This is a genomic window from Burkholderia sp. RF7-non_BP4 (assembly GCF_001521935.1).
GTDB lineage: Bacteria > Pseudomonadota > Gammaproteobacteria > Burkholderiales > Burkholderiaceae > Burkholderia > Burkholderia diffusa.
In genome coordinates this window covers 112795-170465 of the sequence record NZ_LOTA01000028.1, presented here as the reverse complement: position 1 = coordinate 170465, position 57671 = coordinate 112795, and the positions used below count along the sequence as shown (strand labels likewise).

Annotated in this window: 48 protein-coding genes, 1 other RNA gene, 1 pseudogene and 1 riboswitch (1 of these 51 running past the window's edge); of the genes and pseudogenes, 26 read left to right on the top strand and 24 right to left on the bottom strand. The window is 68.0% G+C overall.

What is annotated here, in order from left to right; genetic code table 11:
* Positions 1-378: the 3' portion of a prolipoprotein diacylglyceryl transferase gene (gene lgt, locus WS49_RS10640; protein ID WP_059527617.1), read on the top strand. 513 nt of this gene lie to the left of the window's left edge; the window shows 378 of its 891 coding nt (coding positions 514-891); its start codon lies beyond the left edge, outside the window; the stop codon is at positions 376-378.
* Positions 379-533: 155 nt separating this feature from the next.
* On the opposite strand, the gene WS49_RS10635 is transcribed toward lgt, so the two are convergent.
* The 5 genes from WS49_RS10635 to WS49_RS10615 all read right to left on the bottom strand — a co-directional run bounded on the left by WS49_RS10635 (position 534) and on the right by WS49_RS10615 (position 2986).
* Positions 534-1274, bottom strand: coding sequence for an SIMPL domain-containing protein (locus WS49_RS10635; protein ID WP_059527614.1), 741 nt, complete (start codon positions 1272-1274; stop codon positions 534-536).
* Positions 1275-1492: 218 nt separating this feature from the next.
* The gene (locus tag WS49_RS10630; RefSeq protein WP_059527611.1) at positions 1493-1954 is read right to left on the bottom strand and encodes an EVE domain-containing protein; all 462 of its coding nucleotides are present in this window, start codon (positions 1952-1954) and stop codon (positions 1493-1495) included.
* A 108-nt stretch (positions 1955-2062) separates the two neighbouring features.
* Positions 2063-2244, bottom strand: a non-coding RNA gene (ssrS, locus tag WS49_RS10625) — 6S RNA.
* Positions 2245-2324: 80 nt separating this feature from the next.
* The gene (locus WS49_RS10620) at positions 2325-2639 is read right to left on the bottom strand and encodes a cell division protein ZapA (protein ID WP_011885730.1); all 315 of its coding nucleotides are present in this window, start codon (positions 2637-2639) and stop codon (positions 2325-2327) included.
* The gene (locus tag WS49_RS10615) at positions 2636-2986 is read right to left on the bottom strand and encodes a hypothetical protein (protein ID WP_059527607.1); all 351 of its coding nucleotides are present in this window, start codon (positions 2984-2986) and stop codon (positions 2636-2638) included. Before WS49_RS10615 ends, WS49_RS10620 begins: the two co-directional genes overlap by 4 nt.
* Before the next feature lie 176 nt (positions 2987-3162).
* Positions 3163-3415, top strand: a riboswitch (cobalamin riboswitch).
* A gap of 693 nt (positions 3416-4108) precedes the next feature.
* On the opposite strand from WS49_RS10615, the gene WS49_RS10610 reads away from it, so the two are divergent.
* The 5 genes from WS49_RS10610 to cobC are packed head-to-tail and all read left to right on the top strand — an operon-like array spanning position 4109 to position 8359.
* Positions 4109-5107 carry a FecCD family ABC transporter permease gene (locus WS49_RS10610; RefSeq protein ID WP_059528307.1) on the top strand — a complete coding sequence of 333 codons (999 nt, stop codon included), beginning with the start codon at positions 4109-4111 and terminating at the stop codon, positions 5105-5107.
* Entirely contained in the window at positions 5104-5916 is an 813-nt protein-coding gene (locus WS49_RS10605) for an ABC transporter ATP-binding protein (protein WP_059527604.1), read from the top strand. Before WS49_RS10610 ends, WS49_RS10605 begins: the two co-directional genes overlap by 4 nt.
* Before the next feature lie 52 nt (positions 5917-5968).
* Complete coding sequence (cobT, locus tag WS49_RS10600; RefSeq protein WP_059527601.1) at positions 5969-7024, top strand: nicotinate-nucleotide--dimethylbenzimidazole phosphoribosyltransferase; 1056 nt, start codon at positions 5969-5971, stop codon at positions 7022-7024.
* The gene (locus WS49_RS10595; RefSeq protein WP_059527599.1) at positions 7014-7790 is read left to right on the top strand and encodes an adenosylcobinamide-GDP ribazoletransferase; all 777 of its coding nucleotides are present in this window, start codon (positions 7014-7016) and stop codon (positions 7788-7790) included. The genes cobT and WS49_RS10595 overlap by 11 nt, the downstream gene beginning before the upstream one ends.
* Positions 7775-8359, top strand: coding sequence for an alpha-ribazole phosphatase (gene cobC, locus WS49_RS10590; protein ID WP_059527591.1), 585 nt, complete (start codon positions 7775-7777; stop codon positions 8357-8359). Before WS49_RS10595 ends, cobC begins: the two co-directional genes overlap by 16 nt.
* Positions 8360-8406: 47 nt before the next feature.
* On the opposite strand, the gene WS49_RS10585 is transcribed toward cobC, so the two are convergent.
* Genes WS49_RS10585 through cobU form a run of 4 tightly spaced genes read right to left on the bottom strand, consistent with a single transcriptional unit; the run spans position 8407 to position 11825 of the window.
* Entirely contained in the window at positions 8407-9318 is a 912-nt protein-coding gene (locus WS49_RS10585; protein WP_059527588.1) for a cobalamin-binding protein, read from the bottom strand.
* A complete protein-coding gene (cobD, locus tag WS49_RS10580) occupies positions 9315-10334 on the bottom strand; it encodes a threonine-phosphate decarboxylase CobD (RefSeq protein WP_059527584.1) in 1020 nt (339 codons plus the stop codon). The genes WS49_RS10585 and cobD overlap by 4 nt, the downstream gene beginning before the upstream one ends.
* Positions 10327-11271 (bottom strand): adenosylcobinamide-phosphate synthase CbiB, encoded by a 945-nt coding sequence (gene cbiB / locus WS49_RS10575; RefSeq protein ID WP_059527581.1) that lies wholly within the window; start codon positions 11269-11271, stop codon positions 10327-10329. The genes cobD and cbiB overlap by 8 nt, the downstream gene beginning before the upstream one ends.
* On the bottom strand, positions 11265-11825 hold the full coding sequence (gene cobU, locus WS49_RS10570; RefSeq protein WP_059528305.1) for a bifunctional adenosylcobinamide kinase/adenosylcobinamide-phosphate guanylyltransferase: 561 nt from the start codon (positions 11823-11825) through the stop codon (positions 11265-11267). The genes cbiB and cobU overlap by 7 nt, the downstream gene beginning before the upstream one ends.
* Positions 11826-11900: 75 nt before the next feature.
* On the opposite strand from cobU, the gene WS49_RS10565 reads away from it, so the two are divergent.
* The 4 genes from WS49_RS10565 (at position 11901) to WS49_RS10555 (ending at position 14992) form a co-directional block, all read left to right on the top strand.
* Complete coding sequence (locus WS49_RS10565; RefSeq protein WP_059527578.1) at positions 11901-13403, top strand: cobyric acid synthase; 1503 nt, start codon at positions 11901-11903, stop codon at positions 13401-13403.
* Positions 13404-13485: 82 nt separating this feature from the next.
* Positions 13486-13626: a hypothetical protein gene (locus tag WS49_RS35585; RefSeq protein WP_175907982.1), complete on the top strand. Its 141-nt coding sequence runs from the start codon at positions 13486-13488 to the stop codon at positions 13624-13626.
* A 164-nt stretch (positions 13627-13790) separates the two neighbouring features.
* Positions 13791-14204, top strand: coding sequence for a DoxX family protein (locus WS49_RS10560; protein ID WP_059528303.1), 414 nt, complete (start codon positions 13791-13793; stop codon positions 14202-14204).
* A gap of 128 nt (positions 14205-14332) precedes the next feature.
* Positions 14333-14992: a ParA family protein gene (locus WS49_RS10555; protein ID WP_059527575.1), complete on the top strand. Its 660-nt coding sequence runs from the start codon at positions 14333-14335 to the stop codon at positions 14990-14992.
* A gap of 143 nt (positions 14993-15135) precedes the next feature.
* Here the strand turns inward: WS49_RS10555 and panD are convergent, their stop codons facing one another.
* The 4 genes from panD to WS49_RS10535 form a co-directional block, all read right to left on the bottom strand.
* Positions 15136-15522: an aspartate 1-decarboxylase gene (gene panD, locus WS49_RS10550; protein WP_006484038.1), complete on the bottom strand. Its 387-nt coding sequence runs from the start codon at positions 15520-15522 to the stop codon at positions 15136-15138.
* Positions 15523-15563: 41 nt separating this feature from the next.
* The gene (gene panC / locus WS49_RS10545) at positions 15564-16403 is read right to left on the bottom strand and encodes a pantoate--beta-alanine ligase (RefSeq protein WP_059528301.1); all 840 of its coding nucleotides are present in this window, start codon (positions 16401-16403) and stop codon (positions 15564-15566) included.
* Positions 16404-16662: 259 nt separating this feature from the next.
* Positions 16663-17535 (bottom strand): segregation and condensation protein A, encoded by an 873-nt coding sequence (locus WS49_RS10540; protein ID WP_059527573.1) that lies wholly within the window; start codon positions 17533-17535, stop codon positions 16663-16665.
* Positions 17536-17539: 4 nt separating this feature from the next.
* A complete protein-coding gene (locus tag WS49_RS10535; protein WP_044849219.1) occupies positions 17540-17728 on the bottom strand; it encodes a DUF3460 family protein in 189 nt (62 codons plus the stop codon).
* Positions 17729-17981: 253 nt separating this feature from the next.
* On the opposite strand from WS49_RS10535, the gene WS49_RS10530 reads away from it, so the two are divergent.
* On the top strand, positions 17982-19808 hold the full coding sequence (locus WS49_RS10530; RefSeq protein WP_059527570.1) for an autotransporter assembly complex protein TamA: 1827 nt from the start codon (positions 17982-17984) through the stop codon (positions 19806-19808).
* A gap of 28 nt (positions 19809-19836) precedes the next feature.
* Positions 19837-23892 (top strand): translocation/assembly module TamB domain-containing protein, encoded by a 4056-nt coding sequence (locus tag WS49_RS10525; RefSeq protein WP_059527567.1) that lies wholly within the window; start codon positions 19837-19839, stop codon positions 23890-23892.
* A 111-nt stretch (positions 23893-24003) separates the two neighbouring features.
* Here WS49_RS10525 and metG read toward each other — a convergent pair whose 3' ends face one another.
* Together metG and WS49_RS10515 are read right to left on the bottom strand one after the other, a co-directional pair.
* Entirely contained in the window at positions 24004-26160 is a 2157-nt protein-coding gene (gene metG / locus WS49_RS10520; RefSeq protein ID WP_059527564.1) for a methionine--tRNA ligase, read from the bottom strand.
* Positions 26161-26530: 370 nt separating this feature from the next.
* On the bottom strand, positions 26531-27172 hold the full coding sequence (locus tag WS49_RS10515; RefSeq protein WP_059527561.1) for an OmpA family protein: 642 nt from the start codon (positions 27170-27172) through the stop codon (positions 26531-26533).
* 350 nt (positions 27173-27522) lie between these two features.
* Between WS49_RS10515 and apbC the strand changes: the two genes are divergently transcribed.
* The 5 genes from apbC (at position 27523) to WS49_RS10490 (ending at position 33154) form a co-directional block, all read left to right on the top strand.
* Positions 27523-28614 carry an iron-sulfur cluster carrier protein ApbC gene (gene apbC, locus WS49_RS10510; protein ID WP_059527558.1) on the top strand — a complete coding sequence of 364 codons (1092 nt, stop codon included), beginning with the start codon at positions 27523-27525 and terminating at the stop codon, positions 28612-28614.
* A gap of 133 nt (positions 28615-28747) precedes the next feature.
* Positions 28748-29284, top strand: a complete 537-nt coding sequence (gene sodC / locus WS49_RS10505; RefSeq protein ID WP_059527554.1) for a superoxide dismutase [Cu-Zn] — start codon at positions 28748-28750, stop codon at positions 29282-29284.
* A 112-nt stretch (positions 29285-29396) separates the two neighbouring features.
* Positions 29397-29966 carry a dCTP deaminase gene (gene dcd, locus WS49_RS10500; protein WP_006398615.1) on the top strand — a complete coding sequence of 190 codons (570 nt, stop codon included), beginning with the start codon at positions 29397-29399 and terminating at the stop codon, positions 29964-29966.
* An 81-nt stretch (positions 29967-30047) separates the two neighbouring features.
* A complete protein-coding gene (locus tag WS49_RS10495; RefSeq protein ID WP_059527551.1) occupies positions 30048-32327 on the top strand; it encodes an arginine/lysine/ornithine decarboxylase in 2280 nt (759 codons plus the stop codon).
* Positions 32327-33154: a lysozyme inhibitor LprI family protein gene (locus WS49_RS10490; RefSeq protein ID WP_059527548.1), complete on the top strand. Its 828-nt coding sequence runs from the start codon at positions 32327-32329 to the stop codon at positions 33152-33154. Before WS49_RS10495 ends, WS49_RS10490 begins: the two co-directional genes overlap by 1 nt.
* Before the next feature lie 90 nt (positions 33155-33244).
* Here the strand turns inward: WS49_RS10490 and WS49_RS10485 are convergent, their stop codons facing one another.
* The 5 genes from WS49_RS10485 to WS49_RS10465 all read right to left on the bottom strand — a co-directional run bounded on the left by WS49_RS10485 (position 33245) and on the right by WS49_RS10465 (position 39203).
* Complete coding sequence (locus tag WS49_RS10485; RefSeq protein WP_059527546.1) at positions 33245-33928, bottom strand: HAD family hydrolase; 684 nt, start codon at positions 33926-33928, stop codon at positions 33245-33247.
* A gap of 94 nt (positions 33929-34022) precedes the next feature.
* Positions 34023-35432 (bottom strand): argininosuccinate lyase, encoded by a 1410-nt coding sequence (gene argH, locus WS49_RS10480; RefSeq protein ID WP_059527543.1) that lies wholly within the window; start codon positions 35430-35432, stop codon positions 34023-34025.
* A 111-nt stretch (positions 35433-35543) separates the two neighbouring features.
* The gene (locus WS49_RS10475) at positions 35544-37781 is read right to left on the bottom strand and encodes a fimbria/pilus outer membrane usher protein (protein ID WP_257130199.1); all 2238 of its coding nucleotides are present in this window, start codon (positions 37779-37781) and stop codon (positions 35544-35546) included.
* Between the two features lie 165 nt (positions 37782-37946).
* Positions 37947-38660 (bottom strand): fimbrial biogenesis chaperone, encoded by a 714-nt coding sequence (locus tag WS49_RS10470; RefSeq protein WP_059527540.1) that lies wholly within the window; start codon positions 38658-38660, stop codon positions 37947-37949.
* A gap of 6 nt (positions 38661-38666) precedes the next feature.
* Complete coding sequence (locus tag WS49_RS10465) at positions 38667-39203, bottom strand: Csu type fimbrial protein (RefSeq protein ID WP_059527537.1); 537 nt, start codon at positions 39201-39203, stop codon at positions 38667-38669.
* Between the two features lie 299 nt (positions 39204-39502).
* Between WS49_RS10465 and WS49_RS10460 the strand changes: the two genes are divergently transcribed.
* Positions 39503-40498: a Csu type fimbrial protein gene (locus WS49_RS10460; protein WP_059527534.1), complete on the top strand. Its 996-nt coding sequence runs from the start codon at positions 39503-39505 to the stop codon at positions 40496-40498.
* A gap of 6 nt (positions 40499-40504) precedes the next feature.
* Here WS49_RS10460 and WS49_RS10455 read toward each other — a convergent pair whose 3' ends face one another.
* Entirely contained in the window at positions 40505-41314 is an 810-nt protein-coding gene (locus WS49_RS10455; RefSeq protein WP_059468225.1) for a helix-turn-helix transcriptional regulator, read from the bottom strand.
* A 160-nt stretch (positions 41315-41474) separates the two neighbouring features.
* On the opposite strand from WS49_RS10455, the gene WS49_RS10450 reads away from it, so the two are divergent.
* A complete protein-coding gene (locus WS49_RS10450) occupies positions 41475-42227 on the top strand; it encodes a class I SAM-dependent methyltransferase (RefSeq protein ID WP_059527529.1) in 753 nt (250 codons plus the stop codon).
* A 148-nt stretch (positions 42228-42375) separates the two neighbouring features.
* On the opposite strand, the gene ppc is transcribed toward WS49_RS10450, so the two are convergent.
* Positions 42376-45390, bottom strand: coding sequence for a phosphoenolpyruvate carboxylase (gene ppc / locus WS49_RS10445; protein WP_059527526.1), 3015 nt, complete (start codon positions 45388-45390; stop codon positions 42376-42378).
* Between the two features lie 218 nt (positions 45391-45608).
* On the opposite strand from ppc, the gene hemC reads away from it, so the two are divergent.
* From hemC to WS49_RS34940, 7 genes and pseudogenes are all read left to right on the top strand, one after another.
* Positions 45609-46610, top strand: a complete 1002-nt coding sequence (gene hemC, locus WS49_RS10440) for a hydroxymethylbilane synthase (protein ID WP_059527523.1) — start codon at positions 45609-45611, stop codon at positions 46608-46610.
* A complete protein-coding gene (gene hemDX / locus WS49_RS10435) occupies positions 46610-48586 on the top strand; it encodes a fused uroporphyrinogen-III synthase HemD/membrane protein HemX (RefSeq protein ID WP_059527520.1) in 1977 nt (658 codons plus the stop codon). The genes hemC and hemDX overlap by 1 nt, the downstream gene beginning before the upstream one ends.
* 2 nt (positions 48587-48588) lie before the next feature.
* Complete coding sequence (locus WS49_RS10430; RefSeq protein WP_059527516.1) at positions 48589-49776, top strand: heme biosynthesis protein HemY; 1188 nt, start codon at positions 48589-48591, stop codon at positions 49774-49776.
* Positions 49777-50200: 424 nt separating this feature from the next.
* Complete coding sequence (locus tag WS49_RS10425) at positions 50201-50719, top strand: Hcp family type VI secretion system effector (protein WP_059527513.1); 519 nt, start codon at positions 50201-50203, stop codon at positions 50717-50719.
* Positions 50720-50867: 148 nt separating this feature from the next.
* Positions 50868-53405, top strand: a complete 2538-nt coding sequence (locus tag WS49_RS36030) for a peptidoglycan DD-metalloendopeptidase family protein (RefSeq protein ID WP_059527510.1) — start codon at positions 50868-50870, stop codon at positions 53403-53405.
* A complete protein-coding gene (locus WS49_RS34945) occupies positions 53402-54016 on the top strand; it encodes a hypothetical protein (protein WP_156441381.1) in 615 nt (204 codons plus the stop codon). Before WS49_RS36030 ends, WS49_RS34945 begins: the two co-directional genes overlap by 4 nt.
* A 280-nt stretch (positions 54017-54296) precedes the next feature.
* Positions 54297-54976: pseudogene (locus tag WS49_RS34940) on the top strand (transposase); the annotation flags it as partial.
* Between the two features lie 490 nt (positions 54977-55466).
* On the opposite strand, the gene WS49_RS10410 reads toward WS49_RS34940, so the two are convergent.
* A complete protein-coding gene (locus WS49_RS10410; RefSeq protein ID WP_059527504.1) occupies positions 55467-56771 on the bottom strand; it encodes an MFS transporter in 1305 nt (434 codons plus the stop codon).
* 131 nt (positions 56772-56902) lie between these two features.
* Complete coding sequence (locus WS49_RS10405) at positions 56903-57661, bottom strand: SDR family oxidoreductase (protein WP_059527501.1); 759 nt, start codon at positions 57659-57661, stop codon at positions 56903-56905.
* Positions 57662-57671: the final 10 nt, after the last annotated feature.

The window sequence follows — 57671 nt, the reverse complement described above, 5'->3', positions numbered from 1 at the left end:
GACGACGCGGCATGGCTGCCGAAGCATCCGGCGCTCGTCGAGCAGTGGCACCTTGCCGACGTGTTCATGCAGTACCAGATGCTGCCGCGCCATCCTTCGCAGCTCTACGAGATCGCGCTCGAAGGCATTGCGCTGTTCTTCGTGCTGTTCTTCTTCTCGCGCAAGCCGCGGCCGATGGGCGCGATATCCGCGCTGTTCCTGATCGGCTACGGGCTCGCGCGCTTCACGGTCGAATTCGCGCGCGAACCGGACGACTTCCTCGGCCTGCTCGCCCTCGGTCTGTCGATGGGGCAGTGGCTGTCGTTGCCGATGATTCTCGCGGGCATCGCGCTGCTGGTGTGGGCGTATCGTCGCCGCGCGGCGAGCGTGGCGGCTTGATGTTGCATGCGTCATGCGCGAGCTGTGTGACGCATGACGCGTGATGCGATGCGGATGCGCACGATCGGCGTGCGCATCGATCGCAGGATCCCGAATGAAAAACGCCGGCCCGAAGGCCGGCGTTTTCACATCTGCCGCGCGTTGCGCGACGTGCGTTACTTCATCTGCACCGAGCCGTTGACCGTGACCGACACGGTCGCCTTGCCGCCTTCGACCGCGATCGGCGCGCTCATCTTCGCGCTGTCCATCGGTGCCGCGGCCATCGCCATCATGCGCGGGTACGGCTGCACGTTGCGGCTGCCGCCGACGTTCACGTCGCGGATCGAGTAGCTGTTGTAGCCGAAGGCCTTCGCGGCTTCGTCCGCGCGCGCGCGGAACGACTTGATCGCTTCGGTCGTGAGCTTCTGCTCGGCCGCGCGTTGCGCTTCGGGCGACAGCGAGAACTCGACGTTCGCGATCTGCATCTGGTTCGACAACTGGCCCGCGAGCTTCGACGCCGCCGCGAAATCGCGCGATTCGAGCACGACTTCCGTACGGCCGCGCCATGCGGAGATCTTGCCGTCGCGATCGGTGCTCGGATACACGGAGAACGCGCCAGTGTGCGCGGTGACGCCCGATACGCCCTTCGCCTGCGCGAGCGCCGCGTCGGCGCGCTGGTTGAGCGCGGACGTCAGGCTGCCCGGGTCCTTCGCCTGCTGTTCGTAGAACAGCGTGATGTGGATGATGTCTTGCGGCACGTCGGCGCTGGCCTGCGACGACAGCGACAGCACGCCCGCCGGTTCCGGAAAGTGCGGGTTCGCGGTTTGCGCGTGCGCGGCCGGCGACGCAAGCGTCAGCGCGACGGGGATGGCGGCGGCGAGGGCGAGCGACAGCGCGAGTGCGGATTTCTTGGTCATTGTTGGACTCCTTGTGCGAGGGCGCGCATGCGGATCACGCGTGCGCGACGCGGGCGTACCGCGCGACGAAAAAACGGCTGTCGTCCCGATCGGGCGACAGCGGTTGCTTAGGCTGCACGAACGCGCCGCGAGTTCCGTGGCGGCGGCGCGTATTGACCGGATTTGACCTTTGGCGTGTGTCTGTTGCTTGGACTGACGCGTGCGCCGACTGTGTGCGCCTACTTCATCAGCTTTTCGGTGATGAAGCGCCACTCGGCGCGCGTGACGGGTGTGATCGACAGCCGGTTGCCGCGCGCGAGCACGCGCATGTCGGCGAGTTCGTCATGCTCGCGCAGCGCGGCGAGCGGCACGAGCGGCGACTTCTTCACGAAGCGCACGTCGACGAGCAGCCAGCGCGGTGATTCCTGCGTCGACTTCGGATCGTAATACGGGCTTTTCGGATCGAACTGGGTGGGGTCGGGGTAGGGCGTCGACGAGACTTCGGCGAGGCCCGCGATGCCCGGCTCGGGGCAGCTCGAGTGATAGAACAGCACGCCGTCGCCGATCTTCATCGTGTCGCGCATGAAATTGCGCGCCTGATAATTGCGCACACCGGTCCACGGCAGCGAGTGCTGCGGCGCGTGCGCGAGATCGTCAATGCTTGCTTCGTCCGGTTCGGACTTCATGAGCCAGTATTGCATGGATCGTAATCGACGCAGAAAGGGCATGAAGGTCTGTTTGCATGCGCGCTTCGCATGCAAACAGACCCTGAAAAAGGAAACGGCATCGGGGTCCCCGATGCCGTTGGATAGGCCCCCGCCTTGGCCGCTAGGCCGGCATCCTGAACCTGAGGTTCAGAATTGGTCGCAGTTAGCAGCACTTCGGGTACATCAGACAGAGTGACGCGCGCGCCCGTGCTACAAATTTCCGCAACCGTGCACATGGCATTGGTTCAAGGAATATATGACCTTGGCGAACCAGGCAGGGAAGCTGACTGAACTGTGTTTCGTTGCGCCAATTTGACCACCGTTGATCGCCGAGATCAAGGGGAATCGACGCATCGATCAAACGTTACTGCGTCTCGTGCTGTGCGAGCACCGCGCCGAGCTGTTCGTTCATCTGGTGCATTGTACGACGGATTTCTTCCGCCGGAAATGCTTCACCGTGACGCACGCTCGTTTGCAGTCGCAGCAATTCGGATGCGAGCGACAGGGCCGCCATCACCGCGATACGGTCGGTGCCGCGCACCGAACTGTTCGCGCGGATCTTCGACATTTCGGCGTCGACGCGTGCGACGGCCTCGAGCAGCGCCGCTTCGGTCTCGGCCGAACAGGCGAGCCGATAGGGCTGACCGAGAATCGAGACTTCGATCTGCTTGGTGCTCATGCATGTTCTCCGTGGCTGGCCGCGTCGTCGCCATCCGTGCGCGCCTGCGCATCCAGCAGGTCGAGCTGGTTGTCGGCTTGCTCCGCGCTCTTCGTACGCGGCAGTTTTTCGAGAATCGCGTTCAGTTTGACCTGGGCGTCGTCGATCTTTGCCGACAGCGTGTCGCGCTCGGCCGCGAGCGCATTGCGTTCGTCGCGCAGTTGCGCGAGTTCCGCGCGGACCGTGTCCGCTTCCGCGCGCATTTGCGCGACTTGCTCCTCGAGCGCGAGCCGTTCCGAGTGATAGCGCTTGTTCAGCGAGATCAGACGGCCAATATTTTGAGATAAGGTTTCGAGTTCGTTGAGCATTTGCTGCGTCCTCTAAAGACCCAGCATTTTAGCGCGGAATAACGCGCATTCCGACATCTGTAACGTTTCCAGTCGTAACACCCCGGCTTCTTGCCGCGAATACACGCCTGCGGCGCGTTCGCCGCGCGCTCCCGGCATACGTTCGGCCGCTTTCTTGACGCTCGCGCGACCCGCTCCTAAACTGGCGCCGCCTCGGTGCTCGCGCGTGCGTCGCGCGGTTAAACGGGAAGCAGGGCGCGCGCTCCGCATGGAGATCGCCAACCTGCGCTGCCCCCGCAACGGTAAGCGGCCGCGTCGGACGACGCAGGCCGGCTCGGGCGCGTTTCGCGTGCAGGTCGCACGCGGACGCGGGCCACTGCGCGTGATCCGCGCGGGAAGGCGAGCCGGTACGCCGCCAGCCCGGATACCGGCCGAGGCGAGGAGCCTGCACGGCTTCATGACGCGCGGCCTGCGGGGAAGCGGGGCGCGCAGTGCTTCACGGGACTTGTCTTCGATGCTGACCCCAATCGTCCGCACGGCCTCCGGCGCACGCCGCGGCGTGCCGCATCCCGCCGTCGTGCGCGTCGCGGCGGCGGCTGGTTCGCCCGGATCGACGACGCAGGTCGTTGCGGCGCCGGGACCGGTCGCGCCGCGCGCCGATGCACCGCTGCCGCCGGAAGTCGCGATCACCGCGCCGATCACGCCTGACGGCGACGCAAGCGCGATGCCGATCGACCCGATGCGGCGGCTTCCACTATATTGCGCAGAATGTCGGCCGCACGCAGGTGCGGCTCGATGGGTCGTGGTCGTGTCACGCCGGTGCGACCGACGTTCGGCCTGCCGATCGCTTGCGGGATGCGATCGGCGAATCGCGGGAATCGGGGTGCCGTTCGTGGCGCGCGCTATTGTGCGCCATCGGCCGCGCATCGCTGGCTTTGCCGCACACGGGCACGGCATCCGCACCGTGCGCGCGACGACATCACCGGGTCGCGGTTCGCCCGTGCATGCATCAACAACCTGTTCGACGAGGATGACGAGCTTGCGTATACCTGCCACACGCCGAAGCGCGACACCGGTGCCGCGCCCGGCGGACAACGACGGTCAGCGGAAGCGTCGTGCGTCGTGCGCGACGCCGCGCGGCGCATGAGCGCCGCGCGTGCCGCCGCGATCTGGGCCGCGCTCGCGGCCGTGGTCGCGTTGCTGTTCGTCGCATCGCTGTCGATCGGCAGCGTGCCGATGTCGCCGTGGCAGGCGCTCGCGTCGCTCGTGCCGCACGGCGGCGACGCATTGTTCGCCGACATCGTGCGCACGCTGCGGCTGCCGCGTGCGCTCGCGGGGTTCGCGTGCGGCGCGTTGCTTGCGCTGGCCGGTGCACTGCTCCAGGTGCTGTTGCGCAATCCGCTCGCGGAGCCGTATGTGCTCGGCGTGTCCGGCGGCGCGGCCGGCTTCGCGCTCGTCGCGATGATCGCGGGCGGCGCGTGGTGGCTCGTCGATGCATCCGCATTCGCCGGCGCGCTCGTGTCGGTCGCGCTCGTGCTCGGCCTTGCTCGCCGCGAGCTGTGGCGCGGCGACTCGCGCGACGCGTCGCCGCGGCTGCTCCTCACGGGTGTCGTGATCGCGGCCGGGTGGGGCGCGCTCGTCACGCTGCTGCTGTCGCTCGCGCCCGATGCGCGACTGCGCGGCATCATCTTCTGGCTGACGGGCGACCTGAACGGCGTGACGGCGCCGTGGTTCGCATGGGGGGCGCTGCTGGTGGCGGCATGCGTCGCGCTGCCGGCCGCGCCGCAGCTCAACGTGCTGCTGCGCGGCGACGCGACCGCACTCGCGCTCGGCGTGCCGGTCGCGCGCGTTCGCGTGCGGATCTACCTCGTCGCGTCGCTGGCCGCCGCGGCCGCGGTGACGACGGCTGGCACGATCGGTTTCGTCGGCCTCGTCGTGCCGCACGCGCTGCGGCTCGCATTCGGCAACGACCAGCGCATGCTGCTGCCGGCCGCAATGCTCGCGGGCGGCGGCGGCGTGATGGCCGCCGACCTGCTCGCGCGCACCGCGATCGCGCCCGCGCAATTGCCGGTCGGCGTGATGACCGCGTTGATCGGCGTGCCGGTGTTCCTGTGGATGTTGCTGAGGAGACCGATGCGATGACGCACGCCGCACCGCGCACTGCCGGCGAAATGACCTATGCGGCGATCGATCTCACGCTGACGGCCGGCGAACGGACGCTGCTCGACGGCTTCACGCAGGCGTTCCGTCCCGGCGAGATCTGGTGTGTCGCGGGGCCGAACGGCGCGGGCAAGACGACGCTGCTCGCGACGCTCGCGGGCCTGCAGCGACCGGCCGGCGGCCACGTCGAGATCGACGGCCGGCCGCTCGCCGCATGGCCGCCCGAACAGCTCGCACGGCGCCGCGCACTGATGCCGCAGCAATTGCACGACGCGTTCAGCGCGACGGTATTCGACACGGTGCTGCTCAACCGCTTTCCGTATCTCGGCGGCTGGGGCTGGGAGCGCGACGGCGACCGCGCGGCCGCGCGCGACGCGCTCGCGACGTTCGGGCTGACCGCACTCGCGTCGCGCGACGTGCTGTCGCTGTCGGGCGGCGAGCGACAGCGCGTCGCGCTGGCCGCGACGCTGTGCCAGGACGCGCCGCTGATGCTGCTCGACGAACCGCTCGCGCACCTTGACCTGCATCATCAGATCGATGGCCTGACCGCGCTGAGCGCATGGCTCGACGCGGGTCCGCGCACGGTGCTGTTTTCGTGCCACGACCTGAATCTCGCGCGGCGTTACGCGACGCATGCGCTGTTGCTCGACGGCCGCGGCCATGCGTGGGCGGGCCCCGTGCACGACGTGCTGACGCCGGCGCGTGCGAGCGACGCGTTCGGCTATCCGCTCGTGCTGATCCGCGAGAACGGCCGCGACGCGCTGCTGCCCGCGTGGCCCGAGCGACGATGAACTTCCTTCTTTCGATGCGCGGCACCGGCCGCGCCAACGAGGCAACCTTCCGATGACGAATCCGACCGACTTCCCGCCCGCGATCGCGCCGCTCGACGAGACGCTGCGCAAGCGCCTGCAGCATGTGATCGATCACAAGACCAAGCCGCCCGGCAGTCTCGGCCAGCTCGAGGCGCTCGCGCTGCAGGTCGGCCTGATCCAGCGCACCGAGACGCCGCACGTACAGCGTCCGGTGACGATCGTGTTCGCGGGCGACCACGGGATCGCGGCCGAGGGCGTGAGCCCGTATCCGCAGGCGGTCACCGCGCAGATGGTCGCCAACTTCCTGGCCGGCGGCGCGGCGATCAATGCGTTCTCGGGTGTCGCGCAGAGCGTGCTCGAGATCGTCGATGCGGGCGTCGCGTCGCCGCTGCCGGTGTCCGACCGGCTCGTGTCGCTGCCGGTCGCGCGCGGCACGCGCAACTTCGCGGCCGAACCGGCGATGACGCCCGACGAGGCGCGGACGGCGCTCGCCGCCGGTGCGGCGCGCGTGCGCCTGCACGCCTCGCTCGGCACGAACGTGATCGGCTTCGGCGAAATGGGGATCGCGAACACGTCGTCGGCCGCGTGCCTGATGAGCCGGCTGCTCGACGTGCCGATCGACGCGTGCGTCGGGCGCGGCACGGGCCTCGACGACCAGGGGCTCGCGCACAAGCGCGCGGTGCTCGGCCGCGCGCTCGTCCGGCATTCGCATGCGATCGCGCCGCTCGACGTGCTCGCGACGTTCGGCGGTTTCGAGATCGCGATGATGACGGGCGCGTATCTCGCGGCCGCGAGCGAGCGGATGACGATCCTCGTCGACGGCTTCATCGCCACGGCCGCGCTGTTGGTCGCCGAGCGCATCGCGCCCGGCGTGCGCGACTACTGCGTGTTCTCGCACGCGTCGCACGAGGCCGGGCACCGGCGCATGCTCGAGCATTTCGGCGCGAAGCCGCTGCTCGCGCTCGACCTGCGTCTCGGCGAAGGCACGGGCGCCGCGCTTGCGCTGCCGCTGGTGCGCGCGGCGGTCGCGTTCCTTACCGAGATGGCGAGCTTCGAATCCGCGGGCGTCGACAATCGTGACGCCTGAGCGCGCGAACGGTGTACGCGCCGAACTGCGCTATTTCTTCGTCGCGCTCGGCTATTTCACGCGCGTGCCGGTGCCGCGCGCGATCGGCTACGCCGCCGGCGATCTCGACCAGGCCGCACGTTACTTCCCGCTGGTCGGCGCGTGCGTCGGCGCGTGGGGCGCGCTCGTCTATCTCGCGGCACTGCGCGTGTTGCCCGCGTCGATCGCGGTCGGCGTGTCGATGGCCGCGACGCTGCTCGCGACCGGCGCGTTCCACGAGGATGGCCTGGCCGACAGCTGCGATGCGTTCGGCGGCGGCTACGCGCGAGACGACGTGCTGCGCATCATGCACGATTCGCGAATCGGCACGTTCGGCGCGGTCGCGCTCGTGATCGCGCTCGGCCTGAAATGGCAGGCGCTCGCGGCCATGCCGCCGCTGCGCGCCGCGTGGACGATGATCGCCGCGCATGCGGCGAGCCGCGCGGCGGCCGTGAGCCTGCTGATGTCGCTCGACTATGTCCGGCCGGAAGGCAAGGCGAAGCCGGTCGCGCAACGCATGGGCGCACGCGCGGCCTGGATCGCGGCCGCATTCGGGCTGCCGTGGCTGTTCTGGCCGGACTGGCGCGCGGGCCTCGCGGCGCTCGTCGCGCTCGCGCTCGTGCGCGCATGGGCGGCCCGCTATTTCGTGAAGCGGATCGGCGGGTATACGGGCGACTGCCTCGGCTTCGCGCAGCAGTTGAGCGAACTGGCGATCTATCTCGTGGTGCTCGGATGGATCTCGTCCTGATTCGCCATCCGGCCGTCGATGTCGAACCGGGCGTTTGCTACGGATGCAGCGACGTGCCGCTCGCCGCATCGGCCGAGGCGGGGGCGCGGGCCGTGTGTGAGCGTCTGGCGGCGCTCGGGGCGCCGTTGCCCGGGCAGGTCTGGACGAGCCCGCTGACGCGTTGCGCGTCGGTCGCCGAGCGGCTCGCGCAGGCGTTCGACGTGCCGCTGCGGCGTGACGCGGGCTGGCAGGAAATGGACTTCGGCGCGTGGGAGCTGCGGCGCTGGGACGATATCGACCGCGCGGCGCTCGATGCGTGGGCGGCCGACCTGATGCATGCGTGCGCGCATGGCGGCGAAAGCGTCGCACGGTTCGCCGCGCGCGTCGCGCGGATCGCGGACGCGGTCGCGCGGACCGACGCGCCGCTATGGGCGCTCACGCACGCAGGCGTGATTCGCGCATTCGCGTCGCATGCGTTGCGCGTGCCGCTCGATACGCTGTTGTCGCGACCGGTGCCGACGGGCGGCGTCGTCTGGTTGCGGACGGAGGATGCCGCCCGCACATGGGACGTCGTCCACTGGGACGCTTAGGCGACCGCTTGCTCGCCTGACGCGCGGAAGGGCATCGAAGCCCGAAATCAGCGCGCCGGCCGCCGCGCCCGCGCGGCGTCGAGATCCTCGCACAGCGCGGCCGCGCCTTGCGCGATCCGCGGCGATGGCCGGGTCAGCAGATCGCCGTCGATCGCGAACAGGTTGTTGCGCGCCACGGCCGTCAGCGCGGGCCATGCACGCCAGCGCGCAAGGCTCGGCAGCGGTGCGTCCGAACGTGTCGCGCCGGCACTCGTCGTCACGATCGCTTCCGGATTCGCCGCAAGCACGGCCTCGTCGGTGACGGTCGGCGCGAGCGGCTTCAGCGCCGCGAACACGTTGCGGCCGCCGCACAGCGAGATGACTTCGTTGAACAGATGCGTGCCGTTGAGCGTCGTCAACGGGCGGTCCCATACCTGGAAGAACATCGTGACCGGCGGGCGTGCCGCGTAACGCGCGCGCAGCGCCGCGATGTCGCGCGAGAACGATACCGCTGCCGCGTCGGCGACCGGCTCGGTACCGAGCAGCGTGCCGAGCCGGCGCAGTGACGTGGCCACGTCGTCGAGATGTTTCGGTTCACTGAAGAACAGCGGAATGTGCAGCGCACGCAGCGCATCGGTTTGCCGCTCGGCGTTGCCGTGCCGCCAGACGACGATCAGGTCGGGCTTCAGCGCGGCGATTCGCTCGAGGTCGAGCGCCTTGTTGTCGCCGACACGCGGCACGGCCTGCGCGGCGGGCGGGTAGTCGCTGTACGTGACCGTGCCGACCAGTTTCGCACCGCCGCCGGCCGCGTAGACCAGCTCGGTCGCATGCGGCGCGAGGCTGATCACGCGTTGCGCCGGTGCGGGCAGTGTGACGGTATTGCCGGCATCGTCGCGGGTCGTCACGTCGGCGTGAGCGAAGGGCGCGAGCGCGATCAGCGACGCGAGGGCCGGCAGCCGGCGGAGCAGGCAGGCGGTCATGCGGCTGCCTGTGGCAGCGTCGGGACACACTGCGAGAGTGCGTCGGCGACGCGCCGCCATTCGGCTTCGTTGCCCGGCAGGCCGACGCGCACGCTCGACGGTCGTGCAAAGTATCGCGTCCAGATCCCGTGTGCGGCGAGCGCCGCGTGCAGCGCGGCGGCGCGCGGGTCGTCGGTCCAGCTGAACAGCGGCGTCGCGTGCACCGCGAAGCCGTGCGTGCGCAGCAGCGCGGCGAGGCGCTCGCCGTCGGCCGCGAGCCGCATGCGCGCGGCGGCCTGCCATGCGTGGTCGGCGAATGCGGCGGCGACCGCGTGACGCGCGGGGCCGCTGACGGTCCACGCGCCGAGCATGTCGCGCAGCGCGGCGACCAGCTCGGGACGGGCGAGCACGAAGCCGGCTCGAATGCCGGCGAGTCCGAAGAACTTGCCGACCGAGCGCAGCACGACGAGGCCCGGACGATCGGTGAATTGCGCGAGCGACGGCGTGGCGCCCGTATCCGCGAATGCCTCGTCGACGATGAGCGTGCCGCCGCGTGCCGACAGCTGCGCATGCCAGCCGAGCAGCCGTTCGGCCGGAACGAGTTCGGCGGTCGGATTATTCGGATTCCCGACGATGACGTGACGCAGCGACGCGGGCAACACCTCCGCGCCGATGTCGAGCGCGACGACGCGATGGCCGTGGCGCGCGAACGCAGGGGCGTATTCGCCATACGCGAGCGCGGCGACACCGGCGTCGCCGGTCGGGAGCAGCGCGGGCAACGCGCGGATCGCGGCCTGGCTGCCGGCGACCGGCAGCACGTGTGCGGCATCGGGGGCGTGGTAGTAGCCGGACGCGCATGCGGCGAGCGTATCGTCGTCGTCGGGCAGCCGGCGCCATGCGTCGGCCGGGACCGGCGGCACCGGATAGCCGACCGGATTGATGCCGGTCGACAGGTCGAGCCACGCGTCGTACGGAATGCCGTGGCGGCGCGCGGCTTCGTGCAGGTTGCCGCCGTGCGGGATGCGTGCGTCAGACATGATGGGTAGCGAGGATGAGTGCGCCGCCCGCGACGAGCAGTGCGAGCCACAGCGCGAGCGTGCGCGTGACGAGCGACAGCGCGGCGACGACGTGCACGGCCGTCGCCGGCGCGCCGGTGCCGAGCGCGGGACGGTCTTCGATTTCGCCGTGATAGACGGCCGGGCCGCCGAGCTGCACGTTCAGGCTGCCGGCGCCCGCGGCCATCACGGGGCCCGCGTTCGGGCTGTCCCAGTGGCGCGCCTGCGTGCGCCAGCAGCGCCATGCTGCGGCCGTGTCGCCGAGCAGCGCGTAGCTCGCGGCGGTGAGGCGCGCGGGAATCCAGTTGAGCGCGTCGTCGAGGCGCGCGGCGGCCCAGCCGAACGTCAGGAAGCGCGGCGTGCGGTAGCCCCACATCGCGTCGAGCGTGTTCGCGAGCCGGAACAGCAGCGCGCCGGGGCCGCCCGCGACGACGAACCAGAAGAGCGCGCCGAAGATCGCGTCGTTGCCGTTCTCGAGCGCCGATTCGACGGCCGCGCGCGACAGCGCGCCTTCGTCGGCTTCGCTGGTGTCGCGCGATACGATGCGCGCGGTCAGCGCGCGCGCGGCGTCGAGGTCGTGCCGCAGCAGCGCGGCGGCGATCGGGGCGACGTGGTCGCCGAGGCTTTTCGCGCCGAGCGCGAACCACAGCAGCGCGACGTGCAGTGCGGCCGCGAGCGGCCAGGGCAGCACGGCCGCGAGCCACGCGGCGAAGGCCACCGGCGGCACCACCGCCGCGAGCCACGCGGCGACGCCGACCATGCGGCCGCGCCGCCCCGTGTTCAGTGCGCCTTCGATGCGCGCGGCGAGCCGGCCGAACGCGACGAGCGGATGCCAGCCGGCCGGTTCGCCGACGATGCGATCGACGATCGCGGCCGCGACCGCGAGCATCGCGACGACCGGCAGCGACAGCATCAGCATGACGGCGCTCCCGCCTTGAGTTCGAGCGGCAGCCCGGCGACCAGCAGCGTCACGCGCGTCGCGAGCGCGGCGATGCGTTGGTTCAGTCGCCCGAGTTCGTCGACGTAGCGGCGCGTGACCGACCCGAGCGGCACGACGCCGAGCCCGATTTCGTTGCTGACGACGATCACCTTCGCGCGCGCACCGCGCAACGCGTGCTCGAGCCGCTCGACCTGCGCCGCATACTGCGCGTCGTCGAGCGGTTCGCCGTCGAGCGGGCACAGCAGGTTCGTGAGCCACAGCGTCAGGCAGTCGACGAGCAGGCACGCGCGCGGATCGTCGAGCCGCGCGAGCGTGCCGGCGAGGTCGACGGGCGCGTCGGCGAAGCCCCAGTCGGCCGGCCGGCGCGCGCGGTGATGCGCGATGCGCCGTTCGAATTCGGCATCGGCGGCCGTCGCGGCCGCGGTCGCGATATAGGTGACGGGGCGGCCGCTGTCGGCGGCGAGCCGCTCGGCGTGCGCGCTCTTGCCCGAGCGCGCGCCGCCGAGGACGAAAGTGAGGTCGTGCGGAATCATCGCGTGATTGTAACGGCGCACGCGTGGCGGCGCGGGCGATAATGCGGCCTTTGCTTCGCCACGACCTTGCATACGATGAATGCACCCGAACCGCAGCCGCGCGGCACGTTGATGATCCAGGGCACGACGTCCGACGCCGGCAAGAGCACGCTCGTCGCGGGCCTGTGCCGCCTCGCGCGTCGCGCGGGTGCGCGCGTCGCGCCGTTCAAGCCGCAGAACATGGCGCTGAACAGCGCGGTGACGGCCGATGGCGGCGAGATCGGCCGCGCGCAGGCGTTGCAGGCGCTCGCCGCGGGTGTCGCGCCGCATACCGATTTCAACCCGGTGCTGCTGAAGCCGACGAGCGATCGCGGCGCGCAGGTGATCATCCACGGCAAGGCGCGCATGAACCTCGACGCGCGTGCGTACCACGACTACAAGCCGGTCGCGTTCGACGCGGTGCTCGAATCGTACGCGCGGCTGCGTGCCGGCTACGACACGGTGCTCGTCGAAGGCGCGGGCAGCCCGGCCGAAATCAACCTGCGCGAAGGCGACATCGCGAACATGGGCTTCGCCGAACGCGTGGACTGCCCGGTCGTGCTGGTGGCCGATATCGACCGCGGCGGCGTGTTCGCGCATCTGGTCGGCACGCTCGCGTGCCTGTCGGACAGCGAGCGCGCGCGCGTGCGCGGCTTCGTGATCAACCGCTTTCGCGGCGATATCAAGCTGCTCGAACCGGGCCTCGACTGGCTGCGCGCGCAGACGGGCAAGCCGGTGTTCGGCGTGCTGCCGTACCTGCACGGATTGACGCTCGATGCCGAGGACATGCTGCCGTCGCAGGCGCGCAGCGCCGCCTTGCGCGGCGACGCCGGCGTGTTGCGCGTGGTGGTGCCCGCGCTGCCGCGGATCAGCAACCATACCGATTTCGATCCGCTGCGCGCGCATCCGCAGGTCGAGTTCACGTACTGGAAGAGCGGCCCGGTGCCGGATGCCGACCTGCTGATCCTGCCCGGTTCGAAAAGCGTGCAGCGCGATCTCGCGTGGTTGCGCGACACGGGCTGGGACGCGGTAATCCGCCGGCACCTGCGCTATGGCGGCAAGGTGATCGGCATCTGCGGCGGGATGCAGATGCTTGGCCGCACGCTGGACGATCCGCTCGGCCTCGAAGGCGCGCCCGGCAGCGTGCCGGGGCTCGGGCTGCTCGATTTCGACACGACGCTGCAGCCGGACAAGACGCTGAAGAACGTGACCGGGCATCTCGCGCTGCCCGGCGCGGCCGCCGTGCACGGCTACGAGATCCACATGGGCGATACGTGCGGGCCCGCGCTCGCGACGCCCGCGCTGGAACTGGCGGCGGGCGACGCAGCGGGCGGCGTGCGCGCGGACGGCGCGCGGTCGGCCGACGGGCAGATCCTCGCGACCTACGTGCACGGGCTGTTCGACGCGCCCGACGCGTGCGCGGCACTGCTCGCGTGGGCGGGGCTCGACGGCGCGGAGCGCATCGACTACCCGGCGCTGCGCGAGGCGTCGCTGGAGCGGCTGGCCGATTCGTTCGCCGAGCATCTCGACCTGCGCGCGCTGTACGCCGAGTTCCGTTGACGCAGGGCGTGCCCGGCCTGGCATTTTGCGGCGGATCGCGTACAACTCAGATGGGCGGAGGTCCGCCCGAAGGAGCGCGACGATGAAGGCTCGATGGTGGTTGGGCGTGCTGCTCGCGGCGCTGCTGGGCGCGTCGGCGGCGGCGCACGCATGTGACTCGTACGCACCGGGCGGCGGACCGGCCGGTTCGGGTGACGCCACGCAAGGCAAAAGCGGCGGCTGAGATCCGTAGCCGGGTACGGGCAGCGGGGCATGATCGATCATGCCCTTTTTTGCGATCCGATTCGTTCTTTTTGGGAATCAGTTAAAGCCATATCGCGTGTTTATTGGTCGAATCGATTCGAATAGAGTGCGATCCATTCTCATCCACTCATGAAGGAATTCGCCATGAACCCCCAACGCCTCAACGATCTCGGCGCGACGCTGCTGCGCGTCGCACTCGGCGTGCTGTACCTCGCGCACGTCGCGCAGAAGGTGTTCGTCTTCACGCTGCCCGGCACCGCGCAGTTCTTCGCGTCGATCGGCCTGCCGGGCTGGCTCGCGTATGTGACGACGTTCGTCGAGCTGGCCGGCGGCCTTGCGCTGCTCGCGGGCTTCCGCGTGCGGATCGCCGCGCTGGTGCTGCTGCCGTTCATGCTCGGCGCGGTGTCCGCGCATCTGCCCAACGGCTGGAGCTTCGCGTCGCCGAACGGCGGCTGGGAATATCCGGCGTTCTGGGCCGTCACGCTGGCCGTGCAGGCGCTGCTGGGCGGCGGCGCGTTCGCGCTCGGCGCACCGCGCGCCGCGACGCGAACCGCATAAAAGAGGGCGGGCATCGGCGCAACCCGTTCCGGTGACACCCCGTTTGCCGATATCATCGCTCCCTGTATCCGCAATTGAGCGGCGCTTGCCAGGGCGGCAGGCGCCGCGTGGCTTTTTCGGGGGAATTCATGACGGTCATCGTGGTGGCGAATCCGAAGGGCGGCGTGGGGAAAAGCACGCTGTCCACCAATCTTGCCGGCTATTTCGCGGCGCAGGGCGCATGGGTCGCGCTCGCCGATCTGGACCGGCAGCAGTCCGCGCATGCGTGGCTCGACCTGCGGCCGGCCGGCCTGCCGGCGATCGAGGCGTGGGATCTCGATCCGGACGCGCCGTCGAAGCCGCCGCGCGGACTCGAATACGCGGTGATCGACACGCCGGCCGGCCTGCACGGCAACCGGCTCAACGTCGCGCTGCAGCTCGCCGACAAGGTGATCGTGCCGCTGCAGCCGTCGATGTTCGATATTCTCGCGACCCAGCAGTTTCTGGAGCGCCTGGCCGGCGAGAAGGCGGTGCGCAAGGGCAGCGTGGAGGTCGGGATCGTCGGGATGCGGGTCGACGCGCGCACGCGCTCGTCCGATCAGCTGCACCGTTTCGTCGAAGGGCTCGGGCTGCCGGTGCTCGGCTACGTGCGCGACACGCAGAACTACGTGCAGATCGCCGCGCACGGCCTGACGCTGTGGGACGTCGCGAAAAGCCGCGTCGAGAAGGATCTCGAACAGTGGCGGCCGATCGTCGAATGGGCCGAGCGCCGCGCGCCGAAAGCGGAGAAGGTCGCCAAGGCGTCTTGATCCTCGAGGGCCGGACGCCGGCGAGGCCAATTACAGCAGGGCGAATGAAGAAGGGCCTGATCCGGCATCGTGACGGATCAGGCCCTTCCCGCATCGGCGACTGCGCGGTGCCGGCCGTCATGGCGCGCCGGCCGCCGCGTGAATCAGGTCCAGTTCTGCGTCGGCACGTGATCGCGGTGGCCCTTGATCTTGTTGCCTTCGTCGATGAACACGAGCTTCGGCTTCCAGCCGGCCTGCAGCTCGGCTTCATCGACCATCGCGAACGCCGCGATGATCACGAGGTCGCCGAGTTGCGCGCGGCGCGCCGCCGAGCCGTTCAGCGAAATCATCCCGCTGCCGCGCTCGCCCTTGATCGCGTACGTCGAGAAGCGCTCGCCGTTGTTGATGTTCCAGATGTCGATCCGTTCGTTTTCGATGAGGCCCGCCGCTTCGAGCAGGTCTTCGTCGATCGCGCACGAGCCTTCGTAATGCAGCTCGCAGTGCGTGACGGCCGCGCGGTGGATCTTCGATTTGAGCATATGGCGCTGCATGGTATCTCCGTGATGCGTGAGAGGCGAGGGCGGGCGGCCCGTCAGATTTCCAGGTTGTCGATCAGGCGCGTCGCGCCGAGTTTCGCGGCCGCGAGCACGACGAGCGGCTCGCCGGCTTCGAGTTCGGCGGCGCTCGGCGCGATCAGGTTCGCGCGGCGGCGGATCGAGATGTAGTCGGGCGCCCAGCCGCGCTCGGCCAGGTGCGTGCGCGCGGTCTGCTCGAGCTTGCCGAGGTCGCGTTCGCCGCCGAGCACGCTGTCGCGCACGCGCTGCAGTGTCTTCGCGAGTTCCGGCGCCTCCTTGCGCTCGTCGGTCGTCAGATAGCGGTTGCGCGACGACAGCGCGAGGCCGTCCTCGTCGCGCACCGTCTCGGCCGCGATGATCTCGACCGGCAGCGCGAGCTGCTGGCACATCCGGCGCACGATCATCAACTGCTGGTAATCCTTCTTGCCGAACACCGCGACGCGCGGCTGCACGCAGGACATCAGCTTCGCGACGACCGTGCACACGCCGGTGAAGAAGCCCGGGCGGAACTCGCCCTCGAGGATCCCGCCGAGGTCGTCGGGCGGCAGCACGCGGTACTCCTGCGGCTCCGGATACATGTCGCGCTCGGTCGGCGCGAACAGCACGTAGACGTTTTCCTTCTGCAGCTTCTCGATGTCGTCCTGGAGCGTGCGCGGATATTTGTCGAAATCCTCGTTCGGGCCGAACTGCAGCCGGTTGACGAAGATGCTCGCCACGACCGGGTCGCCGTGCTGGCGCGCGAGGCGCATCAACGACAGGTGACCTTCGTGCAGGTTGCCCATCGTCGGCACGAACGCCGTGCGGTTCTGGCCGCGCAACTGGTCGCGCAGTTCCTGGATCGAGCTGATGACTTTCATGATCGGGTAGCGGGTTCCTCGCGCAGGCGCGCGTTGGCGCCGCAACAGCGGCGTCGGGGTCGAAGCGGAGAACGCCGGCGCGCGGGCGGCGCATCGGGCGTCGGCGGATTGTAGAGGATTTGGCCGCCGGACGCATCGAAAAAAGTACGATCGTTCATTTTTAAACCGGGCGCACCGCGAGCGAGCCGCGCGGGCGGGCCCGGCGGCGGGATGCGGTGTGTTTCGGTGTGCGGGGGTGATGCGGGCGCGGCGGCGCGCGTTACGCGGGCAGGTACGCGAGGCGCACGTAGATCGGCGCGAACGGTTCGGCCTGCGTGATCTCGACGAGCGATTCGCGCGCGAGTTCGAGCATCGCGATGAAGTTCACGACGACGACGGGCACGCCGCGCGACGTGTCGAACAGGTCGGCGAACTCCATGAAGCGTGCGTTCTGCAGCCGTCGCAGGATCAGGCTCATGTGTTCGCGCACCGACAGCTCCTCGCGGGAGATCTTGTGGTGCTGGACGAGCTTCGCGCGCTTGAGCACGTCGGCCCACGCGGCGCGCAGGTCGTCCGAATCGACGTCCGGGAAGCGCGGCGTGATGCTCTGCTCGATGTAGACCTCGGCGCGCAGGAAGTCGCGGCCGAGCTGCGGCAGCTGGTCGAGGCGTTGCGCGGCGAGCTTCATCTGCTCGTATTCGAGCAGGCGGCGCACGAGTTCCGCGCGCGGATCCTCGGCTTCCTCGCCGGTATCGGCCTTCTTGACCGGCAGCAGCATCCGCGACTTGATCTCGATCAGCATCGCGGCCATCAGCAGGTATTCGGCCGCCAGCTCGAGGTTCGACGTGCGGATCTGGTCGACGTAGCCCAGATATTGCGCGGTGACCTGCGCCATCGGGATGTCGAGCACGTTGAAGTTCTGCTTGCGGATCAGGTACAGCAGCAAGTCGAGCGGGCCTTCGAACGTCTCGAGGAACACCTCGAGCGCATCGGGCGGGATGTAGAGATCCTGCGGCAGCTTGAAGAGCGGCTCGCCGTACAGGCGTGCGAACGCCGCGACACCGTCGACCGTGTCGGGCGTCGAATCGGCGCCCGCGGGCGCGGCGATCGCGTCGTCCTGCCGGGCGGCGCTGGCCTCGTCGGCGGCGCTCACGTCGTCAGAAGTTCTGGTAGTAGACGTAGGACGTTTGCTTCACGCGCGATTCCTGCTGCTCGGCGCGCTCGTCGAGGTCGATCGGCTGCTTGTCCCACAGCAGCGAGCGGCCCTTGCGCTGCTCTTCTTCGAGCGTCGGCTTCTGTTGCTTGAGCTGGTTCAGGAATTGCGTGACGTCGGACTGATACGGCATGGCTTGGCTTTCCGTTTCGGGCGGCGCACGATGCGCCGGGTTCGCGATGGCGGGATTTTACCGCATAGCGGGGAACAGCCGGCGGCAATCGCGCGTCGAATCCGCTGGCGCGACACCCGCGGCGCGTCCGGCCGCCCCCGCGCGCGTCGCGTTGCGTCCAGGCGTCAAAGCGGCGCCCGTGCGGGCAGCGCCGCCGCCCTGTGGTCAAATACGGGGTTTTCCGCAAAATCACCAACCGAGGACGAGGTCATATTTGGCGGGTCAGGTGAACCAGCAGGCACATACGGCGCATGAGGCGAGCCCGCGCGCGGCGCGTCACCGCGGTCGTCGCGCGCGGCGCGGCGCCGGTGCGGCGGCCCGGGCGGCCCTCGCGGGCTGTCTCGCCGCGTGCTTCGTGCTGCCGGCGTATGCGAAGTACGACGTCGAGATCGACTCGCCGCGCGCGATCCGCAAGCTCCTCGAGGCCCATCTCGACATCGCGCGTTTCGCCAAGCGAGACGACATCAGCGACGACCAGTTCGACTTCCTCGTGACCGCCACGCCGCAGCAGGTGCGCGACCTGACCGCGACGGCCGGCTATTTCTCGCCGGTCGTGCGCACGGACGTGCGCACGCGCGACGGCAAGCGCGACGTGCGCGTCGCGGTCGATCCGGGGCCGCAGACCGTCGTGTCGACGGTCGACCTGGCGTTCAAGGGCCCGGTCGAGACCGAGGATCCGAAGCAGGAGGCCGCGACCCGCTTCGCGTTCTCGCTGAAGCCGGGCGACCCGTTCACGCAGTCCGACTGGGACGGCGCGAAGGGCGCGGCGCTCAAGCAACTGCAGTCGCGCCGCTACCTGGGCGCGAAGATCGCGTCGTCGGAAGCGCGCGTCGATCCGCGCACGCAGCGCGCGACGCTGGCCGTCACGTTCGACAGCGGCCCGACGTTTACGATCGGCAAGGTCGACGTCGACGGCGTGCGCCGCTATCCGGAAAAAATCGTCACGAACGTCAATCCGCTGTCGGAAGGCGAGATCTACGACGTGCAGCGGATCACCGAGCTGCAGCGGCAGCTGCAGAACACGCCGTACTACGCGAGCGTCGCGATCGACGTCGGCGACGATACGGCGAAGCCCGAGCGCACGCCCGTGCACGTGAAGGTCAGCGAGTTTCCGTACAACAACATTCGCGGCGGCGTCGGCTACGCGACCGATACGGGCCCGCATGTGCAGGGCTCCTACACGTATCTCGACACGTTCGGCGCCGCGTGGCCGCTCACCGTGTCGGGCCGGCTCGACCAGATCCAGCAGTACGGCCAGGTCCAGCTGTCGATGCCGCCCGGCGAAAAAGGCTGGACCAACAGCGTGCTCGCGTCGTACACGAACACCAACGTGTCGGACACGCGGATCTACAGCGCGCGGATCGGCGCGCAGCGCACCCGCACCGGTCAGTTCATCGACTACGCGTATTCGCTGATGTTCTACCAGGACCGGCTCGACCAGAACGGCGCCGGCCCGACCACCAGCCGCGCGCTGGTGCCGCAGTGGGCATGGACGCGCCGCAACGTCGACGATCCGCTGTTCCCGCGCTCGGGCAACCTGATCCACGCGGAGGCCGGCTTCGCGATCAAGGGCGTGCTGACCGACCAGACCTTCATCCGCGGCTACGCGCGCGGCCAGCAGTACGTGCCGATCGGCAAGCGCGACCTGTTCGTGTTCCGCGCGGAGCTCGGCGGCGTGTTCACGAGCGGCAGCTCGGCCGGTGTGCCGGCGTCGCTGCTGTTTCGCGCGGGCGGCTCGAATTCGGTGCGCGGCTACGGCTACCAGAGCATCGGCAACAGCGTCGACGGCTCCGTGCTGCCGACCAAGTACCTGATGACGGGCACCGCCGAATACCAGCACTGGTTCAACCGCGACTGGGGCGCCGCGACCTTCTTCGACATCGGCACCGCGACCGATGCGTGGGGCGAGAAGGTGTTCTACCCGGGCGTCGGCATCGGCGCGCGCTGGCGCAGCCCCGTCGGCCCGATCAACGTCGACGTCGCGTACGGACTGCGCAACCACAGCGTGCGCCCGTACCTGACGCTCGGCATCGCTTTCTGACCTTGTTGCACGAGCCACGACGAACCGCATGACGAAGGATCCGAACGACACGCCGCCGCCTCACGATCCGGACTCGCCCGAGCGCGCGCCCGACGCGCCGCCGCGCGCGCCGCGCCGCGTGCGTGCGGGCCGGATCGTCGCGTGGACGCTCGTGACGGTCGTGCTGCTCGCCGTGGTGGCGGCCGGGCTCGTGCTGGCCGCGGCGACGACCGAGCGCGGCACGCGGCTCGCGTGGCAGACGGCCGTGCGCGTGCTGGGCGGCCGGCTGGCGGGCACGCTGGAAGGCGGCGCGCTCGCGACGGGCGTGCGGTTGCGCGGCTTCGCGTGGACGAGCCCCGGCGGCGCCGGCACCGAAGTGCGGATCGACCGGCTCGACGGCCGCTGGGCGCTGACCCGCGCGCCGTGGCGGCTGTCCGTCGACTACCTTCGCGCGGGCACGATCGACGTGCGGATCGCGCCGGGGCCGTCGACGCCGAGCACGACGCCGCAGGACTTGAGCCTGCCGCTGCAGTTGCGGATCGACGATCTGCGCGTCGATCACCTGGCGATTCACGAAGGCGGGTCGACGACGCAGCTCGACCATCTCGCGCTGAACGGCCGCAGCGACGGCCGCCACCATGAACTTGCGCTCGACGGCGTCGACACGCCGTACGGCGCGCTGACCGCACGCGTGAAGCTCGACGGCGTGAAGCCGTTCGCGCTGACGGGCAACGCGACTTACGTGGGCAAGCTCGCGAACGAACCGGTCAACGCGAGCGCGAACGTATCGGGTTCGCTCGAAGCGCTCGTCGCCGACGTCGCCGCGAGCGGGATGAAGCTGAACGGGCGCGCGCACGTCGAGGCCGCGCCGTTCGGCGCGGTGCCGCTCACGCGCGCGTCGCTCGCGTTCGATCACGTGAACCCGCAGGCGCTCGCGCCGGGCGCGCCGGCCGCCGATCTCGCGGTGCGCGCGGAGCTGGCGCCCGTGACCGCGCCGGCCGGCGCCGCAGCGGCGAAGGGTTTCGCGGTGACCGGCCCGGTGTCGATCGTGAACGCGAAGCCCGGCACGCTCGGCGAGCACCTGCTGCCCGTCGTCGACGCACATGCGACCGTCAATCTCGACGCACACGCGCAGCGGATCGACGGCCTCGCGCTGAAACTGATTCGCGACGGCAGCGTGACCGGCAACGGCGCGCTGACCGGCGGCAAGGGCCGCTTCGACCTGAAGGTCGCGAACCTCGACCTCAATGCATTCGTCGCCGAGCTGCGGCCGATGCGCCTGGGCGGCCCGCTCGGCGTGACGCTCGCAGGCGACGTGACGACCGTCGACTTCAACCTGAACGATCCGAAGCTCGCGCTCGGCGCGCGCGCGAAGGTCGCGCTGACGCAGCAGCAGACGGTGCTGACCGATGCGCGCGTGACGGCGGGCAAGGGACGTATCGACCTGACCGGCGTGTTCCGTCACGACGCGCATTCGAGCTACGACGCGAAGGCGACGCTGACCGCGTTCGATCCGCTGCTGCTCGCCGCGATGCGCGCGCCGGGCGCGGGCGGCGGCAAACCGGCCGCCAAAGCGGCGAAGGCGACCGCGAAGGCGCCGGCCAGGCGCGGCGAGACGCGCGTATCGGGCACGCTGACGGCCTCCGGCGCGCTCGCGCCGCAGGTGTCGACGAAGGCGACCTTCAAGCTCGGCGACAGCCTCTACGACGGCGTGCCGCTGACCGGCGCGGGCGTCGTGCAGCTCGTCGGCGCGCGGATCCTGCCGAGCAACGCGAACCTGTCGATCGCGGGCAACCACGTCGACCTGCGCGGCAGTTTCGGCGCGCCGGGCGACCGGCTGCGCTTCGTCGTCGACGCGCCGGAGCTCGACCGGCTCGGCTTCGGCGTGCAGGGGCTCGTGCAGGCGCAGGGCGAGCTGACCGGCAGCTTCGCGCACCCGAACGTGACGGGTACCTACAAGGCCCAGCACGTCGTGGTCGGCTCGAACCGGATCGGTGCCGCGCAGGGGCGCGCCGACATCCGCGACGGCGCGCACGGCGCGCTCGTGTTCACGGCCGACGCGACCGACCTCGCGCTCGGCTCGCTGCAATTGAAATCGCTGCGCGCGAACCTCGACGGCACGCGCGCGAAGCACACGCTCGACGCGTCGGCGATCGGGACCGCCGGCGGCCGCGTGATCGACCTGACGCTCGCGGCGAACGGCGGCGTGGTCGAGAATCGCGACGGGATGCGCTGGGACGGCACCGTCACGCGCCTCGCGAACCGCGGCACGCCGTCGGTGGCGCTGCAGGCGCCGCTTGCCGTGTCGGCCGGCGCCGGCCGCGTGACGCTCGGCGCGACGCGGCTCACGCTCGAAGGCGCGGCGATCGACCTGAAGTCGTTCGTGTTCGATCACGGGCAGATGCGCTCGGCCGGCGCCGTGCGCGGCGCGTCGGTCGCGCGCTTCCTCGAGATCCGCCAGGAGCTGACGGGCCAGCGGCCGCCGGTGCGCACCGACGTCGTGCTCGATGCCGACTGGGATTTCTCGCTCGGCGCGAACGCGACGGGCTACGTGCAGGTGAAGCGGCGCGGCGGCGACGTGACGATCGAGACCGGGCGCGGCATCGCGTCGCTCGGGCTGACCGACCTGTCCGCGCGCGCGAGCTTTGCACCGGGCAACCGGCTCAACGTGGTGGCGCTCGCGAAGGCGAACCGGGTCGGCACGCTCGACGCGAACGTCACCGTGCCGTTCGCGCTGCGCGACGGCGTGTTCGGCGTCGTCGACGACGGCCCGCTGGCGGGCCGCATCGACGCCGACATCCCGTCGCTGAAGTCGACCGGCAACCTGTTCGGGCCGAGCTACCTGCTCGGCGGGCGCGCGGCGCTGAAGCTGACGATCGCGGGCACGCCGGTGAAGCCGAACGTGTCGGGCATGCTGACGGGCGACGATCTGTCCGCGACGCTCGTCGACCAGGGCGTGCAGCTGAAGGACGGCATCGTGCGCGTGAAGCTCGCGGAGAACCTCGTCGAATTCCAGCAGGTCGAGTTCCACGGCGGCGACGGCACGCTGCGCGCGATCGGCCGCGTGCGTCTCGACGGCGAGGCGCCGGACCTGACCGCGAGCATCGTCGCGGACAAGCTCGAGCTGTTCGCGGCGCCGGACCGCAAGCTGTCGCTGTCGGGCAAGGCGACCGTCGCGAACGACGGGCCGCGCGGCGCGCTGTCGATCGACGGCAAGTTCGTCGTCGACCGTGCGTTGTTCGACCTGCCGGAAGACGCGGCGCCGCACTTGTCCGACGATGTCGTCGTGGTGCGGCCGGACGGGACCGTGCGCGGCGAGACGCCGACCGGCACGGCGGTCGCGAAGCCGCAGAAGGTCGAGGACAAGCCGGCGCCGTCGCTCGCGCCGCGCGCGAACATCGACATCGGCCTCGGCAACAACTTCCGCTTCAAGGGGCACGGCGCGGATCTCGGGCTGCGCGGCACGATCACCGTGATGAGCGCGCCGGGCGTGCCGCTGCGCGCGGTCGGCAACGTGCGCGTGACGGAAGGGTCGACGTATACGTCGTTCGGCCGCAAGCTCGCGGTCGAGAACGGCTTCTTCACGTTCAACGGCCCCGTGTCGAATCCGGGCGTGAACATCCTCGCGATGCGGCGCAACCAGGAGGTCGAGGCCGGGGTGCAGGTCGTCGGCACGATTCAGTCGCCGACGGTCAAGCTCGTGTCCGAGCCGAACGTCACGGACAACGAAAAGCTGTCGTGGCTGCTGTTCGGGCACGGCACCGACCAGGGCAACAACGTCGGCCAGCAGAATGCGATGACCGCCGCGCTCGGGCTGCTTGGCAGCGCGACCGGCAGGCGCGTCGCGCAGAGCATCGGTCTCGACGAATTCTCGATCGGCCGCAGCGACGTCGGCCTCACCGACGCACAGGTCGTGCAGATCTCGAAGGCGATCAACGAGCGTTTCGTGCTCGGTTACGAGCAAGGGCTGCAATCGGCGAGCAACGCGTTCAAGGCGACGATCAACCTGACGCGCTTCTGGTCGGTGTCCGCGTATGGCGGCACGTTCCAGGGCGTCGACCTGAACTACACGCGGCGCTTCGATCGCTGGTTCGGCCAGCGGTGACGATGCCGCGCGCCGGCTCGCATCGCCGTCGCGCGGGCCCCGGTGCGAACATAAAAAAGCCCCGCACGCATCGGTGCGAGGCTTTCTCGTTCAAGCGGCCGTGCGTGCGGCTTACTTCACGCGCATGCCGGGCTTCGCGCCGCTGTGCGGCTCGAGGATGTAGAGGCCCGGCTCGGCCTTCTCGTCGGCAGCCGACGCGGCGAGCACCATCCCTTCGGACAGCCCGAACTTCATCTTGCGCGGCGCGAGGTTCGCGACCATCACCGTCAGCTTGCCGACGAGCTGCTCGGGCTGGTACGCGGACTTGATGCCCGAGAACACGTTGCGGGTCTTTTCCTCGCCGATGTCGAGCGTGAGCTGCAGCAGCTTGTCCGAGCCTTCGACGGCCTGGCACGCGACGATCTTCGCGATACGCAGGTCGATCTTCGCGAAATCGTCGATCGAGATCGGACCGTCGTCGGCGTCGTTCGCGGCAGCCGCCTTCGCGTTCGCCTTGGCGTTCTTGCCTTCCTTCGCGGCGTTGGCCGTGGCCGCGGCAGCGGCGCCGGAGGCCTCCGCCTGCAGCGAATCGCGGTTCGCGGCGAGCAGCGCGTCGATCTGCTTCGGATCGACCCGCGTCATCAGGTGCTGGTACGCCTTGATCGGCTGCGTGGACGACAGCGGCTTCGCGGCGTCGGCCCACGTGAGCGGCGCGATCCCGAAGAAGGCCTCGACGGCTTCGGCCACGCGCGGCATCACCGGCTTCAGCGCGAGCGACAGCAGGCGGAACGCCTCGAGGCTCACGCTGCAGGTTTCGTGGAGGGCGACCGCATTGGCCGGATCCTTCGCGAGTTCCCACGGCTTCGCGCCGTCGACGTATGCGTTCACTTCGTCGGCGAGTTCCATCGTCTGGCGCAGCGCGCGGCTGTATTCGCGCGCTTCGTAGTGCGCGGCGATCGCGGGAATCGCATCGCGCAGCTTCGCGACGAGCGGATGGTTCATCGCGCTGTCCTGCACGCGGCCGTCGAAGCGCTTCAGCAGGAAGCCGGCCGCGCGGCTCGCGATGTTGACGTACTTGCCGACGAGATCGCTGTTCACGCGCGCCTGGAAGTCGTCGAGGTTCAGGTCGATGTCTTCCATCGTCGCGTTCAGCTTCGCGGCGAAGTAGTAGCGCAGCCATTCCGGGTTCAGGCCGGTGTCGATGTAGCTCTGCGCGGTGATGAACGTGCCGCGCGACTTCGACATCTTCGCGCCGTCGACCGTCAGGAAGCCGTGCGCGAACACGTTGGTCGGCGTGCGATGGCCCGAGAACTCGAGCATCGCCGGCCAGAACAGCGTGTGGAAATACAGGATGTCCTTGCCGATGAAGTGGTACTGCTCGGCGGTCGAGCCCGACCGGATCCACGCGTCGAAGTCGATGCCCTTGCGGTCGCACAGGTTCTTGAAGCTCGCGTAATAACCGACCGGCGCATCGAGCCACACGTAGAAGTACTTGCCGGGCGCGCCCGGGATCTCGAAGCCGAAGTACGGCGCGTCGCGCGAGATGTCCCAGTCGGCGAGGCGGGCTTCGCCGGCGTCGCCGAGCCATTCGCGCATCTTGTTGGTGGCTTCGGGCTGCGCGAGGCCGCTGACCCACTCGCGCAGGAACGACTCGCAGCGCGGGTCCGACAGGCGGAAGAAGTAGTGCGTCGACGTCTTGCGCACCGGCGTCGCACCGGACACGACCGAATACGGATTAAGCAGTTCGGTCGGCAGGTAGGTCGAACCGCACACTTCGCAGTTGTCGCCGTACTGGTCCTTCGCGTGGCACTTCGGGCATTCGCCCTTGATGAAGCGGTCCGGCAGGAACATTTCCTTGACCGGGTCGTACGCCTGCTCGATCTCGCGCTCGGCGATCAGGTCGTTGTCCTTCAGCGCGAGATAGATCTTCTCGCTCAGCACGCGGTTCTCGTCCGAGTCGGTCGAGTAGAAGTTGTCGAACGACACGCCGAAGCTGTCGAAATCGCGCTTGTGCTCGGTCCACACGCGATCGATCAGCTGCTTCGGCGTGAGGCCTTCCTTCTCCGCGCGCAGCATGACCGGCGTGCCGTGCGTGTCGTCGGCGCCGATGTAGTAGACCTCATGGCCGTGCATTCGCAGCGTCCGCACCCAGATGTCGGTCTGGATGTACTCGACCAGATGGCCGATATGAATCTGGCCGTTGGCATAGGGCAGTGCGGACGTAACGAGGATCTGGCGGCTGCCTTGCGGCGCCGCGGCCTGCACGGAAGTGAGGTCGGATGCGGACATAGGGTCTGTAGAAGAACGGCGGGAAACGACGGAAACTGCGATTCTAGCAGGGGCGCGGGCAGGTCAGCCGGCGCGGGCGCCATGGACCGGGCGCCGGAGAGGGCGGGGCCGCCGTGGCGGCGTGCCCGGCGGCGCGATGCTGCGGCGCAGCACGCAAATTCCGGGCAAAAAAAACCGGGGCGGATACGGCCCCGGAGCAACAACGACAAGAGGAGAATGGTGACGCGCCGGCTGCGCCAGCCGCGTACCGTAAAGTACAGACCGCGGGCCGAGACAGAAGTTCGAAATTTTTTTCGATTTGTTACGGGCCCCGCGGGAAGCCTTGTGCGGCGGGGGCGCGCGCCCCCGTTTCCTCCTCTCGCGGCGATGCTTACTGCTGTGCTGCGCGCAGGTAGATCTCGACGCGGCGGTTTTGCGCACGGCCGGCTTCGGTCGCGTTGTCCGCGATCGGGTTCGACGGGCCCATGCCCTGTGCCGACAGGCGGCCGCCGGCGACGCCGCGCTGCACCAGCGCGTTCACGACGCTCTGCGCACGGTTCTGCGACAGCGTCTGGTTCAGCTGTGCCGAGCCCGTGCTGTCCGTGTAGCCGACGATCGATGCCGTCACTTGCGGGTTCTGGTTCAGCGTCGTCGCCAGGTCGTTCAGCAGCGGCGTGAAGGCCGGCGTGATCGCGTACTGGTTCGTCGCGAACGTCACCGAGCTCGGCACGTTCAGCTTCAGCGAGCCGTCCGGCTGCTCGGTCACCTGCGTGCCCGTCTTGGCTGCCGACGGCGCGAGCTTGTTCTTGATCGCTTGCCAGTTGTAACCCGTCACGCCGCCGACCAGTGCGCCGACGCCCGCGCCGATCGCCGCGCCCTTGCCGCCACCGGCCAGCGCGCCGATGCCCGCGCCCAGCGCCGCACCCGTGCCGGTGCCGACGGCCGTATTGTTGCCTTGCTGCGTGGCGCAGCCTGCCAGCAGCGCGCCGGCGAGTGCGAAGACGGACAGGCGAGTCGCGATTTTCATGTTCATCTTGGATTCCTCTCTTGGTTGAACGAGTCGACAACGACAAACAACAGTTACGGCTCCCTGCACGGACGCCCGAAAAAGGAAGGGCAGGCCCGTGCTCGCGGCAGCCGCCGAGGCGGCTGCATGCCCTGTTCGCCAGCGGGGCTGTTCCGGACAGGGCGACGCATCAGCCTCTACAATATAGGCGGTGGGCGGCCGATTTGGCCCCATAGCATGCCGCACGCGAAGATTGCTCCGACGCGCGCGTTCGCGCAATGGCGTGCAACAGATTCTTTCACTTTTCCCGATTTTCGCAGCGTTATTTGATATTTTTTGACGTTCGCGCGAGAGAAAAACGTTTTCACGGAGTTTCGATGAGCATTGACCGGGCACAAGTCGACGCCGCATTGGCGGCTGTCGTCGACCCCAATACCGGCCGTCCGTACGCGGCGAACAAGGGCGTGCGCAACGTCGCGATCGACGGCGACGCCGTGGCGGTCGACGTGGTGCTCGGCTATCCCGCGCGCAGCCAGCACGACGACGTGCGCGCGCGCATTGAAGACGCGCTGAAAGCCGTGCCGGGCGTGCGCGACGCACGCGTCGCCGTGTCGCAGGAGATCGTCGCGCACACGGTGCAGCGCGGCGTGAAGCTGCTGCCGAACGTGAAGAACATCGTCGCGGTCGCATCGGGCAAGGGCGGCGTCGGCAAGAGCACGACGGCCGTGAACCTCGCGCTCGCGCTCGCCGCGGAAGGCGCGTCGGTCGGCATTCTCGACGCCGACATCTACGGTCCGTCGCTGCCGACCATGCTCGGCATTCACGGCCAGCGCCCCGAGTCGCCGGACAACCAGTCGATGAATCCGCTGGTCGGCCATGGGCTGCAGGCGAACTCGATCGGCTTCCTGATCGAGGAAGACAACCCGATGGTGTGGCGCGGCCCGATGGCGACATCGGCGCTCGAGCAGCTGCTGCGGCAGACCAACTGGCGCGAGCTCGACTACCTGATCGTCGACATGCCGCCGGGCACGGGCGACATCCAGCTCACGCTCGCGCAGCGCGTGCCGGTGACGGGCGCCGTGATCGTGACGACGCCGCAGGACATCGCGCTGCTCGACGCGAAGAAGGGCCTGAAGATGTTCGAGAAGGTCGGGATTCCGATCCTCGGCATCGTCGAGAACATGAGCATCCACATCTGCTCGAACTGCGGCCACGAAGAGCACATCTTCGGCGCGGGCGGCGCCGAGCGGATGGCCAAGGATTACGGCGTGAACGTGCTCGGCAGCCTGCCGCTCGACATCGCGATCCGCGAGCGCGCCGACGGCGGCACGCCGACGGTCGCGGCCGAGCCGGACGGCGCGCTGGCGCGGCGCTACCGCGACATCGCGCGCGGGGTCGCGCTGGCGATCGCCGAGCGCGCGCGCGACATGACGTCGAAGTTCCCGTCGATCGTTGTTCAAAATACGTAAAACCCTTGCGGGGCGGGGCCTCACGCTGTTTACGGCGCCGCGAGGCGCGGTATCATGGCGACTTTCCCCGGGTCCCTTTACCCGCCCGGCATGGCCGCCGTATCGAACGGCCGCCAGCCGGCATGAGGATCGAATGAACCAACGACATCACGGCGTGTACGCCGGCCGCGCGCGGCGCGCGCTGCTGGCCGCCGCCGCGCTGGGCCTGCTGGCCGGCTGTACCTCTTTTTCCTCGTCGCACGAGAAGCGCGCCGACGCGCAACTGCAGCCGACCGTCGGCTCGCAGACACGCGGCGCGGTGACGTTCGTCGAACGCCCGGACGGCGTCCAGGTCACGTACAACCTGGCCGGCCTGCCGCCGAACAGCGATCACGCGCTGCAGGTGCACGAGCGCGGCGACTGCAACGCGGGCGACGGCTCGAGCGCCGGCCAGGTGTTCGCGCCGGCCGCCGACCGGTTGCGTGCGGGCGCGCGCGTCGCCGGCGATCTCGGCAACATCCATGCGGATGCGAACGGCGTCGCGGCCGGTTTCATCGTTGCGCCCGATCTGGCCCTCGACGGCGTGCGCTCCGCGCTGAATCGCGCGGCGCTGGTGCACCGCGAACCGAGCGACCCGGCGTTTCCGCAGCATGCGGCGGGCCCCGCGCTCGCTTGCGGCGTGATCCGTTGACGGCCGCCGCGTGCGCGCGCCGATGATCGCGTAAAATGTCCGCCTTCCCCGGCCGCCGCCTTGAACCGGCGGCCGTCGTTTACCGTCACGCAGCGTTTCCTGGCGCCCCGTTATGAGCATCAAGTCCGACAAGTGGATTCGGCGCATGGCCGAAGAACACAAGATGATCGAGCCGTTCGTGCCCGATCAGGTTCGTGCGTCCGAGGACGGTCGCAGGATCGTCAGCTACGGCACGTCGAGCTACGGCTACGACATCCGCTGCGCGGACGAATTCAAGATCTTCACGAACATCAACTCGACGATCGTCGATCCGAAGAACTTCGACGAGGGTTCGTTTGTCGATTTCAAGGGCGACGTGTGCATCATCCCGCCGAACTCGTTCGCGCTGGCCCGCACCGTCGAATATTTCCGCATCCCGCGCACCGTGCTCACCGTCTGCCTCGGCAAGTCGACGTACGCGCGCTGCGGGATCATCGTCAACGTGACGCCGTTCGAACCCGAGTGGGAAGGCTACGTCACGCTGGAATTCTCGAATACCACGCCGCTGCCCGCGAAGATCTACGCGAACGAAGGTGTCGCGCAGGTGCTGTTCTTCGAAAGCGACGAAGTGTGCGACGTGTCGTACGCCGATCGCGGCGGCAAGTATCAGGGTCAGCGCGGTGTCACGCTGCCGAAAACCTGATCTGGTTGCATAACGTCTCACCAGTTTCCGGGTGACCGCTGCGCGTGACGCGCCGCGGTCGTTCTTTTTGGAGAATCGCCCATGAAGTTTCGTTTCCCCGTCGTCATCATCGACGAAGATTTCCGCTCCGAGAACATCTCGGGCTCCGGCATCCGGGCGTTGGCCGAAGCGATCGAGAAGGAGGGCGTCGAAGTCCTCGGCCTCACGAGCTACGGCGATCTGACGTCGTTCGCGCAGCAGTCGAGCCGCGCGTCGTGCTTCATCCTGTCGATCGACGACGACGAACTCATGCTCGGCGAAACGGGCCCGGACGGCGAGTTGCCCGAACTCGCGACCGCGATCATCGAGCTGCGCGCGTTCGTCACCGAAGTGCGCCGCCGCAACGCGGACATCCCGATCTTCCTGTACGGCGAAACGCGCACGTCGCGCCACTTGCCGAACGACATCCTGCGCGAACTGCACGGCTTCATCCACATGTTCGAGGACACGCCGGAGTTCGTCGCGCGCCACATCATCCGCGAGGCGAAGGTCTATCTCGACTCGCTCGCGCCGCCGTTCTTCAAGGAGCTGGTGAAGTACGCGGACGAAGGCTCGTACTCGTGGCACTGCCCGGGCCACTCGGGCGGCGTCGCGTTCCTGAAGAACCCGCTCGGCCAGATGTTCCACCAGTTCTTCGGCGAGAACATGCTGCGCGCCGACGTCTGCAACGCGGTCGACGAACTCGGCCAGCTGCTCGATCACACGGGCCCGGTCGCGGCGTCCGAGCGCAACGCGGCGCGCATTTTCAGCGCGGACCACCTGTTCTTCGTGACCAACGGCACGTCGACGTCGAACAAGATCGTCTGGCATGCGACGGTGGCGCCGGGCGACATCGTGCTGGTCGACCGCAACTGCCACAAGTCGATCTTGCACGCGATCACGATGACGGGCGCGATTCCGGTGTTCCTCACGCCGACGCGCAATCACTTCGGCATCATCGGGCCGATCCCGCGCGACGAATTCAAGCCGGAGAACATCCGCAAGAAGATCGAGGCGAACCCGTTCGCGCGCGAGGCGCTGCGCGAGAACCCGGACATGAAGCCGCGGATCCTGACGATCACGCAGAGCACGTACGACGGCGTCGTCTACAACGTCGAGATGATCAAGGACCTGCTCGGCGACCTGCTCGACACGCTGCACTTCGACGAAGCGTGGCTGCCGCATGCGACCTTCCACGATTTCTACCGCGACATGCACGCGATCGGCGACGGCCGTCCGCGCACGGGCGCGCTCGTGTTCGCGACGCACTCGACGCACAAGCTGCTCGCGGGCATCTCGCAGGCGTCGCAGATCGTCGTGCAGGATTCGGAGAACCGCACGTTCGACAAGCACCGCTTCAACGAGGCGTACCTGATGCACACGTCGACGAGCCCGCAGTACGCGATCATCGCGTCGTGCGACGTCGCGGCCGCGATGATGGAGCCGCCGGGCGGCACCGCGCTCGTCGAGGAATCGATCGCCGAGGCGATCGACTTCCGCCGCGCGATGCGCAAGGTCGACGCCGAATACGGCGACGACTGGTTCTTCAGCGTGTGGGGTCCGGACGACCTGTCGGAAGAAGGCATCGGCTCGCGCGAGGACTGGATGCTGAAGCCGAACGACCACTGGCACGGCTTCGGCCCGCTGGCGGAAGGCTTCAACATGCTCGACCCGATCAAGGCGACGATCATCACGCCGGGGCTCGACGTCGACGGCGAGTTCGGCGAGACGGGCATTCCGGCCGCGATCGTCACGAAGTACCTGGCGGAGCACGGGATCATCGTCGAGAAGACGGGCCTGTATTCGTTCTTCATCATGTTCACGATCGGCATCACGAAGGGCCGCTGGAACTCGATGGTCACCGAGCTGCAGCAGTTCAAGGACGACTACGACAACAATCAGCCGCTGTGGCGCGTGCTGCCGGAATTCGTCGCGCAGCATCCGCGCTACGAGCGCGTCGGCCTGCGCGACCTGTGCACGCAGATCCACGACGTGTACCGCGCGAACGACATCGCGCGCCTGACGACGGAGATGTACCTGTCGGACATGGAGCCGGCGATGAAGCCGTCGGACGCGTTCGCGAAGCTCGCGCACCGCAAGATCGACCGCGTGCCGCTCGACGAGCTCGAAGGCCGCGTGACGAGCATCCTGCTCACGCCGTACCCGCCGGGCATCCCGCTGCTGATTCCGGGCGAGCGCTTCAACAAGACGATCGTGAACTACCTGCGGTTCGCGCGCGACTTCAACGAGCGCTTCCCGGGCTTCCACACCGACATCCACGGCCTCGTCGCGGAAGAGGTGAACGGCCGCGTCGAGTACTTCGTCGATTGCGTGCGCGACTGATGGCGGCGCAGGGACGAATCCGGACGATGCGTGCGGCGCTGGCCGCGCTCGTCGTCTGGGCAGGCTGGTCGGCAGGGCCGGCGGGGCTGAGCGTCGCGCATGCGGAAGTGGCGGCGGCCGACCCGATCGACGTCGCGATGCGGCAGTGCCTCGCGCGGCGCGACCGGTCGTCGACGGCCGGCCAGATCCAGTGCATGGGCGAAGCGCAGCAGCAGTGGCAGGCGGTGATGGACGGTGCGTACCAGCGCCTGTCGAACGACGCGCCGGCCGACGCGAAGCGCGGCTGGCAGGACAGCCAGCGCCGCTGGGTCACGTGGCGCAAGGATGAAGTTCATCTGCTGAAGGCCGTGTACGACACGACGCGCGGCACCGCGTACGCGATGTCGAGCGCCGACATGCAGTTGCAGCCGGTGCGCGATCGCGCATTGGCGCTGCGCGCGGCGGCCGACCGCTATGCGCCGCCTGCCGCCGTGCCGGTGGCGGCCACGAGCGGTGCGCAAGGCGACACCCGGGGCGGTGCGGGCACTGCCGCGGCGGCCACCGGCAAGCCGGCGAACGCGCCGCGCGAACCGGCCATTCGCCGCGTGCGGCCGTGCGTGCAGGATGCCGCGTGCGAGCACGCGCTGTTCGATTTGAACCGCTATTACCAGAAGCTGCGTCGCAAGATGCCCGCGCATTCGGCCGCGACGCTCGTGCGTGCGCAGCGCGCGTGGGTCGCGTTCAGCGATGCGACGGCGCCGCTTGTCGGCGAGGACGGACGCGTCGACCTGATCGGCGCGCGCATCGCGACGATGAAGCGTCTGTCGGAGACGGCCGGCAACGACTGACGATCGCCGCGACGCCGGTCATTCGGCGCGGAAACGGAAAACGGGCACCCGAGGGTGCCCGTTTTGCATGTGGCGTGCCGCGCGCGGCGCCTACGCGGGCTGCTGCGTGTCCAGACGGCCGAACCACGACGGCACGAGCGCGACCGCATCGTCGAGCGACGCGAGCACGTGCAGGCTCAGCGCGACGATCTCGGGTGTCGGCGCCTTCAGGTCGGGCACGGTGACGACCGATGCGCCCGCGCCGGCGGCCGATTGCGCGCCGAAGTCGCTGTCCTCGAACGCGACGCACGCGTGCGCCGGCACGCCGAGGCGTTCGGCCGCGAGCCGGTACACGGCGGGGTCGGGCTTGCCGCGCGCGACTTCGTCGCCGCCCGCGATCGCGCGGAAGAACGGCAGCACGCCGACCGCATCGAGCCGCGCACGGATCACGTCGCGCGCGGACGACGATGCGACCGCGCACGGAATGCCGGCCTGCGCGAGCGTCTCGAGCAGCGCCAGTGCGCCCGACTTCAGCGGAAATTTCGGATGAGGTTCGGGCGCGGCGAGCCGTTCGCGCACGAGAGTGCGCACGGCGTCGAACGTGGCGGTGTCGCCGATCAGCCGCGCGAGAATGACCTGGCCCTCGGCGAACGAGCGGCCGACGATCTGCAGGTAGTCGATCTCGGTCAGCACGATGCCATGTGCGGTCGACACGTCGATCCACGTGTTCATGATGGTCCGCTCGGAATCGACGAGCAGGCCGTCCATGTCGAAGAGCGCGGCGGAGAAGGTCATCGGCGGTATCCGGGAAGCGGGAAGGGCGTCGGGCGGCGCGGCGGCCGCCCGAGCGAAAGACCGACGCCGAAGGCGCCGGTCCGTGCCGACTGGCTTACTTGCCGAGCGCGGCGCGAGCGGCCTTGACCGCCGCACGCACTTGATCGGGCGCGGTGCCGCCCGGGTGGTTGCGGCTTGCGACCGAACCTTCGAGCGTCAGGTAGCCGAACACGTCGTCGCCGATCAGGTGCGCGACGTTCGGCAGTTCCTGCTTCATTTCGTCGAGCGTCAGGTCGGCGAGGTCGATCCCGCGATCGTCGCAGATCCGCACCGCGTGCGCGACGGCTTCGTGCGCATCGCGGAACGGCAGCCCGCGCTTCACGAGATAGTCGGCGAGGTCGGTCGCGGTCGAGAAGCCCTGCAGCGCGGCCGCGCGCATCGCGTCCGGCTTCACCGTGATGCCGGCGACCATTTCGGCGAAGATCCGCAGCGTGTCGGCGACGGTGTCGACCGTGTCGAACAGCGGTTCCTTGTCTTCCTGGTTGTCCTTGTTGTACGCGAGCGGCTGGCCCTTCATCAGCGTGAGGAGCGCCATCAGGTGGCCGTTCACGCGGCCCGTCTTGCCGCGCGCGAGCTCGGGCACGTCCGGGTTCTTCTTCTGCGGCATGATCGAGCTGCCGGTGCAGAAGCGGTCGGCGATGTCGATGAAGCCGACGCGCGGGCTCATCCACAGCACGAGTTCTTCGGAGAAACGCGACACGTGCGTCATCACGAGCGCGGAGGCCGCCGTGAATTCGATCGCGAAGTCGCGATCCGACACCGCGTCGAGCGAGTTCGCGCAGATGCCGTCGAAGCCGAGCGTCTTCGCCACGGCGTGACGGTCGATCGGATAGCTGGTGCCGGCGAGCGCGGCCGCGCCGAGCGGCAGGCGGTTCACGCGGGTGCGGCAGTCGCGCATGCGCTCGGCGTCGCGCGTGAACATCTCGACGTACGCGAGCAGGTGGTGGCCGAACGTCACCGGCTGCGCGACCTGCAGGTGCGTGAAGCCCGGCATGATCGTGTCCGCGTTCTGTTCGGCGAGGTCGACCAGCGCGCCGCGCAGATCGTTCAGGAGGCCGCCGATGCGGTCGATCTCGCCGCGCAGCCACAGACGGATGTCGGTCGCGACCTGGTCGTTGCGCGAGCGGCCCGTGTGCAGGCGCTTGCCGGCGTCGCCGATCAGCGCGGTCAGGCGCGCCTCGATGTTCAGGTGGACGTCCTCGAGATCCAGCTGCCATTCGAATTCGCCGCGCTCGATCTCGCCCTTGATTTGCGTCATCCCGCGTTCGATGGCGGCGAGGTCGTCGGCGCTGATGATCTTCTGCGCCGCGAGCATGCTCGCGTGCGCGAGCGAGCCGGCGATGTCGACGAGCGCGAGGCGCTTGTCGAAAAACACCGACGACGTGTAGCGCTTGACCAGCTCCGACATCGGTTCCGAGAAGCGGGCCGACCAGGCCTCGCCCTTTTTGTGCAGTTGGGACGTCATGGCGATTCTTCGAAGGGGAGTTGGGCGGCGTGCGCCGCCGAGGGAATCCCGCAATTCTAGCATTCGCGGGGCTGGCGGCCGGCGCGCGCGTCGGCCGCGAAAAGGCGCGGATTACCGGGGGCCGCAGGTCAGCGGCCCGATGCGCGGCAGCGTGCCGTCGTCCGGGCGCCGGTACGCGAATTCGACGGCGCAGTCGCGGCCGCCGCCCGAGATTTCGAGATGATTGTTCGCGCCGAGGCCGTCGACGAAGGTCAGGCCGTCGTAGCCGACGATCGTGCGCTGGCCGCTTTCGACGTGGCGAACCTCGAGCCCGGGCGGCAGCGGCGTGCCGTCCGGCGCGCGCAGCGCGATCGACGCGGCGCTGTAGCGCGTCACCGCGAAGTGCGCGAGCACGCCGGAGCGCGCCTGCGGCACGACGTCGAGCGTCGTGTCGGCGATCCGCGCGTCGGCGGGCAGCGCGGTGCCGTCGATCGCGACGCGATTGCTCTGGTACGCATTCAGGTCGGGCACGAGCAGGTAGCCGGCCCGGTCCGTCTCGCCGATCAGCCGGTTCTGGTGCAGCACGGGGACGCGCCCGGTGTCGGTCGAGACGAGCGCGAAACCGTCGTCGACGCGGCGCGCGGTCATCAGCCGGCCGTCCATCAGCACGAACGCACCCGTGACGTCGACCGACGCGTTGCCGCGTCCGTCGAACGATTGCGCGAGCAGCGTGACCTGGCCGGCGCGGCCGAGATACTGCAACTGCCCCTGCGCGTAGCGGATACCCGCGTTGGCGCCCGCCTGCACGTTCCAGCCGACGCCGCCGCCGTAATCGGGCGGCTTCGTCGCGTTCAGCGTGTAGGTCGAGTCGCCGTTCTGCCGGCCGGCGTTCGCCGAGACGGACGTGTTGCCGCCGAGCCCGATGCTCAGGCTCACGAAGAAGCCGCGTGCGTCGTGTTGCCGGAAATCCTGGAAGCCGCTGAACGTGATCGAGCTCAGCCCGCCGAGATTGACGAGGTACGCGATCGAGCCGATCCGCGACGGGGCGACGCCCGGATACTTGAGGCCGAGATAGCTGAACGACAGCGTCTGCGCGCGCAGGAACGGGAACGAGACCGTGACGCGGTCGGTGGCGCGCGAGACCGGCACGCCTTCGCGGCTGCCGAGGTCGCCGTAGTCGCCGAAGGCGCGCAGCGTCTGCGCATCGATCGAGAAGCGCGGCGTCACGTACTGGTAGCCGACGCCGGCCTGCACGCCCGCGCGGCCCGGCGCGCTGAGCGCCAGCGATGCGTTCGCCACGCCACGCTCGCCGAGGCGCGCGAGCGCGCCGGCGCCCGCGTTGTAGACGCCGGCCGTCGCTTCCGCATGCGCCTCGACGGTCAGCCGCTCGCTGATGCCGTAGCGCAGCGAGCCGCTCGCCGCCGGCGTGCGCGCATAGTCGAACGAATCATTGCCATACGCGCGGCGCAGGAACCCGGCTTCGGCCGAATAGCTGGCGAGGCCGGGCGCGAGCAGGCGCGTGTCGACGTACAGCGGAATGGTCGTCGCGATCGAGCGGCCGAGCGCGTCGCGCGTGACGACCGTCGCGTTGCCCGCGCCGGTGATTCCGGGCACGCTGTTGATCACGAACGGCCCGCTCGGCACGTCGCCGCTGAACTGGCGCACGTTGTTCACGTACAGGTCGACGGAGGTCGGCACGACCGCGCTGCCGGACAGCGCCGGCACCGGAAACGTGACGAGGTCGGGGCGCAGGCCGAAGTTGCTGCGCCACTGCACGCCGCCGAGGCGCAGCGAGCGGGTCCATGACAACGACGACGAAATCGTGTCGCCGATCTGGGTCGTCGTGAGCGTGCCGGGATTCGAGTGGCTCCACGACGTGTCGTAGCGCACGTAGCGCCGGCGGTCGTCGTACAGGTACGCGATGCCGGTGCTGCTGAACACGCCGGCCGGATCGAAATAGCGCGCCTCGCTCCAGACCGCGAGCGGGGCGTGGGCGATGGTTTGCGCGTAGGCGTCGTAGTTCAGCACGAAGCCGCGGCCGGAGGTGGCGGGTGGCGCGGCCGCGAGCGCGCGCGTATCGAACGTGTGCGGGATGCGCAGCGCATCGGACACGCGCAGGTCGAGCGTCTGCCGACCCGCGTCGTAGTCGTAGCGCAGCCCCGCGAGCGTATCGAGTGCGACGAGCGTGTTCGACGGCGCGGTCGCCCGGTCGCCGGTCGCGATGCCCAGGTCGTTCAGGTCGGCGGACGCAGCGTACAGCCGGCCGTCGATTCGCTGGAAGCGCGCGATGCGGTGCGTCGGTTCACCGTTGAGCGACACGTCGAGAAACAGTGTGTCGGGTGCAGGCGCGGCTGCGGCTGCCGCCGGCATCGGCGCCGGCGCCGGCTGCGCACGGACGGCACCGGCATGCGGTGCCAGCGCCGCCGCGAGTGCCAGCACCGCGGCGGCGGGCCGGGCGTATCGGGCGGGGCAGGCAGCCCGGAGGGCCGTGCTCGTTGTCGGAACGGGCAACGTCTTGCGATCCTCCGGCGTGGATCAGGGCGGTGCCAGCCGGGCTTCGACCGGCTGCGCGTTGACGGTCGCCTGGATCCTGACGAACCCGGCCGCGCCCGCGTCCAGCTTGAGCGGCCAGCGTCGCGTGCTGCCCGCGAGCGCATAGCCGAGCAGGCCGCGCGTGACGTCGTGCACGGTGCCGCGCGCGTCGACGAGACGCACCGCGGAAATCTGCGCACGACGTCCGCCGCGGTTGTCGACCGCGAGCCGCGTGCCGGATCCGTCGCGCTCGACGCGCCAGTCGAGGCGTGGCGTTTGCGGTGTGCCGGCGGGCTCGACGAAGATGGGCACGGAATAGCGCAGCCGGATCGTGATGCCGTTCTCGGCCGGCGTGCCGGGCGCGGGCAGTTCGTCGATCAGCACGCGATAGCTTTCCTCGGCGGCCGGCGCGCCGCGTCCCGTGCGTACGAGCCGGATCAACTGCTCGGCGTTCGCGCCGATCTGCAGCAGCGGCGGCGAGGCGGCGAGCGCATCGGTCGGCGTCATCACGTCGTCGCCGTTTTCCTGCGTCCAGCGATAGGCGCGAACCTGGCCGTAGATCGGCTGCCCGCCCGGATTGCTGAGCGTCATGCTCGCCGCGGCCGCCGACGGCGGCAGCTCGATCGTCACGGGCGTGATCTGCAGTGTGGCGGCGCACGTGGCCGCGGACGCCGACGCGACGCACAGCGCGGCCAGGGCGCGCGGGATCGATGCCACGGCGCGTCAGAAGTACACGGTGGCGGTGACGGCGGCCTGGTAGGTGTCCGGCTTCGGCGTCGCTTGCGTCGGCACCTGGCCGTACACGTTCAGCACCTGCGCGGAGCCGGTGCCGGTGCCGCCGACGGTGTCGGTGCCTTGCGTGTTGCCCCAGACCGTCGTGTGGCCCGAGTCCTGGTAGAGCTGGTAGCCGACCGTCGTGCTGGTATTGCCGCTCGTCGTCCCGGCCATCAGCCGGCTGGAGACCGTCGAGCCGCTGACCGAGCCGGCATCGAGTCCGATGTTGTACGGCGTCGAGTTCGAGCAGGTGACGGAGACCGTGGTCTGCTGGTTGATCGCCGCCGTGAGCACGCCGGACGAGCCGAATGCAAGCGGATTCGCGGCGATCGCGCAGTTTGCCTGGATCGTGAGCGTGACGTTGAACTGGGCGGTGGCCGTGCCGTTCGAATAGACTGCGGCAACGGTGACGGGCTGCAGCGCGGGCGCGAATGCGAAGATGGCCGCGAGCGTGGCCGAAAGAATACGACGTCGGGAAGCGTTCATTATGATTATCTCCTGCCGTTCAATGGGGTCGCCCGGCCGCGGAGTGCCTGCCGCGTGGTCTATTGCCGGTCGCCGTAACCGCTCTGTCGTTGGTGGAAGACTACTCCACGGATTCGCTCGCGCGCAATGGAGAAAACGCCGACTCGGAGCGCATTGTCAGGGGTTCGAGATCGATGGCCATCGGCGGTTTTGACATGGATCAAGCAACAGTGCGAATGATCGGTGCTCGGACGGATACCATGAGGGCGCTGCCCGGGCCGGAAGCCGGGTCGAACGGACGGGCATTTTCGGGGGAATGCATGGCGGATCACGGATTCCGCACGGCGCGCCGCTGGTTGCGCGCGCTATCGTGCCTGTTGCTGGTCGTGCTGCTCAGCTTGCCGTGGATGTCGGCCCGCGCGGATTCGTGTTCGGTGACGCCGCCGGTGCCGAGCTTCGGCTCGGTCAGTCCGATTACGCAGCAGGCCTATACGACGAACAGCACGATGACCGTGAGTTGCACGTGGGACACACTGAGCCTGAACACAGGTGTGCTCGTTTGCGTGAACCTCGCCGGCACGAGCCCGCGCTACCTGACCAACGGGGCGAACCAGATGCAGTACGACCTGTATCAGGACTCGGGTTATTCGCAGCCCTGGGGCGCGGTCAGTACCGGCACGACGCCGATATCCGTCTCGTTGACGAAACCCGGGCTCGGCACGTCCGCGAGTACGAACGTGACCATCTACGGCCGCATCGCGGCGAACCAGCCCACCGTGCCGACCGTGAACAATGCCAGCACGGTCTATACGCAGAGCTTCAGCGGCAACCAGGCCGCCTACAGCTACAGTTTTTCGCTGCTCGGCGTGCTGCCGACGCCGTGCGCATCGCAGGCGACGGCGGGCACGATGAGTTTTACCGCCACCGCCACCGTCATCAACAACTGCATCATCAGCGCGACCGGCGTTGCGTTTCCGGCGTCGGGCGTGCTGGCGTCGGCGCTGACCGCGAGCGGCTCGATCAGTGCGCGATGCACGAACGGCGATGCATTCCAGATTGCGTTGAACGGCGGCGCCAGCGGCAGTGTCACTGCACGCACGATGCGACGCACGGGCGGTGGCTCGGTCAGCTATCAGCTCTATCAGGACAGCGCCTTCACGCAACCGTGGGGCGACGGCACCGGCGGCACGACGATGGCGACCGGAACCGGGAGCGGGTTCGCGCAGGCGATCACGATATACGGCCGCGTACCCGCGCAGACGACACCGGCGCCCGGCAACTACAGCGACACCATTACCGCGACGATCAGCTTCTGAACCGCGTCAATCGCGCACGAGCACGACCAGCTTCAGGTCCTCGCGATGCGCGGGCTTCAGCGTGATCTGCTGGTACACGAGGCGGCCGTCGGCCGGATGGTCGAATTCGCGCAGGCCGCCTTCGCGCTCGAACACGTCCTGCGACGCCCAATACTGCGCGAAGGCATCGCTGCCGGCCATCAGTGCGTCGATCAGCGCGCGGGTCGGCGCATCGGCGAGATGGCGGATCGAGTCGGCGCGGAATTCGGCCGCGAGTCGCCGCGCGCGGGTTTCCCAGTCGACGATCAGCGTGCGCGCGGCCGGCGCCATGAACGTGAAGCGCAGCAGGTTGCGGTCGTGTTCGCCGTCGAGCCAGCCCGTGAACAGCGCGGCGGCCGGTGCATTCCATGCGAGCGCGTTCCATTGCCGGTCGAGCACGTAGGCGGGCGTGGCGATCGCGGCGACGGTTGCCGCGAGCGTCGGCGGCAGGTCGCCGGCCGCGACGTCGGGCTCGGCCGGATCGCGCTGCGCGGCCAGTTCGAACAGGTAAGCGCGTTCGGCCTTCGACAGTTGCAGTGCGACGGCGATCCGCGCGAGCGCATCGGCCGACGCCGACACCGGGCGACCCTGCTCGATCCACGTGTACCAGGTGGGGCTGACGCCGCACAGCTGCGCGACTTCCTCGCGCCGCAGCCCCGGCGTGCGGCGGCGCGGGCCGGGCGGCAGGCCGACGGCCTGCGGCGACAGCCGTTCGCGGTGCGCGCGGATGAATTCGCCGAGTGCGCGGGCGGGCGTCGCGTCGAGGGGCGGGGTGGGGGCGGAGGACGGCAGGTTCATGCGGAAACGGCTGAAAAGGGGCGCCGAAGGCGCGAAGGATCAGGCAGGTGTAACAAATACCAGAATAACTGCTTAACTTGTACTGGTACAAGCGCGGCCCTATTGTAGCGATTCGCGCGCTGACAGGCAGCGAGCGCCCCACCCAAAGAAGGAGCGAACGATGAAACACCACGACCAGGTCGCCGACGCATTCGGCACGACGGCCGCCGCCTACCTGACGAGCACGGTCCACGCGACGGGCGCCGATCTGCAGGCGCTGGCCGACGCCGTGCGCGCGACGCCCGACGCCGCGGTGCTCGATCTCGGTTGCGGTGCGGGCCACGCGAGCTTCGCGGTCGCGCCGCACGTGCGCGAGGTGGTCGCATACGATCTCGCGGCGCCGATGCTCGCGACCGTCGACGCCGCCGCGCGCGAGCGCGGGCTCGCGAACATCCGCACGCAGCAGGGGCCGGCCGAACGGCTGCCGTTCGAAGCCGGCACGTTCGACTGGGTGGTCAGCCGGATGAGTGCGCACCATTGGCACGACGTGCGCGCGGCGCTCGCCGAGGTGCGTCGCGTGCTGAAGCCGGGCGGCCGCGTGCTGATGATCGACATCGCAGGCAACGACCATCCGCTGCTCGACACCTATCTGCAGGCCGCCGAAGTGCTGCGCGACGCGTCGCACGTGCGCGACTACCGTGCCGACGAATGGCTCGCGATGTTCCGCGACGCTGGGTTCGACGCGCACGTGCAGAGCCGCTGGCGCTTGCCGATCGATTTCGATACATGGGTCGAGCGGATCCGCACGCCGGCCGACAGCGTCGCGGGCATCCGCGCGCTGTGGGCGCATGCGCCCGACGAGGTGCGCGGCTACTACGCGGTGCGGACGGACGGCTCGTTCGAGCACGACGCGCTGCTGATCGACGCGCAATGAGCGTATGAGGCGACACGGCGGCCGGCGCCGTCGTGCCGCTCCATGAAAAAAAGCCGCGATACGCGTGGTTGCGTATCGCGGCTTTCGTTTTGCGGCTTTCGCTTCGCGATGCCGGCGCGGCGCCGGGCAGGCCCGCGCCGCGCACGGATCAGCCCGTATTGCGCAGGCCGGCCGCGATCCCGTTGATGGTCAGGTGAATCCCGCGGCGCAGCCGCGCGTTCGTGTCGCCCGCGCGGTGACGCTTGATCAGCTCGACCTGCAGGTGGTTCAGCGGATCGAGATACGGGAAGCGGTTCTTGATCGAGCGCGCGAGCAGCGGGTTGGTCGCGAGGCGGCCTGCGTGACCGGTGATTTCCGCGAGCGCCTGCGACGTGCGCTCCCATTCCGCGACGATCCGCTCGAACACGTGCTTGCGCAGCTTGCGGTCGGCGACCAGCTGCGCATAGCGCGACGCGACCGCGAGATCGGTCTTCGCGAGCACCATGTCCATGTTCGACAGCAGATTCGCGAAGAACGGCCAGGTCTTGTTCATCTTCTTCAGCAGCGCGACGCGCTTCGTGCGTTCGGCTGCGTCCTGCGTACCGTCGAGATACGCGCTCACCGCGCTGCCGAAGCCGTACCAGCCCGTCAGCAGCAGCCGGCACTGGCCCCACGAGAAGCCCCACGGAATCGCGCGCAGGTCTTCGATCCTGCGGTGCTTCGGATCCTGCAGCTTGCGCGAGGCCGGACGGCTGCCGATGTTCAGCTCGGCGATCTCGGTGATCGGCGTCGACGAGAAGAAGTAGTCGGTGAAGCCGGGCGTTTCGTAGACGAGCGCGCGATACGACGCCATCGCGGCGTCGGACAGCGTCTGCATCACGGCTTCGAACGCGGGCAGCTGGGCGGGCGCGTTCGATTGCGGCAGCAGCGACGCCTCGAGCGTCGCGGCGACCACCGTCTCGAGATTGCGCCGGCCGATTTCGGGGTTCGCGAACTTGCTCGCGATCACCTCGCCCTGTTCGGTCAGGCGGATCTGGCCGTTCACGGTGCCCGGCGGCTGCGACAGGATCGCCTGGTAAGTCGGGCCGCCGCCGCGGCCGACCGTGCCGCCGCGGCCGTGGAACAGCCGCAGCGTGATCTTGCGTTCGCGGAACAGGTCGACGAGCGCGAGCTCCGCGCGATACAGCTCCCAGTTCGACGTCAGGAAGCCGCCGTCCTTGTTGCTGTCCGAGTAGCCGAGCATCACTTCCTGCTCGGCGCCCTGGTGCGCGATCAGCGCGTCGATGCCCGGCAGTGCGAAGTATTCGCGCATGATGCGCGCGGCGTCGCGCAGGTCGGGGATCGTCTCGAACAGCGGAATCACCATCAGGCCGTTGCGCGCACTGTCGTGAGCGGCGCCGAACGCGCCTTCGAGCAGCCCGGTTTCCTTCTGCAGCAGCAGGACTTCGACGAGGTCGCTGACCGTCTCGGTGTGCGAAATGATGTAGTTGCGTACCGCGCGCGGACCGAACTGCGCACGCACCTCGCGTGCCTTCTCGAACACGCCCAGCTCGCTCTGCGCGAGCGCCGAGTATTCGATGTACGGCGAGCGCAGCGGGCGCGGATCGGCAAGCGCGGCAAGCAGCGCGATCAGCTTGTCGTCCTCGGAGAGCGACGCGTAGTCTGCGTGCACGCCGGCACGCGCGAACAGCTCGGCGACCACGGCTTCGTGGATGTCGGAGCTCTGGCGCAGGTCGATGCTCGCGAGATGGAAGCCGAACACCTCGGCCGCGCGCACGAGCGGTGCGAGGCGCGGCGCGGCGAGCGACGTGCCGTGGTGTTCGTCGAGCGAGGCGGTCAGCACCTTGAGGTCGGCGACGAAGGCCTCGGAATCGGCATACGGCACCGCGCGCACCGGCGGCGCGCCGCGGCCGGCGCTGCGCACGGGCACCGTGCCTTCGCCGAGTCGTACGCGCGCGCTTGCGGCGAGCCGCGTGTAGATGCCGATCAGCGCACGGCGATACGGTTCGTCGACACGGTGCGGCGACTGGTCCGGCGACGCGGCCGCGAGCGCTTTCACCGCGTCGTTCGCGCCGACCAGCAGGTTCGACACCGACAGCTCGGCGCCGAGCTTGTGCACCTGTTCCAGGTAGTGTTCGAGAATCACCGCGGCCTGGCGGTTGATCGCTTCTTCGAGCGTCGGGGCGGTCACGTTCGGGTTGCCGTCGCGGTCGCCGCCGATCCAGCTGCCCATCTGGAAGAACGCGGGCACGCGCGCGGACAGGCCGTGCTCGGCGAGCGCGGCCTCGATGTCGCCGTACAGCGCAGGCAGCTCGTCGAGGAACGTCGCGCGGTAGTACGACAGCGCGTTCTCGATTTCGTCGCCGACCGTCAGGCGCGCGTCGCGCAGCATGCGGGTCTGCCACAGCGCGGTCACGCGCGCGCGCAGCATCGATTCGTTGTACGAGCGTTCGCGCGCCGTCAGCGGCTGGTCGCGCTCGGCGAGCAGGCGCGCGATGTCGTGCTGCGCGTCGAGGATGCTCTTGCGCTGCACTTCGGTCGGGTGCGCGGTCAGCACCGGGACGATCAGCGCATCGTCGAAGAAGCGCTGCAGCAGGCGCTTCGACGCGTTGCCGGTCGTCTTCAGCTGCTCGAGCGCGTACGCGACGGTGCCGGGCTGGGCCGCGGAGCCGGCCAGCGCGTGGATGCGGCGGCGGCGGTTGTGATGGCGGTCTTCCGCGATGTTCGCCAGATGCGAGAAATAGCTGAACGCGCGCACGACGCTCACCGTCTGCTCCGGCGTCAGCTTGCGCAGCTTTTTCTCCAGCGTTTGCGCGGCCTCGCTGTCGTCCTCGCGGCGAAACTTCACCGCCGTCTGGCGAATGGTCTCGACGACGTCGAACACGGTGTCGCCTTCCTGTTCGCGCACCACGTCGCCGAGCAGGCGGCCGAGGTAGCGGATGTCCTCGAACAGCGGGCCGTCCTTGTCCTCGCGCGTGCGGGCGCCGGGCTTCGCCGCGCCGGCCTTGCCGTTGGCCGGGGTGGCGGTCTTGATCGCGCGTTTTGTCTGACGTATCGGGTCTTTCGGTTTCGTTGCCGTTTTCGCACGGCCGTTCGCGGCGGTGGCGATGGAGCCCGTCTGGGCGTCGGAGGAGGGCAAGGCAGCATTGCGGCGCGTCGTACGGGCCGATCCGGAAGACTTCACGATGGGTTTCCTTGGGAAAGCTCGAGTCAAAAGGGACTGCGGGGACTGCGGAAACTACGGGAACTGCGGTCAAGCAACCAGCTACATGCGGCACATCCGCGCATCGGTGTCGCCGCCGGCGCCGAAGCGCGGCGGGCGCAGGCGCCGGGCCCGGGCGGGCCGGGGCGTGCGTGCTACCATTGTTCGATCTTCAATCCCGTCCTTCGATTGTTCCTGCAATGAATTCCGAGATCTCTTCGGCCGGGCCGCGGTCGGCACAAGCCCCCGTGACGCTGACGATTGCTTCGCGCGAGAGTCGCCTGGCGATGTGGCAAGCCGAACATGTGCGTGATGCGCTGCGCAAATTATATCCAGCTTGTGACGTGAAAATCCTCGGGATGACGACCCGTGGCGATCAGATTCTCGACCGCACGCTGTCGAAGGTCGGCGGCAAGGGCCTGTTCGTGAAGGAACTGGAGAATGCGCTCGCCGACGGCCGTGCCGACCTGGCCGTGCATTCGCTGAAGGACGTGCCGATGGCGCTGCCCGACGGCTTCTCGCTCGCCGCGATCATGGAGCGCGAGGATCCGCGCGACGCGTTCGTGTCGAACGACTACGCGTCGCTCGACGCGCTGCCGGCCGGCGCGGTCGTCGGGACGTCGAGCCTGCGCCGCGAGGCGATGCTGCGCGCGCGTTATCCGCACCTGAACGTGCTGCCGCTGCGCGGCAACCTCGACACGCGCCTGTCGAAGCTCGATCGCGGCGACTATGCGGCGATCATTCTCGCGGCCGCGGGCCTGAAGCGCCTTGGCCTCGAAGCGCGAATCCGCGCGCTGATCGGCGTCGAGGACAGCCCGCCGGCCGCCGGCCAGGGCGCGCTCGGCATCGAAATCGCCGCGCATCGCACGGACGTCGCCGGATGGCTCGCGCCGCTGCACGACCCGCGGACCGCGCTCGCGGTCGAGGCCGAGCGGATGGTGTCGCGCGCGCTCGGCGGCAGCTGCGAGGTGCCGCTCGCCGCCCACGCGGTGTGGCGCGCGGGCGAGCTGTACCTGACGGGCCGCGTGTCGACGACCGACGGACAGCGCGTGCTGACCGCGGAGGAGTGCGGTGCCGTCATGACCGTCGCCGATGCGCTCGCGCTCGGCCGCGCGGTGTCCGACGAGCTCGAGGCGCAGGGCGCGCGCGACATCGTCAACGCACTGCTCGCCGGCTCGCAGGCCGGCAAGGGCGACGCCTGATGGCGGGCGGCGCGCGCGCGTTCACCGCCGTCCTGACACGCCCGGACGGTCAGTCGGCCGCGCTTGCGGCCCAACTGGCCGAGGCCGGTTGCGACGTGCTCGAATTCCCGCTGATCGACATCGCGCCGGTCGACGATCCGGCGCCGCTCGACGCCGCGTTCGCGGCGCTTGAGCGTTACGCGCTCGTGATCTTCGTGTCGCCGAACGCGATCGACCGCGCGCTCGCGCAGTACGGCGCGATCTGGCCGAATGCGCTGCCGGTCGGCGTCGTCGGCCCCGGCAGCGTCGCGGCGCTCGAGCGCCACGGCATCGCGGCGCCCACGCATCGCGTGATCGCGCCGCAGGCGCCCGCCGATGGCGGCGTCCCGCATTACGATTCGGAAAGCCTGTTCGCGAGCATCGAGGCCGCGTTCGGCGGCGCGCACGCGCTCGCCGGCCGGCACGTGCTGATCGTGCGCGGCGACGGCGGCCGCGAATGGCTCGCCGAGCGGCTGCGCGAAGCCGGCGCGGAGGTCACGCTGGTCGCCGCGTACCGGCGCGTCGTGCCCGAGCCGCGCATCGGCGCGTGGGAGCGCGTGCATGCGCTGCTCGCCGGCGCGCCGCACGCGTGGCTCGTCACGAGCTCGGAGGGCGTGCGCAACCTGCACGAACTCTCTCGCGCGCATCTGAACGACGCCGAGATCGAGGCGCTGAAGCATGCGCCGCTCGTGACGCCGCATCCGCGCATCGAGCAGACCGCGCGCGCACTGGGTTTTGATAGGATTACGCTGACCGGCGCGGGCGATGAGCGCATCGTCCGCGCGTTTCGAACGATGGCCGACGAGGCCGTCCAACCGGCGACAGCCGCACCGGTGACTAAACGCATGACAGATACCAACGATTCCAAAGGCGTCGCTTCCCAGCCGGCCGCTGCATCCGCACCGCCGTCCACTCCTCCTTATCTCGCGTCCGAACCGCATGCGCGCCGCGGCGGCAGCGCGGCGCTGTGGTTCGTCGTCGTCGTGCTCGGCTGCGCGGCGGGTGTGGGCGGCTACGCGCTGAACCGCAAGGTCGACCGGCTCGACGAGTCGTTCGTCGCGCGCCAGAAGGCGCTCGATGCGCAGACGGCCGAAACCCGCACGAAGACCGAGCAGGCGCTCGCGAGCACGCATCAGGTCGACACGCAGCTTGCGCAGCTCGACGGCAAGCTCGCCGACGCGCAGAGCGCGCAGCAGGCGCTGCAGCAGCAATACCAGGACCTGTCGCGCAACCGCGACGCCTGGATGCTCGAGGAGGTCGATCAGATGCTGTCGAGCGCGAGCCAGCAACTGCAGCTGACGGGGAACACGCAACTCGCGCTGATCGCGCTGCAGAATGCCGATGCGCGCCTCGCGACGTCGCAGAGCGCGCAGGCCGTGACGGTGCGCAAGGCGCTCGCGCAGGACATCGAGAAGCTGAAGGCCGCACCGTCGGCCGACCTTACGGGCCTCGCGATCAAGCTCGACGACGCGATCGCGAAGATCGACGCGCTGCCGCTGTCCGGCGAGGCGATCGTCCCGCATGCGGCACCGAAGGCCGTGCTGGCCGACGCTGCTTCGTCGGCCGCGGCCGTGGCCGGCGAGCCGCGCTGGAAGGTGTGGTGGCATGACTTCTCGGCCGGGCTCGGTCAGCAGTTGAAGGGCCTCGTGCAGGTGCGCCGGATCGACAACGCCGACGCGATGCTCGCATCGCCGGACCAGGGCTACTTCGTACGCGAGAACGTGAAGCTGCGCCTGCTCACCGCGCGGCTGTCGCTGCTCGCGCGCAATGACGGCGCGATGAAGGCCGACCTGCATGCGGCGCAGGCGTCGCTCGGCAAGTATTTCGACCAGGCATCGAGGGACACGCAAACCGTCGAGGATCTGCTCAAGCAGGTCGACGGCGCATCGCTGACGGTCGCGGTGCCGAACCTGAACACGAGCCTGAACGCCGTTCAGCAGTTCAAGAGCCGGGGGTAACGATGACGCTTCGAGGAATCGTCTGGCTCGCGATCCTGTTCGCGATCGCCGCGGCACTCGCCACCGTCGGCCATTTCGACGCGGGGCAGGTGCTGCTCGTCTATCCGCCGTACCGGGTCGACGTGTCGCTGAACCTGTTCGTGATCTCCATCGTCGTGTTGTTCATCGTCGTGTACGCGCTGCTGCGCATCGTGCGCAACATCTGGCGCATGCCGCAGCGGGTCGCCGCATATCGTGCGCGCTCGCGCAACGAGAAGGCACAGGCGTCGCTGCGCGATGCGATCGCGAACCTGTATGCAGGCCGCTTCTCGCGCGCCGAGAAGGCCGCGCGCGACGCGCTCGCGGTCGATGCGAACCAGGGCGCCGCGAGTCTCGTCGCGGCGACCGCCGCGCACCGGATGCACGAGTACACGCGCCGCGACGACTGGCTGTCGAAGGTCGACGCGCCGGAATGGCAGGATGCACGGCTGCTTGCCGCGGCCGACATGCGCGCGGATGCGCGCGATGCCGACGGTGCGCTCGCCGCGCTGGCCGACCTGCAGGCGGGCGGCAAGCGCATTCATGCCCAGCAGGTCGCGCTGCGCGCACAGCAGCAGTTGAAGAACTGGGCCGAGGTGCTGAAGCTCGCGAAGGCGCTCGAGAAGCGCGAGGCGCTGCATCCGGCCGCGGCCGTGCGGCTGCGCCAGCAGGCGGCGGAGAATCTGCTGCGCGAACGCCGGCACGACCCGGACGCGCTCCTCGAGGTGTGGCAGTCGCTGTCGCCGCTCGAGCGCCAGTCGCCGCGCCTGGCCGATCTCGCGGCCGACCTGCTGGTGACGCTCGAGCGCCGCACCGAAGCGCGCCGCATCGTCGAGGAAGCGCTCGCGCACAACTGGGATGCGCGCCTCCTGCGCCGCTATCCGGACACGGCCGGCGGCGACGCGTTGCCGCTGATCCAGAAGGCCGAAGGATGGAAGAAGGATCACCCGGAGGATGCCGACCTGCTGTTCGCGCTCGGCCGTCTCTGCCAGCAGCAGCAGCTGTGGGGCAAGGCGCAGTCGTTCCTCGAAGCCGCGCTGAAGCAGGCCGACAACGAGGCGCTGAAGGTGCGTGCGCACCGTGCGCTCGCTCGCCTGTTCGAGCATCTCGGCGAAACCGACAAGGCGGCCAAGCATTACCGCGAAAGCGCGCTCGCGATTACTGTGGTCTGATGCAGGCTGCGGCCGCTTGCTGCAAGCGGCACGCAAACTAGCGAAAAAATGCCCCGAAGGCCGAATGGCCTTTGGGGCATTTTTTCGTGCTCCAGTGACGCACGCGTTCGCGATTGCTTTGATGATCGGGCCATTCGTGGCCCGGTCGGGCCAAAAATGGCCCGATAAATCTCTTTTATTTTCAATTGGTTGGTTTTGGGCGGGCCACGAATGGCCCGATTTCCCCTCGGGAAAATCAATTTTCCCGGCTTCGTTTTCTTCGTCGTTCGTTCGACATGTCGCGTTTCGTCACTAATGGTTTGATATTAAAGGATTAAATCCCCATACGCGGAAGTTGGCATGGCAATTGCCTTAGCAAAGCAGTCATCACCGATGGCAACACGGTCAGAGGGCCGTGTCGGTTCCAACAACAAGGACTGCATTCATGCCGACTCCCGCTTATATCAGCATCCAGGGCAAGACCCAGGGCAACATCACGCAGGGCGCCTTCACCGCCGACTCCGTAGGCAACGTCTATCAGGAAGGCCACGAAGACCAGATCCTGGTGCAGGAAGTCGAACACCTGATCGCCACCCCGACCGACCCGCAGAGCGGCCAGCCGTCGGGCCAGCGTGTGCACAAGCCGTTCATCTTCACCTCGCCGCTCAACAAGGCCACGCCGCTGCTGTACCAGGCCCTGGCCTCCGGTGAAATGTTGCCCGAGGTGGAAGTGAAGTGGTACCGCACCTCCACCGAGGGCAAGCAGGAGCACTTCTTTACCACCAAGCTCGAAGACGCCACCATCGTCAACATCAACACGGTGCTGCCGCATGCGCAGGATGCCAGCAAGGCCGAGTACACCCAGCTGGTGAAGGTGGCCATGGCTTACCGCAAGATCACCTGGACCCACGCGATCGCCGGCACCGAAGCCTCGGACGACTGGCGCAAGCCCCAGGAAGCCTAAGCCTGGGTCACCGTGCGGCCGGCGCTTGCGCCGGTCGCTCAACTCAGCATGTAGAGCACCGGCCCGATAACGGGCTGGTAAGGAATGCTCATGGTTGATCGAACTGACCTGCGCTTTACCTTCTCCGAGTAGCCCCAGGAGCCCACCCATGCTCATCAGCTTTCCTTTCTTGCGCGTGCCCAAACCGCGGACCGACGACGACCAGAACGACGGGACATTCGGCTTGGGGGAAAAGAGCGGCAAAGGCACCTTCCCCGTCAGTCACCAGTTCGGCTGGCACGGCGGTGTGCATCTGGTGGCGCCGGGCGGCGACGCGAATCCAGAGCCGGTACGTGCCATCGCCGATGGCGAAGTCGTGTTCGCCCGCCCCAGCGCACCCAAGCCGAAGCAAACGCCAAGCGAGGCAGAACGCGACGCCAACCCCCTATACTACTACGCCGGCTGGACCAGCAACGGCGTCGTCATCCTTAAGCACCGGACCGAAATCGGCGACGGCGTCGAGGTGGTCTTTTACTCGATCTACCAGCACCTGAGCACCGTGGCGAACAAGCCGGGCACGCAGGAGGCGTTGAAGTCGGGCACCAAGGTGTATCGCAAGGATCCGATCGGTCAGGCCGGCGACATCTACGGTAAGCCTAACCGCGTCCACTTCGAAGTCGTCGCGGACGAAGCGAACGTGGCAAAGCTGATGGGGCGCAGCAAAGGCAAGCTACGGGGTAACGAAGGGCGGCGAAACTGCGTCTGGGGCGACATGCACATCGTGGTTCCCGCCGGCACGCCCCTGTACGCGACCAACCCACGCTTCGAAACCCGGAAATATGTGGTGCGGGCCTTCAATTCCGCCGTAGGCGCGGCCAACGATACGCTCGAAAGCGTCGCGCAGCGCTTCCGCACCACGCCGGAGCGCATCCTCGCGCTCAATGGTAAGAAGGCCACGGAGGCGAGCACTTGGTGGTCGAAGGTCACCGGCGCACGACAAAGGGCCACACAGCCAAACTCCCGGCTCACGGGCGCACAGCGTACCATCCGCGTGCCCGCGGTCTACGGGGCGGCGGTCGCGACGCCGCCCGATGATTTGACCGCCGAGGTGTGGGCGCAGTGGACAGTGCAGCCGGTTGGCCGAACCAAGGAAGCACTGATCGTCACCCTGAGCGAGGCGCGCGGCGACATTACCGTGACCACGCGCGGCGCCAGCGGCGAGCGCAGGGGCCGCAGTTCTGAGGCCAAAGGAGGCTATAACCTCTACAAGACTGCGACAGATACCTACCCCGGATGCCCAAGCGCAGGCTATGAGATGCTGCGCTTCGGTCGTATCCTGGGTCCGGACGCGCCCGGTGCCGCAGATCTGCACGAAGGCCGTCTGCCGCATTTCCGCAAGATCGCCATCGACGCGAACACCGCCGCCTTCGTCAACCTCAACTGCGCGGGCGTCAAGGTGTACAGCGACGCTGACTTTCCGCACTGGCAGGGTTGGACTTTTATCGATGACGACACCGACGGCAATAGCCGTTGCGACTCGAGGCAACTGCTCGACCTGATCGAGTCGACGGCACCCACACTTCACCTCGCCCCGGGCTTGCCCAGCCCTGGCGAAGTGGCGCACGGCGCTACCGATGCCGTTACCCAATATCGTGGCCGACTGATCCGCGCCTACGCCAAGGCGCAGACGGGTGAAATGCGCGAGCGCTTAAGCTACTGCGTGGTCAAGATGCCCAGCGAATGGGTGCGGGACGACTTCGACAAACGCTGGGGCTGGCTGAAAGGCACCGAAGGCGAGCCCGCTGTTGCAAACATTGTGTTCCCGAGGTCCCTGGACGATCCGGCGTACGAAAGGCTCAAACGCCATCATGAGGCACTGGCGTTTTGGGAGGAGGCGGTGGAGAGAGGGCTGACGCTGGATAAAGAGCATTATCACTTTCATCCAACGCGATTCATCAACACGTTCAATAAGTGCAAGTGGATAAGCAAGGAAGAGCTCGCGCGAATTTATCCGGACCATTTATATAATCTCAGGGAAGTACCCGAGCCAAACGCGGTACGTGAAAAGTATCGCTTGGCATTGAATTGTGTGATGTTGAAGTATGCCGTCACTACGCCGACAAGGATGGCTCACTATTTGGGCCAAGGAGCATTGGAGTCAGGTCTGCTTGCGCGAATGGTAGAGGCGTCGAACACACAGTTTTACGCAAGCCTTCAATTGGAAAGTAATGGCTATTACAACAACCCCCTTGATACCTACTTTCATTACCTTGATGGGCGGTTGGGGAACGTTGATTCCGGCGATGGCATAAAATACCGAGGGCGCGGCATGAAACAGCTTACAGGGCGAGTGAATTATGCCAATTATTGGGTCTATCGTGGTTGGCTCGCACTTGGCTCATTTGACGCGTCATGGTGGAGTAAGGCGTCTTTGCGTCGCCCCATAATCACTGATCCACAGCGTATTAGCATCGTGCCATTCAACTGCATTGATGCGGGTGGGTGGTATTGGACCGCAGGCGCCGCCAGCAACAGCTTTAAGACGATAAACGCGGCTATCGTTGAGAATTCGATTTCCGATCAGGATGTGTTTAATGTATCGAGGGCTATTAATGGGTTGAATGGGAGAACGAAAAATCCCAATGGGCTGGATCAGAGAATTGCGCACACAAAGAGAATCGCCAAGATAATTATGGATCAAATATGAAGCCGAGGCGATCTCTGTTGCTTGCGTGCCTCTTTGTATGGACATTCGACTCTACGGCCGGCGAGCTTGAGTTGGGTGGCGGTGTTGCTATCGAATTACCGGGCTACGCCCATCGGCGGATGTCATTCGATGGATCGACGTGTGTTGATGTTGAGAAGAAAGGATTTTCCTTTGTGACGTGTTTCTCGGAGAGACGGCTGAGCGAATCTGCCAGGGATAATGGATTCGAAAAATACTCTGATCTTTCGTCTGAAAATAAAGGCCGGATACAATCGCTGCCATCCGAAGCGTATGTCTATGTAATGGGTGGTTCTTATGGTTGGCTCTATCCAGCGACGCATAAGAGGCTGGGCAAATTCGATGTATATGAGGTTGATAATGTGTTGTGTCGCGATGATTCGCCAGGTTTAGGGCAACCTGCCACATGCTATGCGGCAGCCTTGTCGCCACTCGTCATCAGAAACCTGTCGCTATCCATTTATATCGACGCCATTATTGATGAACCTGCTATCCCAGGAAACAAAATTAGTGCCAAGGCAAAATGTCGCGTCGAATCCATTCGTGCGTTTATTGGAACACTTAAAATTCGTGCGAGAAACGAGGGGCGGTGAGGGTAGAACGGAATTCGCCTCGACGGACGACCGATGAGGAAGTGAATATGAAAAGCTGTGTCTCGGCCTCCTTCGCATGGTGGCACATTCGAAGATATTAAAATTCCGATGATCCCGCTGAGACAGGGCGCGTTATGGCTTTCATTCGAAGGGTTTTGTTCGTGTTTTCAAGAAGTATGGGTGGCTTTATAAAGCCGAGTGACCCTGACCCAAGAAATAGTCCGGTTCAAAAGTAGAGAAATTCGGCATGATGTGTCCAAGCGGACACGAAGGCCATGCCATGAAGACGAGCAAGTTTACGGAAGAGCAGATCGCATTTGCCCTGAAGCAAGCCGAGCCGGGTACGAAGGTCGAGGAGATCTGCCGCAAACTCGGAATAAGCGAGGCGACTTTCTACAATTGGAAGAAGAAATTCGGAGGGTTGGGGCCTTCTGAACTGCGCCGCTTGCGCCAGCTCGAAGAGGAAAACGCGAAGCTGAAGCGGCTCGTGGCGGACCTGAGCCTGGACAAGGCCATGCTGCAGGACGTACTCGCAAAAAAGCTCTGAAGCCTGCCCGTCGGCGCATGTTGATCGATGAATTGCGTGATCGCTATCGAACCAGCCTGATGAAGACTTGCGCGTTGTTTGGCATGTCTCGTTCGCTGTATCGGTATCAGTCGGTTGCGCGTGATTCGTCGGCGCGGCTCATGCGTATCAAGGAAATCACCGCCACGCGCGTGCACTATGGGTATCGGCGCGTTCACGGGGTCCTGCGACGGGAAGGCTGGCGAGATAACTGCAAGCGCGTCTACAGGCTGGATCGGGCGGAGGGCCTTTCACTGCGGCATAAGCGGCCACGACGTAACAAATCGGCTCGGCTGCGACAGCCCAAGCATATCGTGACCGCGATCAACCAAATCTGGAGCATGGATTTCGTTGCGGATGCACTGTTCGACGGGAGACGTCTACGGACACTGACCGGTTCACCCGAAGTGGATGGCGATGAGTAGCGTGGCTCAGAAGAACGGGGCCAGAAAAATGGCATCACCTTCACTTTCTATAATGAATATTGGGCGTTCAGAGGTCGGGAGATTGATGAGAGACTTAAATTACGGCTGTGATCGGCTGTCGATGAAGTACAGAGAACGCGCGACAACGCGCACGTGACCGACGCCAATATCCGACTACCGGCAAACGTGATCGCGTTGCGCGATGCGGTCGCAACGGAGCCTGACAACGCGACCCAGAGTGCTGCGGCGTGTTGGTCTTGGATGGGGGCATCTCAATATGCCGATGAAACGACTCCTTTGCAGAGAGACGTTGTGTTCGCATCGCATATCTCAGTGCGGTCGATTCCCCCCTGACGGAAAATGTCAGGGGGTAGCTGCGGGCGCCGTACCGTCTGCGTCACGTCGCAAGGAATGGCAACGACCCGTTCTCCCGAGTCGTTGTACGGATTCGCGTTGCGCATCACCTGTCGACAAGCCGCTTCGGCACCGACAGCGCAAGCAGTCCGCCGAGCACGAGGAACCCGGCGAGCATGTACATGCCCGCGTCGTTGGCGCCCGTCGCCTGCTTGAGCCAGCCCATCATGTACGGGCTCAGGAAGCCCGCGAGGTTGCCGATCGAATTGATCATCGCGATGCCCGCTGCAGCGGCCGCACCGCCGAGGAACGCGGTCGGCAGGCTCCAGAACAGCGGCAGCGTCGTCAGGATGCCCATCGTCGCGAGCGTGAGGCCGAGCATCGCGAGCGCCGTCTGGTGCGCCCAGATCACCGACAGCACGAGCCCGAGCGCGCCGAACGCGGCCGGAATCGCGAGGTGCCAGCGTCGTTCGCGGCGCTTGTCCGCGCTGTGCGCGATCAGGATCATCGCGACCACCGCCGCCGCATACGGAACCGCCGACAGCAGGCCGATCATGAACGTGTCGGTCACGCCGGTCGCCTTGATGATCGTCGGCAGCCAGAAGCCGACGCCGTACAGCCCCATCACGAACGAGAAGTAGATGAGCGCCATCAGCCACACGCGCGGGCTCGCCATCACCGCGCCGAGCGGCAGGTCTTCCTTCGTTGCTTCTTCCGCGTCGACGTTGCGCGCGAGCAGCGCCTTTTCGTCGTCGGTGAGCCATTTGGCCTTCGCGATCCGGTCGTCGAGCGCGAAGAACACGAGCACGCCGGCCAGCACCGACGGGATCCCTTCGAGCAGGAACAGCCATTGCCAGCCGTGCCAGCCGCTCACGCCGTTGAACGCCTTCAGGATGAAGCCGGAGATCGGCCCGCCGATCACGCCGGACAACGCGACTGCCGTCATGAAGAACGTCGTCATCCGGCCGCGCCGGTGCGCGGGATACCAGTAGGTGAGGTACAGGATCACGCCGGGGAAGAAGCCGGCTTCGGCGACGCCGAGCAGGAAGCGCATCACGTAGAACATCGCGGGCGTCGTGACGAACATCGTCAGGATCGAGATCACGCCCCACGTCGCCATGATGCGCGCGATCCAGACGCGCGCGCCGACCTTGTGCAGGATGATGTTGCTCGGCACTTCGAACAGGAAGTAGCCGAAGAAGAAAATCCCGGCGCCCAGCCCGTAGACCGTGTCGCTGAGATTCAGGTCGCTCGCCATCTGCAGCTTCGCGAAGCCGACGTTCACGCGGTCGAGATACGCGACCACGTAGCACAGCAGCAGGAGCGGCGTGAGCCGCCAGGACACCTTGCGGTAGGTTGCTTCCTCGAATGCGCCGGACGAGCCCGGCAGCGACTGCGTCGATGTTGCCATGTTGTCTCCAGTTCTTGTCGTGGTCCGGACCTGGGGCGTCGGCGCCCGATCCGGTGTCGTGCGAAGCAATGATGATGCTTGGATACGGCGCAGGCCGGCGATGCCGGTGCGCGCAATTCACGGCGGTGCGGCTAGATGCAGCGCCCGCCGTCGACTTCGAGGCAGACGCCGGTGATGAACTCGGCTTCGTCGGATGCAAGGTACAGCGCCGCGTTCGCAATGTCCTGCGGCGTCGAAAAGCGGCCGAGCGGAATCGTCGCCAGGAACCGGCGGCGATTCTCCGGCGTGTCCTCGCAGCCCATGAACTCGGTCATCAGGCCCGTCTCGCCGAGCACCGGGTTGATGCAGTTCACGCGGATCCGGTCGGCGCCGAGCTCGGCTGCGAGCGACTTGCTCGCGGTGATCATCGCGCCCTTCGTGCTGTTGTACCAGACGAGGCCCGGGCGCGGCCGCACGCCGGCCGTCGACGCGACGTTCACGAACACGCCGCCGCCCTGGGTGCGGAAATATGGCACGAAGGTCTGCACGCTCCAGAACAGGCTCTTCATGTTGACGGCATACACGCGGTCGAACTCGGCTTCCGTCACGTCGAGCACCGGCTTGTTGCGGTGCGTGGTGCCGGCGTTGTTCACGACGATCTGCACCGAATGGAAATCGTCGAGCGCGGCTTGCAGCAGCGCGCGCCAGTCGGTGTCCTTCGACACGTCGCCCGCGACCGCGATCGCCTTGCCGCCCGCCAGCGCGATCTCGCTCGCGACGCGCTCGGCCGCCGCGCCGTTCAGGTCGTTGACGACGACGTTCGCGCCTTCTCGCGCATAGGTCTTCGCGATGCCCTCGCCGAAGCCCGAACCGCCGCCCGTGACGATGGCCGTCTTGCCGCTCAGCCGCATGATGTGTCTC

Excerpts from the sequence above, each read along its gene's own strand:
- cobC (WP_059527591.1), top strand. The coding sequence starts at position 7,775 with ATGGATCTCGTCCTGATTCGCCATCCGGCCGTCGATGTCGAACCGGGC.
- WS49_RS10615 (WP_059527607.1), bottom strand. The coding sequence starts at position 2,986 with ATGCTCAACGAACTCGAAACCTTATCTCAAAATATTGGCCGTCTGATC.
- WS49_RS10430 (WP_059527516.1), top strand. The coding sequence starts at position 48,589 with ATGACGCTTCGAGGAATCGTCTGGCTCGCGATCCTGTTCGCGATCGCC.
- sodC (WP_059527554.1), top strand. The coding sequence starts at position 28,748 with ATGAACCAACGACATCACGGCGTGTACGCCGGCCGCGCGCGGCGCGCG.
- WS49_RS10555 (WP_059527575.1), top strand. The coding sequence starts at position 14,333 with ATGACGGTCATCGTGGTGGCGAATCCGAAGGGCGGCGTGGGGAAAAGC.
- cobT (WP_059527601.1), top strand. The coding sequence starts at position 5,969 with ATGACGAATCCGACCGACTTCCCGCCCGCGATCGCGCCGCTCGACGAG.
- apbC (WP_059527558.1), top strand. The coding sequence starts at position 27,523 with ATGAGCATTGACCGGGCACAAGTCGACGCCGCATTGGCGGCTGTCGTC.
- WS49_RS10560 (WP_059528303.1), top strand. The coding sequence starts at position 13,791 with ATGAACCCCCAACGCCTCAACGATCTCGGCGCGACGCTGCTGCGCGTC.
- WS49_RS10460 (WP_059527534.1), top strand. The coding sequence starts at position 39,503 with ATGGCGGATCACGGATTCCGCACGGCGCGCCGCTGGTTGCGCGCGCTA.
- WS49_RS10425 (WP_059527513.1), top strand. The coding sequence starts at position 50,201 with ATGCCGACTCCCGCTTATATCAGCATCCAGGGCAAGACCCAGGGCAAC.
- WS49_RS10525 (WP_059527567.1), top strand. The coding sequence starts at position 19,837 with ATGACGAAGGATCCGAACGACACGCCGCCGCCTCACGATCCGGACTCG.
- hemDX (WP_059527520.1), top strand. The coding sequence starts at position 46,610 with ATGGCGGGCGGCGCGCGCGCGTTCACCGCCGTCCTGACACGCCCGGAC.
- WS49_RS34945 (WP_156441381.1), top strand. The coding sequence starts at position 53,402 with ATGAAGCCGAGGCGATCTCTGTTGCTTGCGTGCCTCTTTGTATGGACA.
- WS49_RS10535 (WP_044849219.1), bottom strand. The coding sequence starts at position 17,728 with ATGCCGTATCAGTCCGACGTCACGCAATTCCTGAACCAGCTCAAGCAA.
- panD (WP_006484038.1), bottom strand. The coding sequence starts at position 15,522 with ATGCAGCGCCATATGCTCAAATCGAAGATCCACCGCGCGGCCGTCACG.
- WS49_RS10465 (WP_059527537.1), bottom strand. The coding sequence starts at position 39,203 with ATGAACGCTTCCCGACGTCGTATTCTTTCGGCCACGCTCGCGGCCATC.
- WS49_RS10455 (WP_059468225.1), bottom strand. The coding sequence starts at position 41,314 with ATGAACCTGCCGTCCTCCGCCCCCACCCCGCCCCTCGACGCGACGCCC.
- argH (WP_059527543.1), bottom strand. The coding sequence starts at position 35,432 with ATGACGTCCCAACTGCACAAAAAGGGCGAGGCCTGGTCGGCCCGCTTC.
- WS49_RS10620 (WP_011885730.1), bottom strand. The coding sequence starts at position 2,639 with ATGAGCACCAAGCAGATCGAAGTCTCGATTCTCGGTCAGCCCTATCGG.
- WS49_RS10405 (WP_059527501.1), bottom strand. The coding sequence starts at position 57,661 with ATGCGGCTGAGCGGCAAGACGGCCATCGTCACGGGCGGCGGTTCGGGC.
- WS49_RS10475 (WP_257130199.1), bottom strand. The coding sequence starts at position 37,781 with ATGCCGGCGGCAGCCGCAGCCGCGCCTGCACCCGACACACTGTTTCTC.
- WS49_RS10515 (WP_059527561.1), bottom strand. The coding sequence starts at position 27,172 with ATGAACATGAAAATCGCGACTCGCCTGTCCGTCTTCGCACTCGCCGGC.
- WS49_RS10450 (WP_059527529.1), top strand. The coding sequence starts at position 41,475 with ATGAAACACCACGACCAGGTCGCCGACGCATTCGGCACGACGGCCGCC.
- WS49_RS10630 (WP_059527611.1), bottom strand. The coding sequence starts at position 1,954 with ATGCAATACTGGCTCATGAAGTCCGAACCGGACGAAGCAAGCATTGAC.
- metG (WP_059527564.1), bottom strand. The coding sequence starts at position 26,160 with ATGTCCGCATCCGACCTCACTTCCGTGCAGGCCGCGGCGCCGCAAGGC.
- WS49_RS10585 (WP_059527588.1), bottom strand. The coding sequence starts at position 9,318 with ATGACCGCCTGCCTGCTCCGCCGGCTGCCGGCCCTCGCGTCGCTGATC.
- WS49_RS10635 (WP_059527614.1), bottom strand. The coding sequence starts at position 1,274 with ATGACCAAGAAATCCGCACTCGCGCTGTCGCTCGCCCTCGCCGCCGCC.
- WS49_RS10485 (WP_059527546.1), bottom strand. The coding sequence starts at position 33,928 with ATGACCTTCTCCGCCGCGCTCTTCGACATGGACGGCCTGCTCGTCGAT.
- WS49_RS10610 (WP_059528307.1), top strand. The coding sequence starts at position 4,109 with ATGAGCGCCGCGCGTGCCGCCGCGATCTGGGCCGCGCTCGCGGCCGTG.
- hemC (WP_059527523.1), top strand. The coding sequence starts at position 45,609 with ATGAATTCCGAGATCTCTTCGGCCGGGCCGCGGTCGGCACAAGCCCCC.
- cobD (WP_059527584.1), bottom strand. The coding sequence starts at position 10,334 with ATGTCTGACGCACGCATCCCGCACGGCGGCAACCTGCACGAAGCCGCG.
- panC (WP_059528301.1), bottom strand. The coding sequence starts at position 16,403 with ATGAAAGTCATCAGCTCGATCCAGGAACTGCGCGACCAGTTGCGCGGC.
- cbiB (WP_059527581.1), bottom strand. The coding sequence starts at position 11,271 with ATGCTGATGCTGTCGCTGCCGGTCGTCGCGATGCTCGCGGTCGCGGCC.
- WS49_RS36030 (WP_059527510.1), top strand. The coding sequence starts at position 50,868 with ATGCTCATCAGCTTTCCTTTCTTGCGCGTGCCCAAACCGCGGACCGAC.
- WS49_RS10490 (WP_059527548.1), top strand. The coding sequence starts at position 32,327 with ATGGCGGCGCAGGGACGAATCCGGACGATGCGTGCGGCGCTGGCCGCG.
- WS49_RS10495 (WP_059527551.1), top strand. The coding sequence starts at position 30,048 with ATGAAGTTTCGTTTCCCCGTCGTCATCATCGACGAAGATTTCCGCTCC.
- WS49_RS10605 (WP_059527604.1), top strand. The coding sequence starts at position 5,104 with ATGACGCACGCCGCACCGCGCACTGCCGGCGAAATGACCTATGCGGCG.
- WS49_RS10565 (WP_059527578.1), top strand. The coding sequence starts at position 11,901 with ATGAATGCACCCGAACCGCAGCCGCGCGGCACGTTGATGATCCAGGGC.
- WS49_RS35585 (WP_175907982.1), top strand. The coding sequence starts at position 13,486 with ATGAAGGCTCGATGGTGGTTGGGCGTGCTGCTCGCGGCGCTGCTGGGC.
- dcd (WP_006398615.1), top strand. The coding sequence starts at position 29,397 with ATGAGCATCAAGTCCGACAAGTGGATTCGGCGCATGGCCGAAGAACAC.
- cobU (WP_059528305.1), bottom strand. The coding sequence starts at position 11,825 with ATGATTCCGCACGACCTCACTTTCGTCCTCGGCGGCGCGCGCTCGGGC.
- WS49_RS10410 (WP_059527504.1), bottom strand. The coding sequence starts at position 56,771 with ATGGCAACATCGACGCAGTCGCTGCCGGGCTCGTCCGGCGCATTCGAG.